Source organism: Pseudomonas sp. P5_A12 (assembly GCF_056400685.1).
Genome location: NZ_JBFUKU010000004.1, coordinates 1 through 56552 on the forward strand (window position 1 = coordinate 1; position 56552 = coordinate 56552).

The 56552-nt window shown below is 59.5% G+C and carries 53 protein-coding genes and 3 pseudogenes (1 of these 56 running past the window's edge); 19 read left to right on the forward strand and 37 right to left on the reverse strand.

The genetic code is table 11. The features are described from left to right. The 3 genes from AC1DSG_RS01165 to AC1DSG_RS01175 form a co-directional block, all read left to right on the forward strand. A partial coding sequence (locus AC1DSG_RS01165; protein ID WP_477789206.1) for a LysR substrate-binding domain-containing protein occupies positions 1-310 on the forward strand: 310 nt, incomplete at its 5' end. A 197-nt stretch (positions 311-507) separates the two neighbouring features. Further along, on the forward strand, positions 508-1053 hold the full coding sequence (locus tag AC1DSG_RS01170; protein ID WP_477789207.1) for a hypothetical protein: 546 nt from the start codon (positions 508-510) through the stop codon (positions 1051-1053). Between the two features lie 35 nt (positions 1054-1088). Then, positions 1089-1250 (forward strand): hypothetical protein, encoded by a 162-nt coding sequence (locus AC1DSG_RS01175; RefSeq protein ID WP_477789208.1) that lies wholly within the window; start codon positions 1089-1091, stop codon positions 1248-1250. Between the two features lie 52 nt (positions 1251-1302). Here the strand turns inward: AC1DSG_RS01175 and AC1DSG_RS01180 are convergent, their stop codons facing one another. Together AC1DSG_RS01180 and cysK are read right to left on the reverse strand one after the other, a co-directional pair. Then, entirely contained in the window at positions 1303-2241 is a 939-nt protein-coding gene (locus tag AC1DSG_RS01180; protein ID WP_477789209.1) for an aspartyl/asparaginyl beta-hydroxylase domain-containing protein, read from the reverse strand. A gap of 215 nt (positions 2242-2456) precedes the next feature. Beyond that, positions 2457-3431 carry a cysteine synthase A gene (cysK, locus tag AC1DSG_RS01185; protein ID WP_477789210.1) on the reverse strand — a complete coding sequence of 325 codons (975 nt, stop codon included), beginning with the start codon at positions 3429-3431 and terminating at the stop codon, positions 2457-2459. Between the two features lie 129 nt (positions 3432-3560). Between cysK and AC1DSG_RS01190 the strand changes: the two genes are divergently transcribed. Then, on the forward strand, positions 3561-4637 hold the full coding sequence (locus tag AC1DSG_RS01190; protein ID WP_477789211.1) for a DUF748 domain-containing protein: 1077 nt from the start codon (positions 3561-3563) through the stop codon (positions 4635-4637). Here AC1DSG_RS01190 and AC1DSG_RS01195 read toward each other — a convergent pair. Next, entirely contained in the window at positions 4634-5137 is a 504-nt protein-coding gene (locus AC1DSG_RS01195; protein ID WP_477789212.1) for a DUF2442 domain-containing protein, read from the reverse strand. The genes AC1DSG_RS01190 and AC1DSG_RS01195 overlap by 4 nt on opposite strands. A 221-nt stretch (positions 5138-5358) precedes the next feature. On the opposite strand from AC1DSG_RS01195, the gene AC1DSG_RS01200 reads away from it, so the two are divergent. Together AC1DSG_RS01200 and AC1DSG_RS01205 are read left to right on the forward strand one after the other, a co-directional pair. Beyond that, a complete protein-coding gene (locus AC1DSG_RS01200) occupies positions 5359-6204 on the forward strand; it encodes an AAA family ATPase (RefSeq protein WP_008153159.1) in 846 nt (281 codons plus the stop codon). An 11-nt stretch (positions 6205-6215) separates the two neighbouring features. Then, a complete protein-coding gene (locus AC1DSG_RS01205) occupies positions 6216-7394 on the forward strand; it encodes a vWA domain-containing protein (RefSeq protein ID WP_007946791.1) in 1179 nt (392 codons plus the stop codon). A 92-nt stretch (positions 7395-7486) separates the two neighbouring features. Here AC1DSG_RS01205 and AC1DSG_RS01210 read toward each other — a convergent pair whose 3' ends face one another. From AC1DSG_RS01210 to AC1DSG_RS01225, 4 genes are read right to left on the reverse strand one after another with little or no spacing between them, the layout of a single operon-like run. Continuing rightward, the gene (locus AC1DSG_RS01210) at positions 7487-8413 is read right to left on the reverse strand and encodes a 5-oxoprolinase subunit C family protein (RefSeq protein WP_477789213.1); all 927 of its coding nucleotides are present in this window, start codon (positions 8411-8413) and stop codon (positions 7487-7489) included. Further along, entirely contained in the window at positions 8410-9114 is a 705-nt protein-coding gene (locus AC1DSG_RS01215; RefSeq protein ID WP_477789214.1) for a 5-oxoprolinase subunit B family protein, read from the reverse strand. Before AC1DSG_RS01215 ends, AC1DSG_RS01210 begins: the two co-directional genes overlap by 4 nt. After that, a complete protein-coding gene (locus tag AC1DSG_RS01220; RefSeq protein WP_477789215.1) occupies positions 9111-9863 on the reverse strand; it encodes a 5-oxoprolinase subunit PxpA in 753 nt (250 codons plus the stop codon). The genes AC1DSG_RS01215 and AC1DSG_RS01220 overlap by 4 nt, the downstream gene beginning before the upstream one ends. A gap of 44 nt (positions 9864-9907) precedes the next feature. Beyond that, entirely contained in the window at positions 9908-11194 is a 1287-nt protein-coding gene (locus tag AC1DSG_RS01225) for an MFS transporter (RefSeq protein ID WP_477789216.1), read from the reverse strand. Between the two features lie 148 nt (positions 11195-11342). Between AC1DSG_RS01225 and AC1DSG_RS01230 the strand changes: the two genes are divergently transcribed. From AC1DSG_RS01230 to AC1DSG_RS01245, 4 genes and pseudogenes are all read left to right on the forward strand, one after another. Then, on the forward strand, positions 11343-12272 hold the full coding sequence (locus AC1DSG_RS01230) for a LysR family transcriptional regulator (RefSeq protein WP_477789217.1): 930 nt from the start codon (positions 11343-11345) through the stop codon (positions 12270-12272). 111 nt (positions 12273-12383) lie between these two features. Then, positions 12384-12572 (forward strand): annotated as a pseudogene (locus AC1DSG_RS01235) (hypothetical protein); the annotation flags it as partial. A 35-nt stretch (positions 12573-12607) separates the two neighbouring features. Continuing rightward, positions 12608-12812 (forward strand): annotated as a pseudogene (locus AC1DSG_RS01240) (MFS transporter); the annotation flags it as partial. Positions 12813-12825: 13 nt separating this feature from the next. Continuing rightward, complete coding sequence (locus AC1DSG_RS01245) at positions 12826-14937, forward strand: TonB-dependent receptor (RefSeq protein WP_477789218.1); 2112 nt, start codon at positions 12826-12828, stop codon at positions 14935-14937. Between the two features lie 78 nt (positions 14938-15015). Here AC1DSG_RS01245 and AC1DSG_RS01250 read toward each other — a convergent pair whose 3' ends face one another. Genes AC1DSG_RS01250 through AC1DSG_RS01260 form a run of 3 tightly spaced genes read right to left on the reverse strand, consistent with a single transcriptional unit; the run spans position 15016 to position 16880 of the window. After that, positions 15016-15558: a DUF2937 family protein gene (locus tag AC1DSG_RS01250; protein WP_477789219.1), complete on the reverse strand. Its 543-nt coding sequence runs from the start codon at positions 15556-15558 to the stop codon at positions 15016-15018. 14 nt (positions 15559-15572) lie between these two features. Next, positions 15573-16349 carry a class II glutamine amidotransferase gene (locus AC1DSG_RS01255; RefSeq protein WP_477789220.1) on the reverse strand — a complete coding sequence of 259 codons (777 nt, stop codon included), beginning with the start codon at positions 16347-16349 and terminating at the stop codon, positions 15573-15575. 33 nt (positions 16350-16382) lie between these two features. Continuing rightward, on the reverse strand, positions 16383-16880 hold the full coding sequence (locus tag AC1DSG_RS01260) for an MFS transporter (RefSeq protein WP_477789221.1): 498 nt from the start codon (positions 16878-16880) through the stop codon (positions 16383-16385). A 246-nt stretch (positions 16881-17126) separates the two neighbouring features. Here AC1DSG_RS01260 and AC1DSG_RS01265 point away from each other — a divergent pair, with 246 nt between their 5' ends. Next, positions 17127-19181, forward strand: a complete 2055-nt coding sequence (locus AC1DSG_RS01265; RefSeq protein ID WP_477789222.1) for a S9 family peptidase — start codon at positions 17127-17129, stop codon at positions 19179-19181. Between the two features lie 85 nt (positions 19182-19266). After that, a pseudogene (locus AC1DSG_RS01270) lies at positions 19267-19458 on the forward strand (cyclic nucleotide-binding domain-containing protein); the annotation flags it as partial. Here the strand turns inward: AC1DSG_RS01270 and AC1DSG_RS01275 are convergent. Beyond that, entirely contained in the window at positions 19455-19745 is a 291-nt protein-coding gene (locus AC1DSG_RS01275; RefSeq protein ID WP_007944005.1) for a hypothetical protein, read from the reverse strand. The pseudogene AC1DSG_RS01270 and the gene AC1DSG_RS01275 overlap by 4 nt on opposite strands. 95 nt (positions 19746-19840) lie before the next feature. Between AC1DSG_RS01275 and AC1DSG_RS01280 the strand changes: the two genes are divergently transcribed. From AC1DSG_RS01280 to AC1DSG_RS01295, 4 genes are all read left to right on the forward strand, one after another. Beyond that, positions 19841-20527, forward strand: a complete 687-nt coding sequence (locus AC1DSG_RS01280; protein WP_477789223.1) for a spermidine synthase — start codon at positions 19841-19843, stop codon at positions 20525-20527. Positions 20528-20576: 49 nt separating this feature from the next. Next, positions 20577-20948: a YajD family HNH nuclease gene (locus AC1DSG_RS01285; RefSeq protein ID WP_218501711.1), complete on the forward strand. Its 372-nt coding sequence runs from the start codon at positions 20577-20579 to the stop codon at positions 20946-20948. Between the two features lie 193 nt (positions 20949-21141). Further along, positions 21142-21612 carry an RNA methyltransferase gene (locus tag AC1DSG_RS01290; RefSeq protein ID WP_008153126.1) on the forward strand — a complete coding sequence of 157 codons (471 nt, stop codon included), beginning with the start codon at positions 21142-21144 and terminating at the stop codon, positions 21610-21612. Positions 21613-21703: 91 nt separating this feature from the next. Continuing rightward, positions 21704-22081 carry a YgaP family membrane protein gene (locus AC1DSG_RS01295; RefSeq protein WP_477789224.1) on the forward strand — a complete coding sequence of 126 codons (378 nt, stop codon included), beginning with the start codon at positions 21704-21706 and terminating at the stop codon, positions 22079-22081. Positions 22082-22182: 101 nt separating this feature from the next. On the opposite strand, the gene AC1DSG_RS01300 is transcribed toward AC1DSG_RS01295, so the two are convergent. Continuing rightward, complete coding sequence (locus tag AC1DSG_RS01300; RefSeq protein WP_477789225.1) at positions 22183-23412, reverse strand: hypothetical protein; 1230 nt, start codon at positions 23410-23412, stop codon at positions 22183-22185. A gap of 37 nt (positions 23413-23449) precedes the next feature. Beyond that, positions 23450-23899 (reverse strand): YcgN family cysteine cluster protein, encoded by a 450-nt coding sequence (locus AC1DSG_RS01305; protein ID WP_007944020.1) that lies wholly within the window; start codon positions 23897-23899, stop codon positions 23450-23452. Positions 23900-24067: 168 nt separating this feature from the next. Here AC1DSG_RS01305 and AC1DSG_RS01310 point away from each other — a divergent pair, with 168 nt between their 5' ends. Further along, a complete protein-coding gene (locus tag AC1DSG_RS01310) occupies positions 24068-24661 on the forward strand; it encodes a nitroreductase family protein (RefSeq protein WP_477789226.1) in 594 nt (197 codons plus the stop codon). Positions 24662-24802: 141 nt separating this feature from the next. Here AC1DSG_RS01310 and AC1DSG_RS01315 read toward each other — a convergent pair whose 3' ends face one another. From AC1DSG_RS01315 to AC1DSG_RS01340, 6 genes are all read right to left on the reverse strand, one after another. Next, positions 24803-25735 (reverse strand): D-2-hydroxyacid dehydrogenase, encoded by a 933-nt coding sequence (locus tag AC1DSG_RS01315; RefSeq protein WP_477789227.1) that lies wholly within the window; start codon positions 25733-25735, stop codon positions 24803-24805. Positions 25736-25856: 121 nt separating this feature from the next. Then, the gene (locus AC1DSG_RS01320) at positions 25857-26150 is read right to left on the reverse strand and encodes a YcgL domain-containing protein (protein WP_007898694.1); all 294 of its coding nucleotides are present in this window, start codon (positions 26148-26150) and stop codon (positions 25857-25859) included. After that, the gene (gene rnd, locus AC1DSG_RS01325; RefSeq protein ID WP_477789228.1) at positions 26147-27280 is read right to left on the reverse strand and encodes a ribonuclease D; all 1134 of its coding nucleotides are present in this window, start codon (positions 27278-27280) and stop codon (positions 26147-26149) included. The genes AC1DSG_RS01320 and rnd overlap by 4 nt, the downstream gene beginning before the upstream one ends. A gap of 123 nt (positions 27281-27403) precedes the next feature. Next, a complete protein-coding gene (locus AC1DSG_RS01330; protein ID WP_477789229.1) occupies positions 27404-28066 on the reverse strand; it encodes a class I SAM-dependent methyltransferase in 663 nt (220 codons plus the stop codon). A 70-nt stretch (positions 28067-28136) separates the two neighbouring features. Beyond that, positions 28137-29786 (reverse strand): phosphoethanolamine transferase, encoded by a 1650-nt coding sequence (locus tag AC1DSG_RS01335; protein WP_477789230.1) that lies wholly within the window; start codon positions 29784-29786, stop codon positions 28137-28139. A 167-nt stretch (positions 29787-29953) separates the two neighbouring features. Further along, a complete protein-coding gene (locus AC1DSG_RS01340; protein ID WP_477789231.1) occupies positions 29954-31336 on the reverse strand; it encodes a glutamine synthetase family protein in 1383 nt (460 codons plus the stop codon). A gap of 329 nt (positions 31337-31665) precedes the next feature. On the opposite strand from AC1DSG_RS01340, the gene AC1DSG_RS01345 reads away from it, so the two are divergent. Continuing rightward, positions 31666-31791: a hypothetical protein gene (locus tag AC1DSG_RS01345; RefSeq protein ID WP_477789232.1), complete on the forward strand. Its 126-nt coding sequence runs from the start codon at positions 31666-31668 to the stop codon at positions 31789-31791. Between the two features lie 3 nt (positions 31792-31794). Here AC1DSG_RS01345 and AC1DSG_RS01350 read toward each other — a convergent pair whose 3' ends face one another. Then, positions 31795-32160 carry a 5-carboxymethyl-2-hydroxymuconate Delta-isomerase gene (locus AC1DSG_RS01350; RefSeq protein WP_477789233.1) on the reverse strand — a complete coding sequence of 122 codons (366 nt, stop codon included), beginning with the start codon at positions 32158-32160 and terminating at the stop codon, positions 31795-31797. Positions 32161-32217: 57 nt separating this feature from the next. Continuing rightward, complete coding sequence (locus AC1DSG_RS01355) at positions 32218-33144, reverse strand: LysR substrate-binding domain-containing protein (protein WP_477789234.1); 927 nt, start codon at positions 33142-33144, stop codon at positions 32218-32220. 225 nt (positions 33145-33369) lie between these two features. Between AC1DSG_RS01355 and AC1DSG_RS01360 the strand changes: the two genes are divergently transcribed. Further along, positions 33370-33561, forward strand: coding sequence for a YegP family protein (locus AC1DSG_RS01360; RefSeq protein ID WP_477789235.1), 192 nt, complete (start codon positions 33370-33372; stop codon positions 33559-33561). A 56-nt stretch (positions 33562-33617) separates the two neighbouring features. On the opposite strand, the gene AC1DSG_RS01365 is transcribed toward AC1DSG_RS01360, so the two are convergent. The 16 genes from AC1DSG_RS01365 to bcsB all read right to left on the reverse strand — a co-directional run. After that, on the reverse strand, positions 33618-34322 hold the full coding sequence (locus tag AC1DSG_RS01365; RefSeq protein WP_477789236.1) for an NAD(P)H-dependent oxidoreductase: 705 nt from the start codon (positions 34320-34322) through the stop codon (positions 33618-33620). A 67-nt stretch (positions 34323-34389) separates the two neighbouring features. Next, a complete protein-coding gene (locus AC1DSG_RS01370) occupies positions 34390-35805 on the reverse strand; it encodes an aldehyde dehydrogenase family protein (RefSeq protein ID WP_477789237.1) in 1416 nt (471 codons plus the stop codon). Continuing rightward, positions 35798-36988, reverse strand: a complete 1191-nt coding sequence (locus AC1DSG_RS01375) for a pyridoxal phosphate-dependent aminotransferase (protein ID WP_477789238.1) — start codon at positions 36986-36988, stop codon at positions 35798-35800. Before AC1DSG_RS01375 ends, AC1DSG_RS01370 begins: the two co-directional genes overlap by 8 nt. A 27-nt stretch (positions 36989-37015) precedes the next feature. Next, entirely contained in the window at positions 37016-38623 is a 1608-nt protein-coding gene (locus AC1DSG_RS01380) for a 5-guanidino-2-oxopentanoate decarboxylase (protein WP_477789239.1), read from the reverse strand. A gap of 10 nt (positions 38624-38633) precedes the next feature. Next, entirely contained in the window at positions 38634-40733 is a 2100-nt protein-coding gene (locus AC1DSG_RS01385; protein ID WP_477789240.1) for an acetate--CoA ligase family protein, read from the reverse strand. A gap of 18 nt (positions 40734-40751) precedes the next feature. Continuing rightward, positions 40752-41912: an acyl-CoA dehydrogenase family protein gene (locus AC1DSG_RS01390; protein WP_452625307.1), complete on the reverse strand. Its 1161-nt coding sequence runs from the start codon at positions 41910-41912 to the stop codon at positions 40752-40754. Between the two features lie 41 nt (positions 41913-41953). Next, the gene (locus AC1DSG_RS01395; protein ID WP_477789241.1) at positions 41954-42745 is read right to left on the reverse strand and encodes an enoyl-CoA hydratase/isomerase family protein; all 792 of its coding nucleotides are present in this window, start codon (positions 42743-42745) and stop codon (positions 41954-41956) included. Between the two features lie 333 nt (positions 42746-43078). Continuing rightward, the gene (locus tag AC1DSG_RS01400) at positions 43079-44491 is read right to left on the reverse strand and encodes an amino acid permease (protein WP_477789242.1); all 1413 of its coding nucleotides are present in this window, start codon (positions 44489-44491) and stop codon (positions 43079-43081) included. Between the two features lie 193 nt (positions 44492-44684). Further along, on the reverse strand, positions 44685-46946 hold the full coding sequence (locus AC1DSG_RS01405) for an ATP-binding protein (RefSeq protein WP_477789243.1): 2262 nt from the start codon (positions 46944-46946) through the stop codon (positions 44685-44687). Continuing rightward, on the reverse strand, positions 46943-47716 hold the full coding sequence (locus tag AC1DSG_RS01410) for a substrate-binding periplasmic protein (protein WP_477789244.1): 774 nt from the start codon (positions 47714-47716) through the stop codon (positions 46943-46945). The genes AC1DSG_RS01405 and AC1DSG_RS01410 overlap by 4 nt, the downstream gene beginning before the upstream one ends. A gap of 5 nt (positions 47717-47721) precedes the next feature. Next, positions 47722-48438: a response regulator gene (locus AC1DSG_RS01415; RefSeq protein ID WP_477789245.1), complete on the reverse strand. Its 717-nt coding sequence runs from the start codon at positions 48436-48438 to the stop codon at positions 47722-47724. Positions 48439-48530: 92 nt separating this feature from the next. Next, positions 48531-49178 carry a TetR family transcriptional regulator C-terminal domain-containing protein gene (locus tag AC1DSG_RS01420; RefSeq protein ID WP_477789246.1) on the reverse strand — a complete coding sequence of 216 codons (648 nt, stop codon included), beginning with the start codon at positions 49176-49178 and terminating at the stop codon, positions 48531-48533. Between the two features lie 172 nt (positions 49179-49350). Continuing rightward, complete coding sequence (locus AC1DSG_RS01425) at positions 49351-49683, reverse strand: hypothetical protein (protein WP_477789247.1); 333 nt, start codon at positions 49681-49683, stop codon at positions 49351-49353. Positions 49684-49970: 287 nt separating this feature from the next. Then, entirely contained in the window at positions 49971-53447 is a 3477-nt protein-coding gene (bcsC, locus tag AC1DSG_RS01430; protein WP_477789248.1) for a cellulose synthase complex outer membrane protein BcsC, read from the reverse strand. Further along, a complete protein-coding gene (gene bcsZ / locus AC1DSG_RS01435) occupies positions 53435-54550 on the reverse strand; it encodes a cellulose synthase complex periplasmic endoglucanase BcsZ (RefSeq protein ID WP_477789249.1) in 1116 nt (371 codons plus the stop codon). The genes bcsC and bcsZ overlap by 13 nt, the downstream gene beginning before the upstream one ends. A gap of 4 nt (positions 54551-54554) precedes the next feature. Next, positions 54555-56552, reverse strand: the 3' portion of a protein-coding gene (gene bcsB, locus AC1DSG_RS01440) for a cellulose biosynthesis cyclic di-GMP-binding regulatory protein BcsB (protein WP_477789250.1). Its footprint extends 303 nt past the window's final position; only the last 1998 of its 2301 coding nucleotides appear in the window; its start codon lies off the right edge, out of view — the gene reads right to left on this strand; the stop codon is at positions 54555-54557.

The following is a 56552-nucleotide window of genomic DNA, read 5'->3' on the forward strand; positions in this document are numbered from 1 at the left end:
TCCAAGCCCGATGCGCGCCATCATCAATCAAGTGTTTCACAACGCCCGGGTCGACATCCCCAACAGCATCGTCGAAACCACCTCGATCATGACCTTGCTCTCCCTGGTGCAGCAGACTGACATGCTCGGCGTCACGCCCATGTCGGTGGTGGAAGACTATGCCGGTCGTGATTTGCTGGCCATCTTGCCGATCAAGTTCGAAGCACGGTTACCGCCCTATGGGCTGATCACCCGGCGTCATCGCATTCAATCGTCGGCGATGCAGGCGTTTATGAATTCGGTGCGGGCCGAGCATGCGCTGGCCAAATGAACAGGCCCGGAGCGCTGATTCCCGCGCACGATGGGGTAGACGGTGGGTTGGAAATCACCAGCGCCGACTACATCCAGCGGGTGACATGGATTGCAATGACTTGGACAAAGGGCCAGTAACGACAGTCAGAGAAATGCTGCTTACTCTGAGTGAAAGGGAATCGCCCGCGTTGGGGGACATGGAATGCAAGAGATCACATGCCAAGGGAACGGACGTGTCTGCGGTATCAGTTGTATCGATCAAGGGCTAGAACACTCGCAGGCCTCAAGATTGCCCAACTGCAACACGAGCTTGAGCTGGTTGGGCCAACAGATCTCGATTTGTCGAAAGTGCGCTTTGAAGCGATCAACGCCCAGGCACTGAAAGCCTGGGAACTTTGGCAAGATCCACACTTTGCATGGAATGAAGTGGTTGGATGGAAAGCGAGTGAGCCTTTGGCTCTGGATCTGGCCATCTGGTTTGATGAACGACTGTGCGGACTGTGTTTCGCAAATCCCAACAACAGTCGGCAAAAAATCCGCATCGTGCGATTGGAGGGATTGCCCGGAGAGGCTCATCCTCTGAAAAAACGTATTGCACCGTTGGCCATATTGGTCGTTGAACAGTACGCCAAAATTATTGGCAGCAAGTTCATCGAAGTACAGGAGCCGTTGAAAGGTGCAATTTCTATCTACCAACAATTCGGATTTTACTTCGATGCAGAGCGTCGACTTGTCAAAGCCGTAGAGAGCCTAGTATCTTGAAATCTGTTCAATATGTAACCAATGACGGAGGGAAGATGGGTAAAGTCATTAAGAAATCTCCCACAAGAAAACGCTCATCCACACCCGAAAGAAAACAGGTTGCTGTAGAGCTGACAGCCAGTGAGCGGCGCATTCTGCAACTAATTGCGACGGGCATCGAAGGCGAAGAACCCAGCCTGCTCGCCGGGCGCCCTTGAAGCAGGCGAAAAATACCGCTCCAAGGAGCGGTTTTTCATTTCTCGACGTGTCTTACCCAAACAACCAACTCCCTAGCAACGCCAGCACCACCACCGCCAAAACCGGCCGCATCACGCGGTACACCTTGGGGTGACGACGCTTCCACCGTTTAACCACCCCGCTGACCTTATCGCTGGAGTTCTTACTCCATGCGTACGCCCGATTAATCCCGCCGACTCGCTCATCATCAAGGTTTTGAGGTGCAGTGGCGCGTCCAAGAAAACCGCTGATCCCGCGGTTGATACAGGTCATGACGCGGCTGTTCAATGGGCGTTCGATGTCACAGAACAGAATCACCCGGGTCATCTCGGTTTCGTTCTTGACCCAATGCACATAGGTTTCATCGAACATCACGTCTTCGCCATCGCGCCAGGCGTATACCTGACCGTCGACAAAGATGCGGCAATCATCGGAGTTGGGCGTCGACAACCCCAGGTGATAACGCAAGGAACCGGCAAACGGATCACGATGCGGATTGAGGTGGCTGCCACCTGGGAGCAACGCGAACATCGCCCCTTTGATGTTGGGAATGCTGCTCACCAGCGCCACGGTCTTCGGGCACAAGGCTTCTGCCGAGGGCAGCGGCTTGTCGTACCACTTGAGGTAAAAGCGCTTCCAGCCCTTTTTGAAAAACGAACCGAAACCGGCGTCGTTGTTCCTCTCGGCAGCGCGAATATATCCCTCGTCGAACAAGTGCATGGCTTCGTCGCGGATCATTTCCCAGTTGTCCCGGAGCACGTCCAGTTCCGGAAACTTGCTGCGGTCCAGATAGGGTTTGGACGGCACGCCGGAGAACAGGTACATCAAGGCGTTGTAGGGTGCGAACAACGCCGAGTGATTGACGAATTGCCGCAAAACCGGCAATCGCGCCTTTCCACGCAAATGGACATAGAGCGTGCTGCCAAAAAACAGCAGCAACACCGACGCTTTCGCGGCAATGGAAAAGCTCATCTACGACTCCTTGAGAATAGACTTATCGCTCAACGCCCTTCACCCGGCGTGGCGCCCGGCCATCTTAATCATTCCCTCTTCCCGGGAAAAACCGCCTGAAGCAGCATTCAGTAAAAATTGCGCAACAAGCAATTTTTAGCATTCGGAATCTGAACGAGGACTGACCGTAGTCAATCCCGCCAACTCATCTATAGACGCTTAGCTTCCAGCCGCGCTTATTGCTGATTCTCCTGTTCGGTAAACAGATCGCTGAACAACATACTCGACAGGTAGCGCTCGCCAGAGTCCGGCAGGATCACAACGATGGTCTTGCCTTGCATTTCCGGGGTTTCCGCCAAGCGAACAGCAACCGCCATGGCCGCGCCACACGAAATACCACACAAAATCCCTTCTTCCTGCATCAAGCGCAAGGCCATGGCCTTGGACTCGTCGTCGGTGACCAACTCAACGCGATCCACCATTGACAGGTCCAGATTCTTAGGCACAAAACCGGCACCGATGCCCTGAATCTTGTGCGGACTCGGCTTGATCTCTTCGCCGGCGATGGCCTGGGTAATCACCGGCGAAACCGCAGGCTCAACGGCCACCGAGATAATCGGTTTGCCCTGGGTATTCTTGATATACCGCGAAACACCGGTAATGGTTCCACCTGTGCCGACGCCTGCCACCAACACATCGACCGCGCCGTCGGTATCGTTCCAGATTTCCGGACCGGTGGTTTTTTCGTGGATGGCCGGGTTGGCCGGGTTGTCGAACTGCGCCGGCATGAAGTACTTGGCCGGATCGCTGGCGACGATGTCGCCGGCTTTCTCAATCGCACCCTTCATGCCCTTGGCCGGCTCAGTCAGCACCAGTTGGGCGCCGAGTGCCTTGAGCACTTTGCGTCGTTCGATACTCATGGACGCCGGCATGGTCAGCATCAACTTGTAGCCACGGGCAGCGGCGACAAATGCCAGGCCGATGCCGGTATTGCCCGAGGTCGGTTCGACGATGGTCATGCCAGGCTTGAGTTTACCGCTGCTTTCGGCATCCCAGATCATGTTTGCGCCGATCCGGCACTTGACTGAATAACCGGGGTTGCGCCCTTCGATCTTGGCCAGGATGGTTACGCCGCGCGGAGCGATGCGATTGATCTGCACCAAGGGCGTATTGCCGATGGAGTGGGCGTTGTCAGCGAAGATACGGCTCATGTCTGGGTCCTTAACTGCAGCATGGAAATAGCGCATCAAGGTAAGCCTCTTGCCCTTGGGCGTCCAGTCAGGTCGAACGTCCGGTGGTCAGCGTAGTCAATCGCTTTACATCGCCAGAGATTTACCACCATGAAACGTCGATACAGTTGGCCCCTGTGGACGCTCGCCGGCCTCGTTGTGCTGCTGATTACCCTGCACATCGCCCTGCCCTATATGGTGCGCGACTACCTGAACGACAAACTGGCAGACATGGGTGACTACCGTGGCCAGATCACCGACGTAGACCTGGCCCTGTGGCGCGGCGCTTACAAAATTAATGGATTGAAAATCGTCAAGGTCGACGGCAAGGTCCCGGTACCCTTCGTCGATGCACCGCTCATCGACCTTTCCGTCAGTTGGCATTCACTCTGGTATGACCATGCAGTGGTCGCCCAGGTGCAGTTCTTCAATCCCGAGGTGAACTTCGTCGACGGCGGCGCCAATAAGCAAAACTCGCAAACAGGCCAGGGCACCGACTGGCGCGCGCAACTGGGCAAATTGTTACCCGTCACCCTGGACGAAGTGCAGATCCACGACGGCAAAATCAGTTTTCGCAACTTCAATTCCAAGCCTCCCGTGAATATGAATGCCACTCAGGTCAATGCCAGCATTTACAACCTGACCAACGTGGTCGACAAACAAGGCAAGCGTGATGCTCGCTTCGAAGGCAAGGCCCTGCTGCTCGGGCACGCACCTTTGGAAACCACCGCAACGTTTGATCCACTGAGTAATTTCGAAGACTTCGAATTTCGGATGCGCGCCAAAGGCATCGAACTCAAACGCATGAACGACTTCGCCTCGGCCTATGGCAAGTTCGACTTCAACGCAGGTCATGGCGATGTGGTCATTGAAGCGCAAGCCAAAAAAGCCCGATTGACCGGTTACATCAAACCGCTGCTCATAGACGTCGACGTGTTCAACTGGCAGCAAGACGTGCAAAACAAGGACAAAGGGATTTTCCGATCGATCTGGGAGGCCATCGTCGGAGGCTCTGAAACCGTCCTGAAAAACCAGGGCAAAAACCAGTTCGCGACCCGAGTGGAGCTCAAAGGAAACGTGCATCGCCAGGATATCAGCGCGTTCCAGGCGTTTTTGCAGATTTTGCGCAATGGTTTCATCCAGGCGTTCAACGCGCAGTATGAGCGGCCGAAGCCGGAGGCTGGTTAGGGTTTGCGTGTGACGGTATAGCGACCGGTTTCTTCAGCTGCGCGTGTAGACTTCGATTGCTGTTGCAGGAAATCCCAGCCCAAGCAGGCTAATGCCAAGGAACGTGGCACCACTTCACGACCACTGCTGTAGCGGGTGATACTGCGGGTGCTGACCCCAAGCGCCTCTGCCGCCTGATTGAGTGACAATCCGGTGCGTGCGCGCCACTCAATGAACGTACGAGTGTTTTCGTCGGATGCGTTTTGTGCGAGTGCATCCAGATACAGGCTATCTGCCCCGATTTGAATGTCCAGCTCAGGCCATTCGACGCTCCAGCCATCGTCGCCTAGAGACGCACCGTCGAACGCGCCCAGCGCCAGCAATGGCTGCAATCCTGGATAAGCGTGCAGGTCGCGGCTCAAATCGAGTGTTAACTGCTGACCATCGATAAACGTCAGCGCCAGACGGTTATCTGGCAACGCCTGAACGGCCGACAGCCGTGGTCGTTTCATGGGTAACATCGCTCCAATTCACTAAGAATTGCAGCAAGATATCGCCAATATGGCGATATCCCAATACTGGCCAGCAGCCAAGACTGAGTCAAGATGTGACGCTCCATTCAGAGACTGAATAAGCCGTCTGCGTTCACAGTCGACCGGGCAGCGCGGTATAGTCGGGCATCAATATTATTGCGTCCCGCCCTGCCTCATTCAGGTCGGCGTCACCGTTCGAGGATTAGCAGATGAAGTTCGAAGGCACCCAGGCCTACGTCGCCACCGATGACCTGAAGCTGGCGGTCAACGCCGCCATTACCCTGGAGCGTCCACTGCTGGTCAAGGGCGAGCCGGGCACGGGCAAAACCATGCTGGCCGAGCAACTGGCCGAGTCCTTCGGCGCCAAGTTGATCACCTGGCACATCAAGTCCACCACCAAGGCGCATCAGGGCCTGTACGAGTACGACGCGGTCAGCCGCCTGCGCGACTCGCAACTGGGCACGGAAAAGGTTCACGACGTTCGCAACTACCTGAAAAAGGGCAAGCTCTGGGAAGCCTTCGAATCCGAAGAGCGGGTGATTCTGCTGATCGACGAGATCGACAAGGCGGACATCGAGTTCCCGAACGACTTGTTGCAAGAACTCGACAAGATGGAGTTCTACGTTTACGAGATCGACGAGACCATCAAGGCCAAGAAACGCCCGATCATCATCATTACCTCCAACAACGAGAAAGAGCTGCCGGACGCGTTCCTGCGCCGCTGCTTTTTCCATTACATCGCCTTCCCGGATCGCACCACGATGCAGAGGATCGTCGATGTGCACTACCCAAACATTAAGAAGGATCTGGTCAGCGAAGCGCTGGATGTGTTCTTCGACGTGCGCAAAGTGCCGGGCCTGAAGAAAAAGCCATCGACCTCCGAGCTGGTGGACTGGCTGAAACTGCTGATGGCGGACAACATTGGCGAAGCGGTACTGCGTGAACGCGATCCGACCAAGGCCATTCCGCCGCTGGCCGGTGCGCTGGTGAAGAACGAACAGGACGTGCAGTTGCTTGAGCGCCTGGCGTTCATGAGCCGTCGCGGCACTCGATAAGGGTTAACGCCATGCTGCTCAACCTGTTCAATGAAATGCGCGCCGCCAAGGTGCCGGTCTCGGTGCGGGAGCTGCTGGACTTGATCAACGCGCTGAAACAGCGTGTGACCTTCGCCGACATGGACGAGTTCTATTACTTGTCCCGAGCGATTCTGGTGAAGGACGAAAAGCATTTCGACAAGTTTGACCGGGCGTTCGGGGCTTACTTCAACGGCCTGGAAAAACTCGACGATCACCTTCAGGCCCTGATTCCCGAAGACTGGCTGCGCAAGGAATTCGAACGCTCCCTGACTGATGAAGAACGGGCGGCGATCCAGTCCCTTGGCGGCCTGGACAAACTGATCGAAGAGTTCAAGAAACGCCTCGAAGAACAGAAAGAACGCCATGCCGGTGGCAACAAGTGGATCGGCACCGGTGGCACCAGTCCGTTCGGCTCCGGCGGCTTCAACCCGGAAGGCATCAGGGTCGGCGATGCCGGAAAACGTCAGGGTAAAGCGGTCAAGGTCTGGGATCAGCGCGAGTACAAGAACCTCGACGACTCCGTGGAACTGGGCACGCGCAACATCAAGGTGGCCCTGCGTCGCCTGCGCAAATTTGCCCGTCAGGGTGCCGCGGAAGAGCTGGACATCGATGGCACTATCGATCACACCGCCAAAGATGCCGGGCTGCTGAATATCCAGATGCGGCCGGAGCGGCGCAACACCGTCAAGTTGTTGCTGCTGTTCGACATCGGCGGCTCGATGGACGCGCACGTGAAAATTTGCGAGGAACTGTTTTCGGCCTGCAAGACCGAGTTCAAGCACCTGGAGTACTTCTACTTCCACAACTTCATCTATGAATCGGTGTGGAAGAACAACATGCGTCGCACCTCCGAACGCACATCAACCCAGGACCTGCTGCACAAGTACGGCGCCGACTACAAAGTGATCTTCATCGGTGACGCCGCCATGGCGCCTTATGAAATCACCCAGGCGGGCGGCAGCGTCGAGCACTGGAACGAAGAAGCCGGTTATGTGTGGATGCAACGGTTCAGGGAGAAGTACAAGAAGCTCATCTGGATCAACCCGTATCCGAAAGATACGTGGGGCTATACATCGTCGACCAATATTGTGCGGGACTTGATTGATGACCAGATGTATCCGCTGACCCTGCGGGGGTTGGAGGAAGGGATGCGGTTTTTGTCCAAGTAATCTTTGTTGTCCGTTAGTGCCCCATCGCTGGCAAGCCAGGCTCCTACAAACGACCTCAATCCCTGTAGGAGCCTGGCTTGCCAGCGATGCTTTTAGCGATTTGAAAAACGGCGCAAATACTCGACATGCTCGCGATGCGCCACATCCTGCACCACCGGCCGCAACCGCACCGTCGCCCCCGGCAGGCACTGCGCCAGCCGCGCCAGCGCCAACGGCGTCAAGGCTCCCAGTCGCGGATAACCGCCAATGGTCTGCCGATCATTGAGCAACACGATCGGCTGCCCGTCCGGCGGCACCTGCACCGCGCCGAGCGGGATGCCTTCGGATATCAACGGTTTTCCCTGGTACTGCAACGCCGTGCCCAACAGGCGAATGCCCATCCGGTCGGCGCGGCTGTCGAGTGTCCACACACGGTTGAACGCGTCGAACAGACTCTGCCCGCTGAACTCACCGATCTGTGCGCCCAGTACCAGATCCAGCGGCGAATCGTCGGTAAAATCCGGTCGATGCTCCGTCGGCAACTCCCGCAGCAAGAGCAACGCATTCCCTGCATAACTCAGCTGCGTACCTTTGGTCAACGCCCGGCCCCGGCCATCCACGCCGCCCAGTTCCTCACGGACCACGGTCGAACGGCTGCCCAGGACGCTTGGCGCCTCAAATCCGCCCGGCGCAGCGAGATAAGCCCGAGCCCCGAGCTTTGGCTGTGTGAGCTGCAATCGCTGACCTTTATGCAGCCTGAAACTGCGCCATGGCGCCAGCGCCTCGCCGTCGACTTGAGCCCCCAGATCCGCACCGGCCAGCGCCAGTACGCAATCCTCTTCGGCCACCACCGTGAACCCGCCGAGGGTGATTTCGATCACCGGCGCATTCAGGTCATTACCCAGCAGCCAGTTGGCCCAGGACATTGAACGCCAATCCAGCCCGCCTCCCTGCGTCACGCCCAAATGCCGCACGCCAAAGCGGCCGGCGTCCTGTAACAGGCACAGCGGCGTACTCGTTTCTATTGATAAGCGGCTCATGCCTGCGCCTCCAATGGCGTGTCGTCACCGCCCAGATGGATGAATTCGGCGTGGCTGACCGCTTCAAAGCGCACCGTGTCGCCCGGTTGCATGAGGCTGTAGCCGTCACGTTCGCGGTCGAACAGTTTGGCCGGGGTGCGGCCGATCAGGTTCCAGCCGCCGGGGGACACCACCGGATAGGCGGCGGTTTGACGCTCAGCGATGCCGACACTGCCGGCTGCGACTTTTTTGCGCGGGGTGTTCAGGCGTGGCGCGGCGAGCACTTCTTCCACCAACCCCATGAAAGCGAAACCCGGCGCGAAACCCAAGGCGAACACCTGATACTCGCGCCCGCTGTGACGGCGGATCACCTCCTCCACCGCCAGCCCGCTGCGCTGCGACAACAGGCTCAGCTCCGGGCCGACGCTCAAGTCATACCAGACCGGCAGCACATGACATTGACCGCCGGTGCGTGTGTTGGGTGACAGGTCGATCAGCGCTTCAGCAATCAATTCCCGAGCCTGAGCAGGGCTTAGCGCGGTCAAATCGTAATGCACCATCAACGTCGTATAGGACGGCACCAGATCGATCAGATGACCACCGAACGCAGCACGCAAATTGTCGCTGGCCGCCAGCATCCACGGCATGTTGGCTTCGGCAATCTCATCAAAGAGACGCACCATCAGGCAATCCAGCGCAACCACCTCTACGCGCAGCTTCATGATGCGCTCTGCTGATCAAGGGCTTCGCGGATCCGTTGTACAGCGGCAACCGAACTGACGTTGTCGCCGTGTACGCACAAGGTGTTGGCCTGCAAGTGCAATGCGCTGCCGTCGCTGGCAGTGAGGGGGTCACCACGGGCGATGGTCAGCGCCTGTTCAATGACTTTCTCGGGATCATGATGCACCGCGCCCGGCAGTTGTCGCGAAACCAGCATGCCCGCGCTGTCGTAGGCGCGGTCGGCAAAGGCTTCGAACCACAAGGTCACGCCATATTCATCGCCCATTTGCTGCGCGGCGCTGTTGTCGCGGGTCGCCATCAACATCAACGGCAAGCTCCGGTCGTACGCCGCCACGGCCTGAAGCACCGCACGCAACTGTGCCGGGTTGGCCATCATGTCGTTGTACATCGCGCCGTGGGGTTTGACGTAGCTGACGCGCCCGCCCTGAGCGCGGCAAATGCCGTCGAGGGCGCCGATCTGGTAATGCAGGATGTCCTGGAGTTCCTGGGTGCTATACACCATCGAGCGCCGGCCGAACCCGACCAGATCCTGATAGGCCGGGTGCGCGCCGATCTGCACGCCGTTGCTCAGCGCCAGGCTGACGGTCTTGCGCATGATGCTCGGGTCGCCGGCATGGAAACCACAGGCGATGTTGGCGCAATCAATGAAGGGCATGACTTCGGCATCCAGACCCATGGTCCAGCTGCCGAAACTCTCGCCGATGTCGCAGTTCAATAGCAGGCGGCTCACGGAGAACACTCCTGTAGGTTCTATTCTTTTCAGAGGCAGGCAGATTACTGTGCATCCAGTTGTTTGCCACGGGTTTCCGGCAGGCTCAGCGCCGCGAGGATCACCACCCCGTAGGACACTGCCGCAAACGCCCCGATGCCTACACTCAATGGCACCTTCTGGCTAAGCAAACCGATCAACAGCGGAAACAATGCCGCCAGCGCCCGACCGATGTTGTAGCAAAACCCCTGGCCCGAACCGCGAATCCGTGTCGGAAACAACTCAGTCAAAAACGCGCCCATACCACTGAAAATACCCGAAGCGAAGAAGCCCAGCGGGAAACCCAGCCACAGCATTACGCCATTGCTGACCGGCAATTGCGTGTAGAGCAACACGATGGTGAACGAGCCGACCGCGAACAGGATGAAGTTCTTCTTGCGCCCGAGGATGTCAGTCAAATAGGCGCTGATGACATAGCCGACGTAGGAACCGACGATCACCATCGCCAGATAACCGCCCGTGCCGAGTACGCTCAAACCCCGCTCGTTCTTCAGAAACGTCGGCAACCATGAGGTGATCGCGTAGTAACCGCCCAGTGCGCCAGTGGTCAGCACCGAAGCGCGAATCGTGGTGAAGAGGATGCCGGGGGCAAAAATCTCGTAGAACTTCGCAGGGTTGCTCGGTTCCTGTTTGGCCTTGGCTTCGCGGTAGATTTCCGGATCCTTGACCAGACGACGAACGAAAATCACAAAAATTGCCGGCACGATGCCGAGAATGAACAGCGCACGCCAGGCATCTTCCGGCGGCAACAACGAAAACAGCAGCGCATACAGAATCGCCGTCAGCCCCCACCCCAGCGCCCAGCCCGATTGCACCATGCCCACCGCTTTGCCACGATCCTTGGCGCGAATCACTTCGCCCATCAGCACCGCGCCGGCGGTCCATTCACCGCCAAAACCGAAGCCCATCAGGGTGCGGCTGATCAACAATTGCTCGTAGTTTTGCGCGAAGCCGCAGAGGAAGGTGAAGAAGGCGAACCACAGCACCGTCAGTTGCAGGGTGCGCACGCGACCGATGCGGTCGGAGAGAATCCCCGCCACCCAACCACCGATGGCCGAGGCAATCAGGGTGCTGGTGTGAATCAGTCCGGCTTCGCCGGTGGTAATGCCCCACATCGCAATCAGGGTCGGCACCACGAAGCTGAGCATCTGGGTGTCCATGCCGTCCAGGCCATAGCCGATCTTGCAGCTCCAGAAAGTGCGGCGTTCCTGCTGATTGATGTTGCGGTACCAGTCGAAAGGTCCCGGGCGAGCCGTGGTTTTGGGGATGTCGAGCGTGTCGGGCGCACTCATGGCAAATCTCCGCGCTAGTTTTTATTGGTATTGTTCTGAGCCCCGACGACGCCTATCGTGGGAACCGGATGTGCCGATTTTTGGGCGCCCGGCCCTGCTGCGTCCAACTAATAAAAACCGGGCTTAGGCATAAGAAAAAGTTGATCCCATGAATTTGAAGTTTCTAGAAACCTTTGTCTGGGTCGCTCGACTCAAGAGTTTTCGCCTGACCGCCGACAAGCTCTTCACCACCCAGGCCTCGATTTCCAGCCGCATCGCCGTGCTCGAAAGTGAGCTGGGGGTGAAGCTGTTTCTGCGCGATTCACGCGGCGTCAGCCTGACGCCCGAAGGCCTGAAAGTGCTCGACTATGCCGAGCAGATGATGGACACCATGCAAGCACTCAAACAGTCGATCGAGACCCGTTCGAGCAAAATCGGGCGGGTGCGGATCGGCGTCATGGACACAGTGATCCACACATGGTTGAGCCCGCTGGTGGCGCAGATGACGGATCTCTATCCGTTGGTGGAAATCGAACTGGTGGCCGATACTTCGCTCAACCTCTGCGATCAACTGCAAAAAGGCTTTCTCGATCTGATCCTGCAAACCGACCTGATGCGTCAGGAAAGCGTGCGCAGCCTGGAGCTGGCCAGTCATCCCATGGGCTGGATCGCGGCGAGCAACTCCCTCTTCAACCGTGAGTATTCGGGCATCGCCGATCTGGCCCGCGAGAGGATCATTACCTACTCGAAAAACTCACATCCGCATCAGGAGGTGCTCGCCCTGATGCAGGCCAATGGTGTGATGACGCCACGCCTGAACTGCGTGAATTCGGTGTCGGCGATTACCCGGTTGCTACGGGACGGCTTTGGTATTGGAGCCCTGCCACCGGTGCTGGTGGCCGAAGAACTGGCGCGAGGGGAATTAACCCTGCTGGCCATCGATCAACGGCCGCCGGACTTGCAGGTGGTGGTGTCATGGCGCACGGGGGTTGAGTGGGTCGAGGAGATTGTGGCGTTGTGTCAGCACGTCTTGGAGCGCTATGCGCAGAAAGTGGGCGAGCACTACATCGTCTTGAGCAAATCCCCGGTCAGAATCTGAAGGACACTTTCTGCAATTTAAATATTAATTACTATCATTTGCATAATATTTCCCAAAAGGTATTCTCTGCGCGCTTTCAGCTAACCAACTGTCCACAAGGAATCGGACTTGATGCGCGCCTACACGGAAAAACAGCAGCAATTGCTCGCTCACTGGAGCGAAGCCCTTGGCACTCAGGCTTTCCAGTCCCACCGCATCACCCTCGATCATTTGAGCAATGCGCTGGAGCCCGCCGCCCAGCGCTGCTTCCAACGCCTGATCCAGGCGCTGTTTCGTGAAGGCCTGATCAACCCCGACACACTCCCCCACAAAATCCTGCTGCCCAGCGAATTGCTCTCGCCAGTCGATTCGTCTGGGGCATCTGGCAACGCGCCCTGCTGCCGCTGGCTTATGCCCTGATCGCCAACACCTTATCCACCTACACGTTTCTGGCTGGTGGCGCTGACCTACGCCGTAACTGCCATCGGGATCCGTTGGGTGCGGTCATTCAACGCCTCACCTGACCGCTCGAACGTATCTACCCACACCTATCACAACTAAAAAAGTCCTTATCATGACCCGACTCAAACTCCCCCTACTGATCCCGCTGCTTGGGACCTTCAGCGCTCAGTCCTGGGCCGAAGATACCGAGCAGCAGCCCGGCACTTTGAACATGCAGGCCACCGTCGTCTCCGCTACTCGCAGCGAAGCGACCATCGCTTCGATTCCAGGTTCGGTCCTGGTGATCGACGAACAGCAGATCCGTGAGCAGAGCGGCGCAGGTCGCCGGATCTCCGACATCCTCGGGCAACTGGTCCCCGGTCTTGCACCGTCCAGCGGCGGGATGAGCAACTTCGGCCAGACCCTGCGCGGGCGCAACATGTTGGTATTGATCGACGGCGTATCGCAGAACGCCACACGCGACAACTTCCGCCAGCTCAACAGCGTCACCCCGGCCAGCGTCGAACGCATCGAAGTGGTCTCCGGCGCCAGCAGCCTCTATGGTGCCGGCGCTTCAGGCGGCATCATCAATATCATCACCAAGCGCAATCAGGGTCAGGACAATGCCTACAGCAGCAAACTGGGCCTGACCACCGGCAACAACCTCAATAGCAAAGGCTTCGCCTACGAAGCCTTTCAGAGCGCGACCGGGCGCAAGGATGCCCTGGACTGGTACGTCTCCGCCGACCTGATCCAGCGTAACGATATGTACGACGGTAACGGCAACCGTATCCCTCAGGACACCTCTCAGGGAAGCAGCATGGACACCGAAACCTATGACTTGCAAGGTCGTTTCGGTTACGAACTGGATGCCGACAAAAAAATCAGCCTGGCGCTGCAGGACTACAAGGATCAGCAGGACACGGGTTACACCAAAGACCCGAAAAACCTGCAGCAAGCCGTGGCGGTCAAGGGATTGAAACTGGATGAGCAACCCTACACCCATAACCAGGCGGTCAACCTCAACTACACCGACGCGGACTTCTACGGTCAAGGCCTGCAATTGGAAAGTTACTGGCGACGCGCCGATGCACTGTTCTTCCCGGACCTGTCGCGGGGCAAAGCCGGGATCTCCGACAACAATAGCGTGCAGGATGTCTACGGCCTGCGCGCGGCCATCGATACGCCGCTGCCCGCCATCGGGAGTGCCACGGGCAACCTGGTCTGGGGCGCCGACTTTGATAATGAGCGCTCCCGCCAACGAGGTGATCAATACACGCTCAATGGTCTGACCTACACCAAGACCGGCACTACTTACGAGCTGGGCCCGGACATCGAAACCACCACCAAATCGCTGTTCGGGCAAATGTCCTGGGACATCGGTGACTGGACCTTGCGTGGCGGTGTGCGCCGTGAATGGATCGAAAGCGACGTCTCCGACAGCATTGCTTATGGTGAGATCGTGCAGACCGGCGTACGCGCCACACTGCCCGGCGACACCCTCAAATACGATGACACGCTGTACAACCTGGGGGCGGTCTACCACCTGAGTGAAAACCAGAACGTATTCGCCAATTTCAGCCAGGGGTTCTCGCTGCCGGATATCCAGCGCTTCATGCGTGACGTCAGCAGCACCTTCGACATCCAGAGCCTCAACGCCCAGGCCATCAAGGTCAACAGTTATGAGCTGGGCTGGCGTGGTGACTGGGACCGGTGGCAGGCCGACGTTACCGTGTATGAAAACACCTCGGACGTGACCCAGTTCTACGATGCCAATGATCGCGTATTACGCCTGATCAACCAGAAAGAGCGCGTTCGCGGCATTGAAAACAACCTGAACTACCGCGTGACCGATCAATGGTCGGTGGGTGGCACTTACGCCTGGGCCAAAGGCGAGACCGAGCAGAACGGCAAGTGGATCGATCTGCCGGCGACGCGTATCTCACCGGCCAAGACCACGCTGTTCGTCAGCTATATCGAAGAGGATTACAACCTGCGCCTGCAAGGCATGCATTTGTCCAGTTATGACGCCGCCTCCAAGGACAACAACGGACGCGACATCGACGGTTATACGCTGGTGGACCTGCTCGGCTCCGTGCAACTGCCGGTCGGTCGTCTTGAAGGCGGGGTGTTTAATCTGACGGATCGCACGTACGTAAACCTGTTCACCCAGGCCAACGCCAGAGCGCCCTACGCCAACGCCGAAGGCCGCACGCTGAGCATGAGCTACTCGGTCGACTGGTAAAAGCAGGAGCCAGCTTGCCAGCGATACGACCTGCCAGACATATGTGTCGCGGCAATCGCCGGCAAACCGGCTACAGGATTACAGGCCGCGCACATCCCGGTCTTCAATCGGCCGGCTCTGGCGCAGGCGTTTGCCGCCCAGCACTACCCAGTCGATCAAGCGGAACAGGCATTCGATGCCGAACGACAGCAACAACGCACCGCTCATGCCCCAGATCATCGCTTCCGGCGTCAGCAGGATCTGGTAGCTGTAGCCATTCCAGGTTTCCTTGCGGATGTCCGGGTCGGCGGCCAGCACCACTTGCAGGAAGCGGATGTACCACGGACCTTGCATGGCCTGGAATTGCTTGTCCAACGCCAGTTGACGGGTCAGCAAGTTACTCAGGCTGTCAGCATCGCTGCGAAAGATCGGGTCTTCGCTGGCGCGGTAATGGGCGACCAGCGCCTGCATGTCGCCTTTGAAAAACTGATTGGCGGTGCCCTGGAAACCGCTCAAACCGGTTTGCGCCTCGATCAGGTGGGCCTCGACCCGCTTCGCGTAATCATTGATAAACCCCGGCACCTGGACCCCGATCAACAGGCCCGCCGCAAATAACACCAGCCGTAGATAACTGAGCAACATCGGGGGAGATATCCTTATTCGGTCTTGCCTTGACTGACGCATTCGCCGCGTCGCCAGAGGCTCCATTGGCCCGGCTCGTAGCGGGTCCAGGTTTCGTTTTCGGTCAGGGGTTCGGTGGCAATCACCGTCACCACGTCGTTGGGCGTGGTTTCGGCCTGGAAGTCGACGATCACATCGACATCCTTCAAGCGCGCAGGGCCGAAAGGCGCCCGACGGGTGATCTGGGCCAATTTGGTCGAGCAATAGCAGAACAGCCAGTCGCCGTCGCTGAGCAGGCAATTGAATACGCCTTTGCTACGGTATTCGGCGCAGGCCGCTACCAGGTCGGGCAGCAACTCTTCAACCTCGACCGGTTCCGGGAACGCCGCGCGCACGCGGTTGAGCAAATCGCAGAACGCCGCCTCGCTGTCGGTGTCACCAACGGGGCGATAGAAACTGGCGGTCGGTTGAAAGTCAGCGAGTTGGCCATTGTGGGCGAAACACCAGTTACGCCCCCACAGCTCGCGCACGAACGGATGCGTATTGGACAGGCAGACCTTGCCGACATTGGCCTGGCGGATGTGCCCGATCACCACTTCGCTTTTGATCGGATAGCGCTGCACCAGGTTCGCGACTTCCGACTCGCTGCTGGCGGCAGGGTCCTGAAACAGGCGCAGGCCACGGCCCTCATAGAACGCGATCCCCCAGCCATCACGGTGCGGACCGGTACGACCGCCGCGCTGCATCAGCCCGGTGAAGCTGAACACGATGTCGGTCGGCACATTGGCGCTCATGCCCAATAACTCACACATGTTCGGACTCTCGATGAAAAGGTAGGGGCAAGGTTACAAACGCGGCTCGACTCGCAATCGCTGAGGATTGCTCGGAACCGGCGGGCGGCCGTAACGATCATCGCCGGCACCGCCGAAGGGATGATCGTCTTCAGGGTCTTCGGCTTTGACCGCAGCCTTGGCGGCGGCCGCTTGTTCCTTGCGAGCATTGGAAGCGCGCTCGATGGGGATGCGGATCGCCACCATGACCAGATAAAGACCAAAGGCGATCATGCCGTACATGAGCAGATCGGAAATTGCCCGCCACGCGTTGTTGCCGACCTTGAACAACAGGTCGAGCGCCGTAATGGCGATGGCCGGCGCGACTTTATCCTTCACCGGATCGATGATCGTCGGGCTGAATAGCAACACGGCCACAAGCAGCCGCAGCGGTTCGCGCAGCCAGCGCCACATCCAGTGGGTCAAGCGCATCCACACCAACAGGCAGCCCAAAGCGGCAAAGGCGTAGAGGCCCCAAGCGATCAGATAGTCGTTCTCGGTCATGGTGTCCATGGCAAGGCAGGCAAAGAGGCGCTTATAGTAACGACTTTTCGTGCATCAGGCTTGTCCCAATACCTGCCGGTCAAGACACATAACCTGTGGGAGCGAGCCTGCTCGCGATGAGGTCAGTACATTCAACATAATTGTTGTCTGGCAGTCCGCCATCGCGAGCAGGCTCACTCCCACAGGTTCTGCTGAGGACTTCAGAATTGCATGACGCCTGCAAAGCCCAATTTCGAACACTGTCGAGAGCCATCCATGCCCTTATCCGCCAACGCTTCCACCGCCCCGATTGCCCACAAGGCCAAAGGCGATGACCCGTATGCCTGGCTGCAGGAGCGCGACACCGACGCGGTGCTCGACTACCTCAAGGCTGAAAACAGCTATCAAGAGGCGCAAACCGCCGATCAGGCAGGCCTGCGCGAGACCCTGTACGAAGAGATCAAGGGCCGGATTCTCGAAACCGACTTGTCGCTGCCCTCCCCTTGGGGTCCGTACCTGTATTACACGCGGACCACCGCCGGTGATGAATATGCCCGTCACTACCGTTGCCCGCGTCCGGCCGATGACAGCCTGCAACTCGACGAAAGCCAGGAACAGTTGCTGCTGGACCCGAACGAACTGGCCAACGGTGGCTTTTTTTCCCTGGGTGCATTCAGCATCAGCCCCGACCACCAACGCCTGGCCTACAGCATCGACGCCAGCGGCGACGAGATCTACACGCTGTTCGTGAAGGAATTGTCCGATGGTCGCGTCAGCGAACTGGAGTTTCAGGACTGTGACGGCAGCATGACCTGGGCAAATGACAGCCTGACGCTGTTTTTCGGCGAACTGGACGACACCCATCGCCCGCACAAACTGTTCCGTTACCGGCTGGACGGCACGGCCGCCGAAGAAGTGTTCCATGAGCCGGACGGACGTTTCTTCCTGCATTGCTACCGCTCAAGCTCGGAACTGCAACTGCTGATGTCCCTTGGCAGCAAGACCACCAGTGAAGTCTGGGTGCTTGACGCCTGCGAACCACATCAGGCCTTCACTTGCCTGGCACCACGGGTTGAGAACCATGAGTACGACGTCGACCACGGCGCCCTCGACGGCCAATGGACCTGGTTCATCCGCACCAACCGCGACGGCATTAACTTTGCCCTGTACAGCGCCGTCGACACCGGTGTGGCGCCCACCGAAGCCGACTGGCAAAACCTGATCCCCCACAGTGACACCGTGATGATCGAGGGCATGAGCCTGAACACCGGCGCCATGACCCTGAGCCTGCGTGAAGGTGGATTGCCAATCATCGAAGTCCACCCACAAGGCCTGACGCCTTATCGGGTGCAATTGCCGGATGCGGCGTACAGCCTGCACGTCCAGAACAGTCTGGAGTTCGTCAGCGATAAGATTCGCCTGCGCTACGAGGCGTTGAACCGACCGGCGCAAATCCGCCAGCTTGAGCTGGACAGCGGTGAGCAGAAAGTCCTGAAAGAAACCCCGGTGCTCGGCCCGTTTGACGCCGATGCCTACGTCAGCCAGCGCCTGTGGGCAACCGCACCAGACGGTACGCAAGTGCCGATCAGCCTGGTGGTCAAACGCGAACATGTGGGCCAACCCGTGCCCCTGTACCTTTACGGTTATGGCGCTTATGGCGAAAGCCTCGACCCATGGTTCTCCCACGCCCGCCTGAGTCTGCTGAATCGCGGCGTGGCCTTCGCCATCGCACACGTGCGTGGCGGCGGTGAGTTGGGCGAGGCCTGGTATCGGGCCGGCAAGCAGGAGCACAAGCACAACACGTTCAGCGACTTCATTGCCTGTGCTGAACATTTGATTGCCAATGGCTTCACCGCCGCGCCACAGCTGGCGATCAGCGGCGGCAGTGCCGGTGGTTTGCTGATTGGCGCCGTGCTCAATCAACGGCCGGAATTGTTCGGCGCGGCGATTGCCGAAGTGCCATTCGTTGACGTGCTCAACACCATGCTCGACCCCGATCTGCCGCTGACCGTCACGGAATACGACGAATGGGGCAATCCTGAAGAGCCTGATGTCTATGATCGGATCAAGGCCTACGCACCCTACGAAAACATCACCGCGCAAGCCTACCCGGCGACCTTGGTGATTGCCGGCTACAACGACAGCCGTGTGCAGTACTGGGAAGCGGCGAAGTGGGTGGCGAAATTGCGCGCGACCAAAACCGACAGTCACACCCTTTTGCTCAAGACCGAACTGGGCGCCGGGCATGGCGGAATGAGCGGTCGTTATCAGGGATTACGTGACGTAGCGCTCGAATACGCATTTTTGTTCAAGGTTTTGGGCATTGCCTGAGGAACGTGGTGCGGGGTGCCGGTCTCAAGACCCGCCCCCGGCCCCGAGGCAACACCAATCCCCTGTGGGAGCCGGGCTTTGTGGTGACTTTGAACGGCGTTCGGCCAGTTGCGTGGCTGCAAGCAACTGCCAGTTGCTGAACCTGGGCAAGGACTCGCTGAAAAAGATGATCTATGACGCGCCGAAAATCGCCGCCAAGATCATCCGCGCCCTCGCTGTATCTCTCTCCAAACGCTTGCGCATGGCTGACGGACAACTGCTTTCGCAGCAGGTTTAACCGCCCGGCGATTTTACTTTCGTCGGGTTTTGCTCGATCCCCGGCACTGGCTGGTCCTTGGTCGGCGGGCTCGGCATTTCAATGGGTACCAACGGCGGACCGCTACTGCCAGGGCCGGTTTTTGGCAAGGAGGGCGCGGTGATTTGCGGGTATGGCGTCGGCGTCGCGGTGCCTGGCGAACCGGGCATGGGGGCGGGGCTGACGGGGATCGTTTGCAGCGTTTGCGCCTGCACTGCAGTAATCGAGAGCGCGGCCAGAGCAATGGCCGTTAGAATAGTGCGCTTCATCAATGGCTCCGTTGGCCTTGTTGTCCCTTTCAGGCTACTCCCAACTGCGTCCGTTTGCCCTCCCCGTTTATGCAAATCTGCCTCAAGAGAGCCCCATGAAACGTTTCGTTCTGCTCGACACCACGCCCATTCCTGAAAACGGCGGTGCCCTGTGCCTGTTCGAATACGGTGAGGATTTCGTCATCAAGATCCAGGGTGGCGACGGCGGACAACTGATGAACACCCGCATGCACGGCTCCGAAGACGCACTGGCCGAGATCCCGTGCCGCAAAGTGGCCGGCCGCCCGAATTCGCGCGTGCTGATCGGTGGCCTGGGCATGGGCTTCACCCTCGCCTCGGCGCTCAAGCATTTGGGCAAGAGCGCTGAAGTGGTAGTCGCCGAGTTGGTGCCGGGCGTTGTGGAATGGAACCGTGGGCCGCTGGGCGAGAAAGCCGGCAACCCGCTGCTCGACCCGCGCACCGTGATTCGCATGGAAGACGTGGCCAAAGTGTTGCAGGCCGAGCCGCAAGGGTTCGACGCGATTATGCTCGACGTCGACAACGGCCCCGAAGGCCTGACTCAGAAAGCCAACAGCTGGCTCTACTCCGCCGGGGGCCTGAGCGCCTGCGCCAAGGCCCTGCGCCCCAAAGGCGTGCTGGCGGTGTGGTCCGCCAGCGCCGACAAGCAGTTTTCCGACAAACTGAAAAAGGCCGGCTTCAAGGCCGAGGAAGTGCAAGTCTTCGCCCATGGCAACAAGGGCACACGCCACACCATCTGGATTGCCGAGAAGCTCAAGGGCTGAGCTAAACTTCGCTTAATACCGTCATTAGTCTTTTTACAAAGGTGAACCCATGAGTTCGTCCACCCCGACCAATACTTCGAAGCTGGACCGCATCCTCGCCGACAACCAGCGCGACAAGGAAATGGGCTACCGCGACAAGGCCCTGAAGATGTACCCGCACGTGTGCGGCCGCTGCGCCCGTGAGTTTTCCGGCAAGCGCCTGAGCGAACTGACCGTGCACCACCGCGACCACAACCACGACAACAACCCGCAGGATGGCTCCAACTGGGAACTGTTGTGCCTGTACTGCCACGATAATGAACACTCGCGCTATACCGATCAGCAGTATTTCGGCGAAGGTTCGCTGAGCACGCCGAAAATCGCCAAGGCGACGCATAACCCGTTTGCGGCATTGGGTGGGCTGATGAAGAAAGAAGACTGAAGATCTTCAGTGCTTGCACCGGCCTCATCGCGAGCAGGCTCACTCCCACATTAATCTTGTGAACGACACAGATCCAATGTGGGAGCGAGCCTGCTCGCGATAGCTATTGCCCAGACACCACCAATCTCCAAACCGAACACCCCTCCCCCAATCCCCGTATAATCGCGCTTTTTTCCCCGAAGGCACCCCGCTCGTGGCAGACAAACGGTACAGCTGCATTGGTTTGTATAACCCCAAATCACCGGAAAACGTCGGTTCGGTCATGCGCGCCGCCGGCTGCTATGGCGTGGCGTCCGTGTTTTATACCGGCAAGCGTTATGAACGCGCCGCCGATTTCGTCACCGACACCAAGCGCGTCCACTACGACATCCCGCTGATCGGTATCGACGACCTGAAAAAAATCCTGCCGCTGGGCTGCGTGCCGGTTGCCGTGGAACTGGTCGAAGGCGCCCGCTCCCTACCCGAATACACTCACCCGGACCGTGCCCTCTACATCTTCGGCCCGGAAGACGGCTCGCTGGATAAAGAGATTCGCGACTGGTGCGAAGACGTGGTCTACATCCCGACCACCGGTTGCATGAACCTGGCGGCCACCGTCAACGTCGTGCTCTACGACCGCATGTCCAAAGGGCTCAACACCCGTTCCGGGGCGAAATTTCGCTGATCAACGTACATCCGATGGAACAAGCCGCCGGCCTCGGCAGTCAGCTTTACTATCCACTACTGAAGCAGCCATTCGTGCCAGGAGATAGATCATGAGCGAACTCAAACGCGTAGAGCGCATCGAATCCACCCCGTTCCAGTCCCCTTCGGAACAGAACGTTCACGGCTGGGAACGCGCCGGTTCCGTGGCCGGTGGCATCGTGATGATGGGCAAGGGCCTGCGTCGCGGCGGTATTTTCGGCCTGATTCAAGTGGCGATCGGCGGCGTGGCACTGGCTCGCGGGATCACCGGGCACAGTTCGGTCAAGAGCATGATCGAGAAAAGCCGCCAGGACATGGACAATGTTCGGGCGAAGATTGAACGGGCCGGGGAAGAGTTGAGCAAGTTGAAGGCGAATGCCGAGGCGGCGACAAAGACGGCTACAGTGACGGGGAATGATTCGTTGAATTCGCCTAAAACCGGGGTTTGATCCGGAAGATGTATTGGGGCTAAGTGCCCCTTCGCGAGCAGGCTCGCTCCCACAGTAGATCTACGTCGTACACAAGACCGAGCTTGCCCGCGATGGCTGTGTTACTGAAGCAACTCGGTATCAAGGACTTTGGAAGGCTCGCCGATGACGCTCTCGGCCAGTTGAACAAACTCCTTGGTATCCACACTTCCTAGATGCATCGCCCCGCGCAACACATCATCCAGCGATCGTTTGTTACGTGTTTTCAAGCGAATCTCGCGGTCCAGTTCCTGTAACAACACCACCGCTTTCGACACCTGCGCCGGGTCGATCTGTTCGCCACGCAGGGTCGTGACCTTCTGGCTGGCCTCGACCAGTTTGCGGTGCAAACTTTCATACCGCTCATCGCTCATGCCACCGGCGCGGCGCACCAGTTCGATGGCGTAATACTCGGTAAAACCTTCAGTGATCCAGTCGCTACGCTGTTTATCGTTGATCCGCCCGAACACCTGCACCAACTCACGCACCAGCGCACTGCTGCCGCTTTCGCTGACCAGCGGCAGACGCGTGTTGAGGTAGATCGATTCATGCGCGGCCAGGCTACCGCGCGACATCGGATCGTTAGCGCCGACAATCAGCAATTTGACTGGATGACGCGGGAACACGGCCTGGACTTGCGGCCACACAAAGGTCAACAGGGTCAGCACGTCCATGCGGCGCATGCCCTGCCCCTGCGGCGAAGCGACGGTGACTTCGGTTTCCCCCAGCCGCGTGCGGCGACTGCCGAGGTTGCCCGCGAGCATCCAGCCAGTGGGCCGGTCGAACAGTCGGGACACATTGTCGATGCGGAATTTGTTCTTGCCGATCCGTGGCCAGGCGGTTTCGACGCTTTTCCAACCGGTGGGCAACTCGAATTCAAGGCGTGAAACCAGCTCGATACCATCCTGTTGATCCAGTTTGGCGGGCGGCACCAGATCATCACCGCGCATCAGCGCCCAACGGGGTGTCATGCGCGAGTCGAAGCTGCCGTTCTTGCGCCCGTGACTGATGTGCACGCGGTAGGTCAGGCTGGCCTTGTCGGCAGCGGGATGCCAGAGCCCACGCGCCACTTTGCCCGGTGTGAGTTGCCATTGGCCGTCGGCCTTGAAGTCGCTGTAGCGGCTGCCGTCACCCAGGTCAAAATCCAGGCTGCGCACCGCCGAGCCCTGCGCCAGGGTCAGGCGCACCTCAGCCTGATCGCTTTGTGGCAACAGGCGCACGTGGTAATCCAGATCGACCTTCTTCACCGCCCACGCGGACGAACTCAGGGCCAGCAGCCCAACGACCAACGCCAGCCGCCATCCCACAGCCATACACACTCCTTCGTGAAAAGCTCAACCCCGTCAGCGATTAACCCGCGCGGAATATCAGGTGATCTTCCCAATCATCTTCAGGCACGCTGCCTTCGGCGAGCATGCGCCCGGATTGCGAAATACGCTCATGGTGCACCGCGTCGCGATCACCGCACACCAGATGGTGCCAGAGTGGCAGGTCCTTGCCTTCACTGACCAGGCGATAGCCGCAGGTCGGTGGCAACCATTTGAACTCGTCGGCCTTGCCCGGCGTGAGCTGGATGCAGTCCGGGACGAAGTCACGCCGGTTGGGGTAATCGGTGCACTGGCAGGTTTTCAGATCGAGCAGTTTGCAGGCGATTCGCGTGTAATAGACGCTGTTGTCGTCTTCATCTTCGAGCTTTTGCAGGCAGCACAGGCCACAGCCGTCGCACAGCGACTCCCATTCCTCTTGATCCAGTTGATCGAGGGTTTTGCGTATCCAGAACGGTTCGACTTTGGCGGCCATGGCTCAAGCATCAACATCAGGTGGTGAAAAGGCCGCCAGTCTAGTGCCAAGGCCCTTGTGGGCCAAGCATTGGCGACTGCCGGTATAAACAGGCTTGTCAGTTTTTGCGCCGCCCAGTAGGGTTTCGCGTCACTCCCCTCACTTTCAAACGTAGCAAGGAATCTCTTGATGAGTGCTAATCCACGCGTTGCCGACTACGCCATCCATCCTCAGTTCACCGATCGCTGGTCGCCCCGCGCGTTCACCGGCGAAACCATCACGGAAGAAACGCTGCTGAGCTTCTTCGAAGCCGCCCGCTGGGCACCGTCGGCCTACAACTCGCAGCCTTGGCGGTTTCTGTATGCGCGTCGCGATACGCCAAACTGGGAGCGTTACCTGGGCCTGCTGAACGAATTCAACCGCGGCTGGGCGCAACACGCCTCGGCGCTGGTGATCGTGATCTCGAAAACCACCTTCGCCGTGCCGGGTGCGACCGAAGAAACCCCGGCCCTGTGGCACACCTTTGACACCGGTTCGGCGTGGGGTCACCTGGCGTTGCAAGCGAGCATCAGCGGCTGGCACACCCATGGCATGGCCGGTTTCGATCAGGAACTGACCCGCAAGGAGCTGAACATTCCTGAGGGGTATGCGCTGCACGCGGCCATTGCGGTGGGCAAGCTGGGCGACAAGGCATCGCTGGCGGATTACCTGCAAGCGCGTGAAGAACCAAGCCCGCGTCGTCCGTTGAGCGAGTTGGCCGCCGAGGGCGACTTCACCCTCTAATCAACACCGCAAAACCAATGTAGGAGTGAGCCTGTTCGCGATGGCGGTGTCACAGTCAACATTGATGTTGAATGTGCCGGCCTCATCGCGAGCAGGCTCGCTCCTACAGGTTTTTGCATGATGTTCGAGCGAGCGGCGGGTTTAATACCCCCGTTCGAAATCCACTTCCCCGCGCAAAGCCTCACCGGCCTGATACGCCCGCAAATTTTCGACAAACAGGCTCACCATCATCGTTGGTGACGTCGGCGCCGAGCTGTGGCCGGTCAGCAGCAAGCCCCAGGCGGTCCAGAACGGGTGACGTTGCGGCAGTGGTTCCTGACGGCAGACATCAATCACCGCGCCCGCCAAGTGCCCTTCCTTCAAGGCTTCCACCAGATCCGCATCGACCACCGCGACACCGCGACCGACGTTGATGAACAACCCGGTCGGCTTGAACTGCTTGAACAGCGCCGCGTCGTACAAGTCGTGGGTATAGGGGGTGTTAGGCAGCAGATTGACCACGTAATCGACTTCCCCGACCAAACGCGGCAAATCAGCCAGCGAACCCACTTCAACAAACGGTGCCTGCTCGCGGGCTTCGCTGGCGATACCGTACAACTCGACGCCAAACGGCACCAGGAACTGCGCCACCGTCCGCCCGATGTCACCGGTGCCGACGACCAACACCTTGCGCCCCGCCAGGCTCTGGCCGTGGCGGCTGTCCCATTTGCGTTCGACTTGGCTGACCAGCCGCGCCAATACTTCGCGCTCGTGGCCGAGCATATAAGTCAGCACGTATTCGGCCATGACCTGACCGAAAATACCGACCGCGCGGGTCAAGCGATAGTGACGTGGCAAACCGTCGGCCAGCAGTGGCGTGATGCCCGCCCAGGTCGATTGCAACCATTGAGGCTCGTGGCCCTGACGCAACAGGGTGGCCAGCAGATCCGGTTGACCCAGCCACACCGGGCAATCAGCCGCCAGATGGGCCAGTTCAGCGGAGTCGCCACTGGTGAGCACTTCCAGCTCAGGCGCCGCCTGACGCAGCAAATGTGCATACACCGGGTGGTCGTGTTCGGCAATCAGAACGCGCATGTTTCAAACCTTTCAAAAACCGTGCAGACGACCGCGCACGGAGCATCGCTCTCTCGTCACGGCCATCGCCAAAAATCATTCCAGTGTTTCACACAGGCTCTGAACAGAGCCTGTCTGGGGGTCACATCGGATCGTTGCGGCGCAGCAATTCTTCCGGCAAGTGCTCGATGTATTCGTCTTCGGCCGGCGGCATTTGCAGGTGATAGCCCTGCTTTTCAAGGTTTTCCAGGACCACGGTGATGTCCTCGCGCGACAGCTTGCGCTCGGGGGTCAACACTAGATCGAACGCATGGTGCGGTTTGCCGAAGGCTGCCATCAATGATTCCGGGACACGCTCCAGTGCATCGCTTTTGAGCACATAGAGGTACATCTCGTTTTTCTTCAGGCTTCGGTAGATCGAGCAAATACGTTTCAAGGCTGTTCTCCGGCGGTGGCCAGGCTGTCGAGCAGCGCCTGGCCCATCAATTCGCGGCGCCAGCCACGCAACGAATCAGGCAATTGGTAAGGACCATTGGGGAAGCCGCTCTTGAGCAGCGCTTCCAGGGTTTTCTTGCGCAGCATCAGTTCCGGCGCGATGTTCAAGCGCTCGGCTTCGGCTTGGCCGATGGCGCGCAACTGTTTGACCAACACAGCGGCATCCACCGGCAATGGCTCCGGTACAGCGGGCGGCCATTGATCGGGCGACACACTGCCAGAGCGTTTGATCAGATCAAGCAGAAACTCACCATCCTGACGCACGGTACGCGGGTGCATGTCTTCGATTTTCGCCAGCGCGCCGAGGTTGTCCGGCTGAGTCCGCGCCAGCGGCCACAGGGAGTGCTCACGGACGATGCGGTTGCGCGGCAGATCACGGGCACGGGCTTCACGTTCACGCCAGGCGCACAGCTCGCGCAACACGGCGAGTTGAGCGCGGGACAGCTTCCAGGCCAGTTTGGCTTCGCGGTAGACCTCGTACGGGTCGACCTCGCGGCGCAGGTTGGCCACCAGCTCGGCACCGTCGTCCAGGACCCAGGCGTACTTGTCGTCAGAAAGCTTCGGGCGAAGCTGTACGAAAACTTCCGCCAGATGCAAAGCATCTTCAGCGGCGTAGCTGATTTGCGTGTCGGAAAGCGGACGTTGCAGCCAGTCGGAACGGGTTTCACCTTTGGGCAAGTCGATGCCGAGCACCTCTTGCACCAATCGCGAGTAGCCCATGGAGAAACCCAGGTTCAGGTAAGCCGCCGCCAGTTGCGTGTCGAACAGCGGCGCAGGCAGGCTGCCGGTCAGGCGCAACAGGACCTCAAGGTCTTCGCTGCACGCATGCACAACTTTGACCACAGCCGGGTTTTCCAGCAACGCGGCCAGGGGTTGCCAGTTGTCGATGGTCAGCGGGTCTATCAGGTAAGCGCGTACGCCATCACCGATCTGCAGCAGGCCGGCGATCGGGTAAAAGGTGTCGACCCGCATGAATTCGGTGTCGAGGGCAACGAATGGCAGCTGCTGCCACTCGGCGCAAAACTGACCGAGGCTATCGTTGTCGCGAATCCAGTGAATATCGATGGCCACACGGCTCTCCCTTGAAGAATGGCGCGCAGTATATATCGCCGCTGGCGATTTCCGCGCATCCACTGAACAAGAGCTTTAGCGAAAAGACCTACCCGACAGCAAGAAATGTCTGACAAGCGGAGACTAACTGGTCTTACTCAGCACATAGACACGCATCCACGAGCAGCCCGGCAGGAAATCCTGATGGCTCAGCACGCTGAACCCGGCTTGCCTGAACTCAGCTTCAACCTCGGCCTTGCTGACCGGCGGCGGTGCGTGAGTGTCCTCCGTCTCTGCTTGGCGCAGCTTGAAAAACCCGTCGACCCGTACTGCCACAATCACGGTATCGCGACTGACCCGGTGGAACTCCTGAAGCATGGCCAATCGATGTTCGGAGCAGGTGATGTGCTGAAACAGTTGCATGCAAAAGATGCAATCCACGGCATTGGCAGACAAGCCAAGAGTAAAGGCTGAGCTCTGGAAGGTCTTGATCCGCTTGAGCAGGCTCTGCGAATGGTGAGTCAGCGCATGGTTGAGCATGTCCTGGGACGGGTCCGACGCGAGGATCACGCGGTTGGCGTGCTCGGCCAGCACCGGCCAGAAGCGCCCGGCCCCGCACGCCACGTCAAGGATCAACCCCGGTTCACCGGCAACCTGGAGAGCATTGCGCACCAGGTTTTCCTTGCGCCAGAACGTTAGACGCCCCGTCAGGCTGCGCGGTTGCGGCTGACGACAGACGCGGGCGTGTTCCTGATCGTAGCGCCGGGCGAACTCAAGCTCGATGGCGGATGTGGGCTGCGCAGACATGTGCATTGACTCTCGGTGGTGACTCTACCGGCCGCTGGCTAGCGGCCTTCGCGCAAAAGGGTTGAAGCCTTCAATCTTTGGCCAACACGCCGTCGATAACCGCACCGCGACAACCGGCGAACATGTCCAGGTCCTGGTTGTAGACCTTGCTGCTGACTTCCAGCAGCCCCAGCATCGAATGAAACAGATTGTCCTGGCTCAACGGCTTGTCGCGAGTCAGTTGCAAACAGTGGGTGTCGACCGAGAACGACTTCTGATAGCTGTCGGAGAACCACGCCAGCATCGCCACGTGCTTCTGTTGTTCTGGCGCCAGCATGTAAGGCGTGCCATGCAGGAACAGGTTGTACTCACCCAGCGACTCGCCGTGGTCGGACAGATACAGCATCGCGGTGTCCACTTTTTCCTGGTTCTTGCGTAACAGATCGATCAGGGTCGACAGCACATGGTCGGTATACACCAGCGTATTGTCGTAACCATTAACGATACTTTCGCGACTGCAGTTGTTCAGCGCGTTACTTTCACAAACCGGCGTGAACCGTTCGAATTCTTTCGGGTAGCGCTTGAAGTATTCAGGGCCATGGCTACCCATTTGATGCAAGACCAGCACAGTGTCTTTATCGAGCGTGTCGATAAAGTGTTGCAAGCCTTGCAGCAGTATTTCATCGCGGCATTCGCTGTTGGCGCACAGTATCGGGTCCTTCAAGTTGCTCACGTCGTCAAGGGTGACGCGGTCGCACGTGCCTTTGCAGCCCGACTGGTTGTCACGCCAGATCACGTCCAGACCGGCACGTTTAAGCACGTCCAGCAGGCCTTCTTCATTCTTTGCCTTGCTGGCGCTGTAGTCCTTGCGGCCCATGTTAGAGAACATGCAGGGCACGGATACGGCGGTTTCCGTGCCGCATGAATGCACATCGGTGAACGCGATCAGGCCGGCTTCTTTACTCAGCTTCGGGGTAGTGTCACGGTCGTACCCGAGGATTCCGAAGTTCTCGGCCCGGGCGCTCTCGCCCACCACCAATACCGTCAGGGATTTACGTCCATGAGCCTGCCAGACCGGATTCTTCTGCGCATCTTCGCCTATTTTGACAAAGGGCTGACGGGCGGAAACCACTTGTTCACGCAAAAAGCCGAACGAGGCGCCGATGTAGTTGCTCGGCACGACCATCATGCGCAACTCGTGATGATTACGAAACAAGGAGGACAAGCCCTGATAGTTAATCAGTGCAACACCACCAATGACAGCGACCGAGGCAACACTCACCAACACCTTGCTTAATAACTCTCGATGCCACCGACGATAACTGATTGGTGTTTTCCACAATAACCACGACGGTAAAACACCCAAAAACAGAATATAGGCCAACAACTTTATCGACAGTAAGTCCCGAACTTCCGTCGCATTGGTTTGCGCAAAGTTACGTAACATGCCGGTGTCAATCAGCGCACCGTATTGACTCATGAAGTAGGCCACACTGGCGCTGATCATGAAAATCAGTATCAGGACCGGCTTCAACACACGTTTGAAGGCCACAAAGGTCAGAAAAATGTTGAATGCCGCCAGAATCATCGCCCCGAATGCCACGCGCATGACGACGCCTTGACCGTCGGACGCGGTGATTTCAAACAGGTGCTGCCACAGCACAAAATTGAAGGCTGTTAACAAAAAGGCACTGGCACTCAGTGTCACCCATTCCGGGCGCACGGCTTTAATCTTCAACATGGTGATCGGTTGTTCCTGAAAAGAAGTGCCTACGGCAAATGTGAAAATTTCATTGACCGAGACAACACTAATGTTAGGCACCCAACCATCAATTTTTTGTGAAAAAGAAGCCAACGATTAGTTGGCTAATTGAATCATCGACAACATCCAGAATGATTGAGAATGATTCAGGCCTGATTCAGGTACCAGCGCCAATCCTGTTCACCCACCTCACCCATGAACTGTCGGTATTCGGCGCGTTTCACCGCCAGGTAAACGCCAAGGAAAGGTCGCCCGAAGGCTTCACGCGCCCAAGTCGAACCTTCGAGCGCGCGCAACGTGGTCAGCCAATCGGTCGGGAGCAACTCCGTGGCTTGGGCGTACCCATTGCCTTCCACCGGCGCACCCGGGTCGAGTTGTTCGCGGATTCCGCGATGGACACCGGCCAGGATTGCCGCGGCGGCCAGGTACGGGTTGGCGTCGGCACCGCAAATACGGTGTTCGATGTGGCGGGAGAACGCCGGCCCGCCTGGCACGCGCAAACTCACCGTACGGTTGTCCACGCCCCAGGTCGCTGCCAGGGGCGCATAGCTGTTGGTCTGGAATCGACGGTAGGAGTTGGCATTCGGGCAGAACAACAGCAACGAATCGAGCAAGGTGCTGAGCATCCCGCCGACGGCTTGTCTGAGCAGCGGCGTACCGTCCGGCGCTTCGCTGGCGAACAGGTTGTTGCCCTCTTTGTCCGCCAGGCTGACGTGCATGTGCATCCCGGTGCCCGCCAGGTCGTCGAAGGGTTTGGCCATGAAACAGGCCGTCATCCCGTGCTTGTGGGCCACGCCCTTGACCAGCCGTTTGTAGCGCACCGCTTCGTCCATCGCCTGTAAGGCATCGGTGCGGTGTTCGAGGGTGATTTCCACCTGCCCCGGCGCATATTCGGAAATCGCCGTGCGCGCCGGAATCCCCTGCAACTTGCAGGCGCTGTAGAGATCCGCCAGAAACGGTTCGATTTGCTCCAGCTCACGCAAGCCATAGACTTGCGTCGTGCGCGGCCGCCCGCCATCGACATCTCGCGCCGGTTGCGGCCGCCCGTTGCTGTCGCGCTGCTGATCCAGCAGGTAAAACTCCAGCTCCGCCGCCATCACCGGGTAATAACCGTCCGCCTGCAAGCCTTCGATCACTTTCGCCAACAAGTGCCGGGGATCGGCGATCGTCGCCGGCATGCCTTCTTTGGGATGCATGCTGACTTGCACCGCCGCCGTCGGAATCAACCGCCACGGCATGCGCGTCAGACTGCCGCTGACCGGATAGGCGCGGCAGTCAATATCGCCAACGTCCCAGACCAGTCCGGAGTTTTCCACATCATCGCCATTAATGGTCAGGCCAAGAATGGTGCTCGGCAACGGCCGGCCACTGTCGTACACCGCCAGCAGTTCATCGCGATGCAATAACTTGCCCCGGGGCACACCGTTGTTGTCGAGGATGAACAGCTCGAACATTTCAATGTCCGGGTTCTGTTCGAGAAAGGTCAGGGCTTCTTGCGGGGAGGCGAACGATGTCGTGGCACAACTCATGGGAATTCTCTTTTTTCCGCGTCAGGCAAACGCGCAGGCGTCGCCGATGTGATCCAGCGCATGGCGCCGGACCTGTCAGAACAATCAACGGGAAATACAGAAATCCGGTGGGCGTGCGTGACGGCAATGCCACAGCGCCCAGAAGGCCAATTCGGAGGGAAGTGCAGCGGGACAATCGCCCATAGATAAAACCGCAGAGAACGGATGCGCAGCAGCGTCACACGGGCGATCAAGTCTTTAAATCAGGATTTGAAGAACTTTGGTTGCGGATGGACTAAACAATCGTTCATCCTTCCCCCCTGTAGTACCCGAGTTGCTCGCGATGGCGGTTGCATGCCGCGTTTTTCACCTTGGTCATGCAGTGGAGTCAAAGCGCCGATCCGGTCAGCGCCAACACTAACGCCAGGCTGCATGAGCAGGTGCTCGACGTTTGCGCCGAACAGGCAATGACCTGAGATTCAGGCGCTGATGGCGGCCTTGGCGTAGGACTCGCGATCGATATCGAGGATTTCCACGCACAGCTGCACTTCGACGCCGGTTGGCCATTCACACAGGTCCCGGACCACCGCCAGCAGGCTCTCCGACAGCTGCTGTTTAATTTGCGGTGAGCGACCGCTCAACACTGCCAGCTTTACATGCACAAACGCCCGTTCACTCAACGCGGTACCGACCTTGAAGGTCTCGACCTTCAGTGCTCGAGCCTTGATGTCGGACTCAGCAGCAAACTGACCGGAAGCCACCAAGGCATTATTGAGTCGGATCAATGCTACGTCGGCGTTCAGCTCCGACAGATTGGCGGTGTATTCCATGTGCAGGTGTGGCATGTGGCGGCTCCAGATAGAGGGCAGAAAGATCCTACGTATAACACAGCACCGTCTGACTCATTGGGGCTGCGGCAATGGCGAGCGCTCACTCATGAACACTTCCAGACGCGAACGCAACCAGCGTTCGGCGGGGTCGGTGTCGACATGGCTGAGCCAGACCATCGACAGGTCGAGGGTCGGGGTCTTGAACGGGAACGGTTCCTTGAACAGCAAACCGGATGCCGCCATGGCTTCGGCCGCGTAATCGGGCAGACTGGCGATCAAATCGGTGCCGGCGAGCAAGGCCGGCAACGAGCTGTATTGCGGCACGGAAAGGACAACCTGGCGCGTACGCCCTATCTCCGCCAGCCAATCATCGGCGTAACCACTGACGTTCGCGGTGTGGGAAACCAACACATGAGGGCGTGAGCAATATTCATCGAGCGTCAGCGGTGTGTCGGACGCATCGGCGCGCAGGATGCTCGGCATGATGTGCCGCAACAACTTGCGCTTGGCGTTGGCCGGAAGGCCACGGGTCTGGCTGATGCCCACGGTGATGTCGCCGGCCGCCAGCAAATCGGGAATGCGCCAGTAATCGACATGCTGAACCACAAACACCACCTTCGGTGCTTCCTCGCGCAAGGCGCGCAGGAGCGGCGGAAGCAGGCCGAACTCGACGTCATCCGACAACCCGATACGAAAGGTCATGGTGCTGCTGGCCGGGTCGAAATCGTGGGTCAGGCTTAATGCCACCGACAACGAATCCAGCGCCGGCGACAGGTATTGAATCAACTCCTCCGCACGGGCTGTCGGCTCCATGCGGTGGCCGACGCGGATGAACAGCGGATCGTTGAACATCGTCCGCAGGCGGTTGAGCGCGGAGCTGATAGTCGGTTGACCGAGAAACAACTTCTCCGCCACCCGCGTCACGTTGCGCTCAAGCATCAACGTTTCGAACACCACCATCAGGTTGATGTCCGCCTTGCGCAGTTCATTACGATTCATTCCTTGCCCCCGGTCCCCGACACTTGGGGCAGTGTAGAAAGGCCGGAGTGAGGCGTCTATGTCCAGCGGATATCAAGTGGCGATCCATCGTCCTGCAGGCGTCGGCAGAAATATTTTCAAATGCCTGGAAACAAATGCCTGATAGCCAAAAAACCCAGCTCCGCTAGGCTTGCCCCGGTGCGTCACACAGGTTGTCGCAATTACCCATCGCATGGAGCGAGCAGTATGTATTTCGAGATTTACAGGCAATCCAAAGGCACCCCGAGCACCGGCAAAGGACAATGGCGCTGGCGCCTGAGGGCGGGGAATCACGAGACCATCGCCAGCGGCGAGTCGTATGTGAACAAGGCCGATTGCCTGCACGCCATCGGGTTGATCAAAGGTGTTGAAAGTGAAACGCCGGTGAAGGAAATCTAAGGCTGATAGCCGTGATTGTTCCCACGCTCCGCGTGGGAACAAACTGTCAAAACGCTTCAGACCGGCAACGGATACAACGCCTCATCAAACTGCGCCAAACGCGGAAACTGCATCGGCAGGTCATCACTGATGTGTTCCAGCCGTTGCTGATAGCTCTTCAGAAATTCCTGGCGCGCCTCGTCGCTGATATACGGCACGTGCCAGGCCACGAATGGTTGCAGCACGTCGAAGCCGACATACGCCAGCGTGCCACGCAGGATCGGCCGTAGCATGTCTTCCAGAGGACCGTGAATCGCGCCATCACCGAACATGTGCTCGCGCCCGCCCAGGGTGACGGTCACCAGCGCCTTCTTGCCACTCAATCCGCCCTGGTCGTAAAAGCGTTTGCCGCCGTAGCAGATCCCGGACACCAGCACCCGATCAATCCAGCCCTTGAGCATGGCCGGGGACGAGAACCAGAAAATCGGGAAATTGAGGATCAGCAGGTCAGCCCACAGCAATTTGTCGAGTTCCTGCTGGATGTCCGGCGCCAATGATTGGCTCTTTACCCCAAGACGTTGCTCCAGTGCATACACCAGATACTCCGGGTTCTCCCTCGAAGAAAAATCATCGGCGCTGGCCACCGGGTTCCAGTTCATCGCGTACAAGTCACTGACCTGAACCTCATGCCCTTGGGCTTCAAAGGTGGCGACAGCTTGATCCCGCAGGGCCGCGGTAAAGGATTTTGGCTCCGGGTGAGCGTGGACGATCAGTACTTTCATGACAATTCCTTAGACGTTGACCAGCGTTGAATTTGAAGACGGTAACGCACGCGTGTTAATTGAGCGATCACACCTGAATCGCCTTCACTTCAACGAACTCGTTGAGCCCTTCCTCGCCCCACTCCCGGCCATTGCCCGATTGTTTGTAGCCACCGAACGGCGCCTGATAATTGAACGCCGCGCCATTGAGAAAACACTGCCCGGCACGCAACTGCCGTCCCAGATGCAAAGCGCGCTCGGGGCTGCCGGCCCAGACACCGCTGGACAAGCCGAACGGAGAATCGTTGGCGATCTGAATCGCCTGCGCTTCATCGGTGTAGGGAATCAGGCACAGCACCGGGCCGAAGATTTCTTCCTGGGCGATGCGCATACGATTGTCGACGTCGGCGAACAGCGTCGGGCTGACGTAGAAACCACGCTCGAATTCACCAGCCGTATCGCCGCCGCAAACCAGTCGTGCGCCTTCCTGCTGGCCGACCTGGATGTAATCACGCACGGTGCGCCGTTGCGCCGCCGAACACATCGGCCCGAGAAAGCTCTGCGGATCCTGCGGATCGCCCATGCGCAGGTTTCGGGTTTCGGCGATGGCCAATTCCACCGCTTCAGCGTAACGACTGGCCGGCAGCAGCATGCGGGTCAACGCAGTGCAGGTCTGCCCGGAGTTGATCATCACGTCCTGCACGCCGTAACGCACCGCGGCGGCGAGATCTGCGTCTTCGGCAATCAGCAGCGGCGACTTGCCACCCAGTTCCAGGCACACACGCTTAACCGAAGGCGCGGCAGCTTGTGCCACGCGAACGCCTGCACCGGTAGAACCGGTGAACGACACCATATCCACGTCCGGATGTTTGGCCAGCGCTTCACCCACCTTCGAACCCGGCCCGCTGACCAGGTTGAACACCCCGGCCGGCAAGCCGATGGCGTCGATCATCTGCGCCAGCAAAAAGGCGTGCAGCGGGGTTTCCTGGCTCGGCTTGACCACTACCGTGCAACCGGCGGCCAGCGCAGGTGCGAGCTTGCCGATCAGTTGATGCAACGGGTAGTTCCACGGATTGATGAAGGCGCACACGCCCACCGCTTCACGAATCACCAGCGAGTTGCCGACCTCGCGCACCTCGTCCATCAGACCGGCGAGTTCGACGTACTGCTCCAGTCCGATGATCGGGCCGTCGACCTGCACCGAGCGGCACCATTGCACCGGCATGCCCAACTCAGCGGTGATGACGGAGGCCATCTCGTCAGCCCGCGCGCGCAATTGCTCGGCGAGGGCACGGATGTAGCTGGAACGCACACTAGAGGGCGTGCGCGACCATGCACTGAACGCCTTGCGTGCGGCGGCCACCGCGTTGTCGACATCGCGCTCATCACCCAGCGGCACCGAGCCTGCGATTTCTTCAGTGGCGGGGTTGATCACCTCGGCGATCCCCTGCCCCGACGGGGTTTGCCAGCGGCCATCGATATACAGCGTTGCGTGGTTATGCATAGACGTGAGCTTCCATCAGTTCAGTGGCGCAACGGGTGATGCGCTGGCAAGCGTCACGCAACGGTTCCGTGTCCAACACCAGCCCCAGGCGAATGTGCCCGGCGGCGCTCGGGCCGAAGGCTTCACCCGCCAGCACCGACACACCATGGCGGTCGAGCAACCGGTCGGCGAACGCCTGGGCGCTGAGCCCGGTGTCGCGGATATCGACCATCACGAACATGCCGCCATCGGGTTTCAAGACACGCACGCCAGGGCAATCGGCCAGGCATTCGCAGACCAGATCGCGGCGCAGGCGGTAGGCTTCGCGCATGGCCTCCAGCTCTGGCAAATGGCTTTCGAGGGCGACGACTGCGGCGTCCTGCACGAAATCCGGCAAGCCGTAGAGCATGCACAGCGCGAGGTTTTCCAGGTGCGCCGCGAGGGCTGGTGGTGCTATCGCCCAGCCGATTCGCCAGCCGGTCATGGCGTGGGATTTCGACAGGCTGTTGAGTGTCGCGGTGCGCTCGGCCATGCCCGGCAAACTGGCCGGACTGACGTGCTCACCTTCGAACAGCAACTCGCTGTAGACCTCATCGGAAATCAGCCACAGGTCGTGGCTGATGCACAGGTCGGCCAATGCTTGCCAGGTGGCGCGGGACAGACTCGCGCCCGACGGGTTGTGCGGGCTGTTCAGCGCCAATGCGCGGGTGCGCGGGGTGATGCGGGCTGCGACGTCTTCAGGCAGCACGCGGAAACCGTTTTCCGGGCGCACCGGCACCGGAATCACCACCGCGCCACAGGCACCAAACACCGCTTCATAGGTCACGTACATTGGTTCGGCGACGATCACTTCATCGCCAGGATTGAGCACGCATTGGGCGACGCTGAACAACGCGCATTGCGCGCCGGCCAGCACAATGACCTGATCCGCCGAGACCTGCTGGCCGCTGCGGCGTCCGTAGTGTTTGGCGATGCTTTCACGCAGGGCGCGTTTGCCACGCACGTCGGCGTAGTGGGTGTTGCCGGACAACAGGCTGTCGATGGCCGCCTGCACGATCGGCATCGGGGTGTCGAAATCCGGGTCGCCGACCGACAGCAGCAGAATATCTTCACCCTGCTCTTGCAGCGCGAGTGCGCGGTAATGAATGTCCCACGCGGCAGCCCCGTCACCGGCGATACGTTGAGTCAGATCGGAAAAGCGCATGGCGATACCTCTGCCAGAAAATGAAAATCAGTGCGCGCACGCGTGCTTGAGTTCGATCAGGGTCACGCCGTTACGCTTGAAGCCGTGACGCAAATCGGTTTGCAGCTCGGCCAGACTTTGCGGCTGGGTCACGGTACAACCGAATGCGCGGCCAAGGGCGGCGAAGTCCGGGTTGCGTGGCAGTACGCCAATCGGTTCGATGTCGAGCCCGAGCATGTCGTCGCGGATCTGCCCCAGCGCGTCGTTGTTCCACAGCAACACCACCAGCGGGCTGTCGAGTTCTTCGACGGCAGTCGCAAGCTCTTGCGCGGTGTAGAGGAAACCGCCGTCGCCAACCAACACCAGACCTGGCCGCTGCGGCGCTCCGAACTTGGCGCCGATGCCCGCCGGCAAGCCGTAGCCCAAGGTGCCGTAGCCGGTCGGGTGCAACCAGCTGCGCGGTGCCAGGCTATTGAAGGCGTAGTTGCCGGTGTACGCCAGTTGGGTCATGTCGGTGCTGATGAACGCATCGTCCGGTAATTCGGCGGCGATACGGTCGAGAATGGCTTGGTGGATCGACTGCAACGGGCCATGGCTGGCCTTCACAGTTTCACGCAAGGCCGCGACGGCAGCCATCGCCGCGCTGGCATCGCGCGCGGTGGACGGCAGACGCTCCAACAACGCGGCGAGGGTTTGCTGCGCATCGCCGTGCAACGCCACCGCGCACGGGTAGAAGTCATTGAACTTGCGTGGGTCAATGTCCACCCGCAGCAGTTCGGCATTCAGCGGCAAGCGTTCGCGCCAGAAATCGGTGTCGGCCATTTCGGTGCCGACCACCAGCACCACATCGGCCTCGGCAATCAGGTTCCAGCCGGGTTCGACGCACAGGGTCGAGCCAGCGTTCAGTGGTGCATCCGGCGGCAACAAACCTTTGCCGGCGACGCTGGTGAACAGTGGCGCAGCCAATCGGGTGCTGATGTCTTGCAGTGCTTGCTGCGCATTCAACGCACCGCCACCGGCAATGATCATCGGCCGCTTGGCGTTTTGCAGTTTGGCCACGGCCTCCTCCAGTGCCGTGGTTGACGCGGCGCCGCGACCGGGACGACGCACGACATCGTTGCTCCAGTCACGGGTGATTTTTGCGGACAGCACGTCCAGCGGCACAGAGATGTGTACCGGGCGCGGGCGCTCGCTGTCGAACACCGCATAGGCGCGGGCGATCAACTCGGGCAGGTCCTCGGCGCTTAATGCGACCGCCGAGAACGCGGTGATCGGCGCGGTGATCGCGCGTTGGTCCTGGGTTTCGTGCAGGCAGCCCCAGCCCTTGCCGAGGCTGGCGGTGTGGTTGACGCTGGAAATCACCAGCATCGGAATCGAGTCGGCATACGCCTGGCCGATACCGGTCGCGGCATTGGTCACACCGGGGCCGGTGATGATGAAGCACACGCCCGGTTTACCACTGACCCGCGCATAGCCGTCGGCCATGAAACTGGCGCCTTGCTCATGACGGGTCAGCACATGGCGAATGCCACTGCCGGGCAGACCGCGATACAACTCCAGCGTGTGCACGCCGGGAATGCCGAACACGGTGTCGACGCCGTAGTTGGCCAGCAGACGCACCAGGGCCTGGCCGCCGGTCAATGTTGTGGTTTGCATATTCAATTCCTCATTCGTGGCCGAGGCGAATCAACGCGTCGACCGCAGTCGTGCCGGCGGCACCGACCAACAATGGGTTCACATCGAGTTCCAGCAACTGCCCGGCGTTCTCGCAGGCGTAGTCGGCCACTGCACGGATCGCCGCAACCAGCGAATCCAGATCCGCCGCTTCACGGCCGCGAAACCCTTGCAGCAACGCGGCACTGCGCAGGCTCAATACGGCCTTGCGGATGGCGCCGTCGGTGGTCGGCAGCAGCAGGCTGCGACTGTCCTTGAGCAACTCCACCAGAATCCCGCCAGCACCGATAACCAGGGCCAGGCCGAAGTCATTTTCGCGTTTGATGCCGACGATCAATTCAGCCAGCGGCGGTTTAGCCATCGGCTCCAGCAGCACTTGATCGAACGGCACTTGCGGCGCGTACTCGGCAATACTTGCGCGCATTTTTTCCAGCGCAGTGCTCAGGGCCGTGGCGTCCTTGAGATTCAGCGCCACGGCACCGGCTTCGGTTTTGTGTGGCAGTTGCGCGCTGACTGCTTTCAGAACCAGCGGATAGCCCAGCGTATTCGCGTCACTCAGCGCTTTATCCGGCGTACTCAAAACGCCGTTGGGCGTTGGCAGGCCAAAGGCACGCAATGCAGTTTTGGAATCCCACTCGTTGAGCAAGTGACCATCGCCTTCTAGCGCCTGCGGACACAGCGGCACCAGCGCCGATTCACCGAGCGCCAGCAGCGCCTGACGATTGCGCTGATAACCGGCGATCCGGCCCCACGCCGCCAAGCCATCCTCCACCCCTTGCAACGCCGCCACGCCTTGCGCATGCAGACGTTCACGAGCATGGGCCGGCAGCAATTCCGGAAACGCCGAAGTGACGAAACCGGTCTTGCCGTGGCGGACCAATGCGGCGCAAAACAGCTCCAGCAGCAGGTCGCATTCCTTGCGTTCGCCGGTGGATTCCGACGGGTAATCGAGCACCAGCATCGCCGCATCGGCTTGTGTGCGCAGGGCACTGTCGAGCATACGGTTCAAGGCTTCGCCATCGCCCCAGATCGCCGTGGTGAAGTCCAGCGGATTGACCAGATTGGCGTAGGTGGGCAGCACCTGTGCCAGTTCTGCGACTTGGCCTTCATCGAGCTTGGGTAGCATCAAGTCGTTGCGCTCGGCGTAGTCGGCAATCAACCCGGCGTCACCGCCCGAACAAGCGAGCGCGATCAAGTTTTTGCCCGCCGGCAACTGCCCGCACGCCGCCGCTTTCAGGGTTTCGACAAAACTCACCGGACCACTGACGCGGATCACACCGAGGCGCGCAAATAAACTGTCGTACAGGGCATCGGAACCGGACAGCGAACTGGTGTGACTGAGCGCCAGTTCGGCACCGATCTGCGACACGCCGGTTTTCAGGGCGATGATCGGGATGCCCTTCTCCAGCGCCTTGTGTGCGGCGCGGGCGAAACCCGGTACGTTTTTCAGGCCTTCGAGATGCAAGCCGATGGCGGTGACGCGCGGCTCATCGAGCAACACGTCCATCAATTCGGCGATGCCCAATTGCGCCTGATTGCCGACCGACGCCATGTAGGTCACCGGCAGCGAGCGGTCGCTCATCGACAGGTTGTAAGCGAAGTTGCCGCTCTGGGTCAGCACGGCGACACCCTTCTCCACCGGTTTGCCGCCATGGGCCACCGGCCACAGTGCGGAGCTGTGCAGGTAGTCGAGCAAGCCGTAGCAGTTGGGGCCAAGCAAAGCCATGTTGCCGGCTGCTTTGAGTAATTGTTGCTGCAAGGCGAGGCCTTCTGCGCCTGTTTCGGCAAACCCGGAGGCGTAGCAGATTGCTCCGCCCGCACCCTTCGCTGCGAGTTCGGCGACGCAGGTCAGGGTTAGTTCGCGGTTGGTCGCGATGAACACCGCGTCCGGGCCGCACGGTAGCTCGGCGATGCTGCGCACACACGGCACACCTTCAAGCGTGTCGTGCTGCGGGTTGACCAGCCACATCTCGCCCAGGTAGCCACCTTCGGCGCAGCGCTTGAGAGCGCGAGCCATGCTGCGGCCTCCGACAAACGCCAGATGGCGCGGCGCGAGCAGGCGTTTGAGGTTGTCACGAATCGTCTGCGACATAGAAATTCTCCGGGCCAATCAGCGCAACAACGGCCGCAGCAATTCGCGGGAAATGATGTGACGCTGGATCTCCGAGGTGCCTTCCCAGACACGTTCGATCCGCGCGTTACGCCAGATGCGCTCCACCGGGCATTCATCCATCAGGCCCATGCCGCCAAAGATTTGCACCGCTTCATCGGCCACTTTGCCGAGCACTTCACTGGCGAACAGTTTGGCCATGCCGGCCTCGCCATCGGTCATGGTGCCCTGGTCCATTTTCCAGGCGGTGTGCAGGGTCAGCAATTCAGCGGCGCGGATCTGCGTGACCATGTCGGCGAGCTTGAACGAGATGCCTTGATAGGTGCCGATCGGCTGACCGAACTGCTTGCGATCCGCCGCCCATTGCAGCGACACATCCAGCGCGCGTTGCGCCTGGCCAACGCAGTTGGCGGCGACCATGACGCGCCCGGCGGTCAGCCAGGCGTTGGCCACGTCCCAACCCTTGCCGACTTCGCCCAGCACTTTGGAGGCCGGTACGCGGCAATCGTCGAAGAACATTTCGTAGGTGTGGTAACCGCGATTGCTCACGCACTTCGGACCACGGCGGATGGTCATGCCCGGCGTGTTGCGGTCGACCAAGAACGAGGTCACGGCGTTGCGCTTGCGGCCATTGTGTTCGTAGGTGTCGGTGACTGCGAAGACGATGGCGAAATCGGCGTGACCGGCATGGCTGATGAAGTGTTTGCTGCCATTCAGAATGAAGTCATCGCCCTCGCGTACGGCGCGGGTCTTGATCGCGTTGGCGTCGGACCCTGCGCCCGGTTCGGTCAGCGCGAAGCAGTCGATTTTCTCGCCCTGGATGCACGGCAACAGGTAGTCGTTGATCTGATCTCCAGTGCAAGCCATGAGGATTTTCGACGGCCGTGCGACGAACACATGCAGCGCCCATGAGACCTTGGACAGCTCACGCTCGATCAGCGCCTGCGACAGGTAGTCGAGACCGCCACCGCCGACTTCTTCCGGCATGTTGAAGGCATAGAAACCGGCGGCGATGGCCTTGCCGCGAATCTGTGCCGCCAGCTCCGGGGAGACTTCGTCGGCACGGTCGACCGCTTCCTCATGGGGCAGCAGCTCCTTGGCGACAAAACTGCGTACCGCGTCCACCAACATTTCTTGTTCTTGGGTCAGTTGGAAATTCATGGGGCTACCTGTTGTTCGTGTTCTGAATGTGGTGTCGGGGCTTATCGACCGATAAAACTGGCCGGGCGTTTTTCGATGGAGGCGCGCAGGGCTTCGTTGCCGTCTTCGCTGCGACCGCACAACAGGCCGGCGGCCAGCTCGGCTTGCAGTTGCTCCGGCAAGCTGCGCTGGGCGCCTTCGCGCATGAGTTTTTTGGTCTGGGCAAACGCGAACGTCGGGCCGTTGGCCAAGCGTGTGGCCAGTTCAGCGGTGACGTCGAGCAGTTGCTCATCGGCGCAGACTTCGCCGACCAGGCCGGCGGCCAGGGCACGATCGGCGCTCCACAATTCGTCGAGGAACAGCAGACGCTTGGCTTGCTCGGTGCCGATCAGCCGTGGCAGATGCCAACTGGCACCGGCGTCTGGCGAGTAGGCCATGCTGGTGTAGCCGGCCTTGAAGCGCGCCGATTGCGCAGCGATGCGCAGGTCGCAACACAGCGTCAGGTCCATCCCGGCGCCGACGGCGGTGCCGTTGATCGCGGCGACGGTGGGCTTGTCCAGGCTGTACAAACGGCTCATCAAGGCGTGAGCGGTTTCGGTCCAGCCGTAGGTTTCGAGGGCGCCACGGGCTTCGGCTTCGGCCCACTCGGCGAGGTCGGCACCGGCGCAGAAGCTGCGACCGCTGCCGGTCAGCACAACAACTCGCACGGCCGGGTCGGCGTTGAATTCATCGAGCATGGCGTGGAGGTTTTTCAGGGTCGGGATGTCCAGCGCATTACGCTGGGCGGTGCGATTGAGGGTGATCCAGGCAACGCCGGCTTCGACCTGGCTGAGCAGAGAAGATTGAGTAGTCATGCGAATCCTCGAATTATTTTGATTGGTATGAGGTGATGCGACTTGAGGCCATACTAAACGAGTGTTCAGCAAGGCGGCAATTGGCGATGGAGTGAGCTGTAACAGCTTTATAAATAATCTATGTATTTGTATTTAAAGGATTTATTAAGAAAGTCAGGGCTAGCAAGGATCGCGCTGTTACAACTTCGAACAACTGCCTACAGCCCACCGCAAAACAACTGTGGGAGCGAGCCTGCTCGCGATAGCGGTGGATCAGTCAACAGTGATGTTGAATATGATGCCGTCATCGCGAGCAGGCTCGCTCCCACAGGAAATACGCTTTGAATCAAAGACTTAAACGGTCGGCAAACTCGGCGCCAGCACCGCTTCACGCTTGCGATGAATCAGGAAGTACGCGCCATAGCACAGCGCAATAAATCCAAAGCCCCAGTACAGCGAAGGCCGTTGCGTTTCATCCAGTGCGAGGAACACAAACAGCGAGCAGCACAACGCGATGCACGTCAGCGGCAGTAGCGGGAACCACGGCGCGCGGTATTTCAGATCACTGAGTTTTCCGCCATCACGCAGATAGGCCCTGCGGAATTTGTACTGCGCCAGCGCAATCACAATCCAGGTCACGGTGCCGGACATGCCGCTCACCGCCATCAGCACCATGAACAGCGTGTCTGCCGCGACAAAACTGGTCATCAGCGACACCAGCGCAAAGCACAAGGTGATGCTCAGTGCCCGCAACGGCACGCCGCGTTTGCTCAATGGAGAGAGGCTTTTTGGCGCCATGCCGGTTTTCGACATTGCCCACAGAATGCGCGTCGAGGCGTAAAGGCCGGAGTTACCCACCGACAGAATCGCCGTGAGGATCACGAAGTTCATCAGGTCAGCGGCGTACGGAATGCCGACCATGTCGAACACCTGCACGAACGGACTTTCCATCAACCCGGCTTGCTGCCACGGCACGATTGCCGACAGCACCACAATCGCCAGCACATAGAAAATCAAGACGCGAAACACCACGTTGCGCACAGCACGCGGGATGCTTTTTTCCGGCTGATCGGTTTCGCCGGCGGCCACGCCCATGATCTCGCAGCCCTGGAAGGCGTAGACCACGGTCATCATCACCGCGAACACCGCCGACAGGCCGTTGGGGAACAGTGAGTCACCGATCAGGTTGCTCATCATCGGTGCTGGTGCTCCGCTGGTCAGCGGGATGGCGCCGAAGATCACCAGCACGCCGACGACGATGAAGCCAAGAATCGCCGCGACCTTGATCCCGGAGAACCAGTATTCCGCTTCACCGAAGGCGCGGGTCGCCAGCGCGTTCAAACCGAACAGCACAACCACGAACAACGCCGACCAGTACCAGATCGGCACCGCCGGGAACCAGCGCGTCATCAACATGCCCGCCGCCGTGAACTCCAGGCCCACGGTGGTCGCCCAGCTCATCCAGTACACCCAGCCAATCATGAAGCCGGTGGCCGGCCCGATGAACTGGGTGGCGTGGGTTTGAAACGAGCCGGACACCGGCATCTGCACGGACAGTTCGCCCAGACAGACCATCACCAGGTACATCAGGAAGCCGGCAACCAGATACGCCAGAATCGCCCCCACCGGACCGCCCTGATTGATCGTCACGCCGGAGCCCATGAACAGCCCGGTGCCGATCACGCCGCCTAGGGACAACATGAAAATGTGCCGGCTTTTCAGGGCGCGGGTCAGTTGGATGCCTTTGGTTTTGGTAGATTCGCTCATGTCCGCACCTCAATAGTCAGCAAGGTATGCGGCATGGCGCGGGGAAGGATCAGCTTTACGGCAGTTCATTATTATTATCTCCAATAAGCTTCGAAGACCGCGCTGTGGCGGTTGCGTCGATTATTGGAAGACCATGTAAGGTCCCGTTGACCGTAAAGATCGAAGTTGTAAAAAGTCGTAACAAACTTGTACGTCAGCGGTGCAGCAACTCAGCCAATGTCTGTTGCGAACGCAATAATTGCGCATGAAGCTGAGGTGCCAATGCCCGCATGGCCTGCTCATCATTGGCCATCGCGGCCTCCTCCAAGGTTCGCAGTACATTGGCCAACGCGCGAAAGCCCAATGAGTCGCTGCTGCCGGCCAGTCGATGCGCGAGGTGGGCGACTTCGGTGCAGTCATCGGCCTCGATGGCTTCGATGAGTGCTTCGCGATGCTGGCTGATCGAGTCGCGCAACACCGCGAGCAATCCCTGAAGTTTCTGCTCACCGAGCAAGGTGCGATGGGTGTCCAGCAGCGGCCAATCCATCGCCTCGTCATCAGGTTGTGCCGCGGATACCGGAAAACGCCCAGCCAGCGCTTGTCGCAGGTTTTCGAGCTTCAGAGGCTTGGCAAGAATGCCATCCATCCCGGCCTCCAGATAACCGCGCATCAAGGCCGGCTGCACGCTGGCGGTCAGGGCAAAAATGCGGGTGTGACGGTTCGGACCTTCGTTGTGGCGAATCAGTTTGCACAGATCGACGCCGCTGATGCCCGGCAGGTGCACATCGAGCAGGATCAAATCGAAGGTCTGTCCGGCACATTGCACCAGTGCCTGCTCGCCTTCTTCGGCGAGCCAAACCTGATGCCCGTCGCGCTGCAACAACCCGCTGACCACTTCACGGTTCAGCGCCACATCCTCGACCACCAGCACTTTCAGCGCCTGCACGGATCCGCTGCTCAGCGCCGAAACTGGAATGCCGCTAGACGCCTGCAACGTCAGCTCGAACCAGAAACAACTGCCCATCCCGACTGCGCTTTCGACACCGATCCGCCCGCCCAATTGCTCGACCAGATGTTTACTGATCGCCAGCCCGAGCCCGGTTCCGCCAAAGCGTTGCGCCACCTCTTCGCTGGCCTGGGTGAAACGCTCGAAAATCTTTTCCTGCATGGCCGGGGCGATGCCGATGCCGTTGTCCGTGACGCTTATGCGCAAGCGTTGCCCGGTCTGTTCCGGGACTTGAGCCAGCAGCGCAACCTCGACCTCAACCTTGCCGCCTTCGGTGAACTTGATCGCGTTGGCCAGCAAGTTGCTCAGCACCTGACGCAGGAACTGCTCGGCACCGTGATGGTGCTCGGCGACCTGCGGATCGATTCGGCAGAGCAGCGTCGTGTCGTTGCTGAGCGCCCGCGGTTCCAGCAGGGTCAGCACCTCATCGAGCAGTTGCCGGATCGAAAAATCGACCGGTTCCGGATGGCTGACACCCTCCTCCAATCTCGCGAAATACAGCACTTCGTTGAGAATCGACAGCAACCCTTCCCCAGCCTTGTACAGCGCATCCAGACGTTTGCTGTCGAGCTCATCCAGTCGTGCGCCGCGCAGCAATTCGGCCATGCCTAGAATGCCGTTGAGCGGGGTACGCAACTCGTGGCTCATGGTCGCCAGAAAACGCGACTTGGCGAGGTTGGCAGCCTCGGCTTCGTCCTTGGCGCGCATCAGGCTGGCAGTGCGACGTTCGACCAGCCTGAGCAGTTCATCGCGATTGTCTTGCAGGGCCAGCCGGTCGGATTCGCGGCGGTCAATGTCACTGAGAATCGCCCGGCGCATATCGTCCAGTGCATGGGCCACGGTGTCGATTTCGTCTTCGTGAGCGTGTCGGCGCTTGTCCAGGAGCAAGGGCTCGTGCCACTCACCGGCGGCGATGCGCCGGGCAAACTCGGCCATGACTTGCAGATGTCGGGTGACCAAGCGGTAGAACAACCCTGACAACGCCACCGCAAGACCGCACAGAAACACGCTCATCCACAACAGGCTGGTCAAACCAGTGGCGTACAGGCGTTGATGCACCGCACCCAGATCGGTGCTGACTTCCAACTGGCCCAAGTGCCGTGAAGGCCCGGTCGGCGGTTGATAATCCAGTTCAAAACGCTCGATGCGCAAAGGCCCGACCGGCTCGGGATTGCCTTGCAGCAGATCGAAATCAGGGCTGGTCAGGTGCACCCGCGCCACATCGGAAAAGTCCACCAGCCCCCGCAGTTGCACGTTCAGTTGTTCCTGGTTCAGATCCCAGAGGCTGCGCTCCAGACTGGCCAGGTAACCGCCACGAATCAGTTCCATGCGCGAGTCGATGTCACGCATCTCGCGGCGGTATTCGAAGTACAGCTGCACGGTACTCGCCAGCACGGTGAAACACAGGCTGAACAACAGAATGAACAACAGCAGACGCCGTAACAGCCCACCCGGACGCGCGCGGATCATTTGGAATTCGCCGGCAGGTTGATCATGTCGCGGTAGGTGACTTCGCTTTCATTCAACAACCGCTCGACCTCCCCGGTATCGATCATGCGTTTCAATTGCGCATCGATGTCCGGCATGCGCTTGGCCAAAGGCGATTTGCGCGACACGGCCACCCGCAAATAGTCGACGCTCAAGGCATTGGGCAGCGCGACGATGTCTTGTGCGCCCGGAAGGTTCTCGACGTAAAGCTCCCCGGTGCGCCGTTCCGAGGTGATGAAATCGATGCGCCCGCGAATCAGTTTGCCGAAGTTCTGCCGACTGTCAGACACCCATTCGATGTTCTGGTGTTGGGCAACCAAGCGGTCGAAATCGACGCCATAACTTTCACCGAACAACAACCCGCCACGGTAATGGGCCAGGTCCTCCAGACGCTCGAACTTCACTGGGCGCTGACGATTGATGAACAACGCAACCTCCTCACGCAACACCGGCACCGTTGAAAAAACCATGCTCTGCTCGCGTTGCGCGGTGCTGTAGGCCAACACCACATCGACCCGACCTTCGGCGGCGTCGAGCAGGCAGCGTTTCCAGTTGCCCAGCACGACGATCTCGACCTCGTAGCCCAAACGACCAAAGAGGTTTTTCACCACACTCGGAGCCAGGCCGCGCACGTGTTTGCCGTCACTCCAGGAGATCGGCGGGTATACCGGATAATCGCAGTAGCGAACGGTTTGCACCGCCATCGCGCTATTCGCGGCCAGCGACAGCAGCAGACCAAGCACTCGCAACATCGGGCTCAGGCCGCCACGCTGGCGGTAAACAGGTAACCGGCACCGTGAATGGTAATAATCAATTGCGGCTCGGCCGGGTCGTCGTGCAACTTGCGGCGCAAGCGCCCGACCAGAACGTCAATGGAGCGATCGTTGGGCACCCATTCGCGGTTGCGGATCTGGTCCATCAGTTGATCGCGGCTCAAAGTGTGGCCGCTGTTGCGCAGGAACACGCTGAGCAACTGGTATTCGCCGTGGGTCAGCAGGGTTTCGCCGCCGGCCGGGTCGATCAGCCTTCGGCGATCAGTGTCCAGCGCCCAGTCGGCGAACTGTTTGACCGGTTTGGCGATGGCCGCCACCGGTTGCGGGATTTGCGCGTGACGAACCCGGCGTATCAGGTTTTTCGCCCGTGACACCAGTTCGCGCGGGTTGAGCGGTTTGATCACATAGTCGTCGGCGCCGCACTCAAGTCCGACGATACGGTCGATTTCGTCGTTGCGCCCGGTGATCAGAATAATCCCGACTTCCGAACGCACCCGCAGCTCACGGGTCAGGGTCAGGCCGTCCTTGCCCGGCAGGCGGATATCGAGCATCACCAGATCGACCGTCTGGCTCGCCAGGAAGGTTTCGGCCAGCTCCGCGGTGGCGGCGCAATTGACCTCATAACCTTCCTGGGACAGGTAGGCGTGCAGCAGTTCGCGTATCAGCGGATCGTCGTCGACGATCAATACCCGAGGAGTCATCGCATGGTGTCCCGCGTATGCCCGAAGGCGTATTTCTTATTAGAGTGTTTTGTTGCTTTGGCGCCAGAGAGTATCGACAGCTGAACGACCGATCAACAACCCGTCGTCTGGACGCAAAACCGTTGACGGCCACCAGCCTGCAATCCGTCGACCCAGGCTTCACAAATCTGAATGCCCTGCTCCGGGGTGAAGGTGCCGGGGTTGAGACCCGACTCCAGCCACAAACCGTCAAGCAATGCACTGAGGCTGATGGCGGCCAGATCGGCGTCGAAATTTTCCCAAAGTTCTTCCTGCGCCAGTTCGGTCAGCACCTTGCGCAAGATGCCGCGGTACTCGCCGTAGGAATGTTCGTGCGCGAGATTGATCGACTCGGCCGTGCGCACCGCCCCCCAGAATGCCAACCAGGCATCGATCAATTGCGGATCGAGCAATTCGGCGGAAAACGATCCGCGGAAGAACGCCGACAAGCGCTCGCGGGCGTTGGGCGCCGCCTGCGCCATGGCCTCGCGCAGCAAGCTCATGACCCGGCCGGTAATCGCCCTGTAGGCCTCGGCCACCAGTTCATCCTTGCCGGAATAGTGATGGCTGATCAGCCCGACCGAGACGCCGGCCTCGGCGGAAATCTTGCGGATCGAAGCACCCTGGAAACCGTGGCGCTTGAGGCACACCAGCGTCGCCTCGATCAGATTGGCCTTGCGCAACTCCGGCTCCATGCGGGAAAAACGGGCTTCCTGACTCATGCGCGACACTCTCCGTGGATCAATCGTTAGGGACGCGGTGGGTTAATCCGCGCGCTGAACGACTGTACAGCAAGAGAGTGGGAAGTCTCTAGTCGGTTGCATGGCTCAGGGACCGAGTTGCCGCCATCGCGAGCAGTCTCGCTCCCACACTTGATCTTGGTCGCCCGTCGTCTTACAGCTGTTTCTGTTGAGCAGAATCGTCAGCAGACAGGATGAGCGGCTGCTCCGCTACTAACCCCGTATCGGCCTCAGTCTCCGTTTGAGGCTGGGATCTGGCGGTCACAAAAGGGGCTGCTAATTGCCGCACACCTCTTTCAATCAATGTGAGGAGTCCAAAGGTGATGAAGCCGAAGAACAGCCCGGCAACCAGAATACTCAACGGATGTATTCGCTCTGCGTCAGTGCTGTCCATCATGTAGAAGAAAGCCTGTACACCAGCGGCCACACAGGCCGCTACGGCTGCTATCAGCTTCACAGACAACCAAATCCGTTGCCATTTGTTCATGCATCCTCCGTCATCCGGTCATTCGCTGTGTATTGCATGATAGCTAATGACGTCGAGATGCCTTGTTTCCTCTGATCCGGATGGTGCTTCAGTTTTCGCTCAGATGCAGCGATACAGGATTGGGGGGCAGGTCAGTCGCGTAACCGGGAGCCGATCGGCACCGTGCTGTTGAACCCGGATCGAGAGCAACAGGTAGAGAAAAGAGCGGCATAGTCAGACGGTTAACGCGACAACCGCCTTGAAAAACGCCGCCCCCGAGCAGCCGTTCCGTGTTTGAGGTTCAGGCTCTAGCGCATATCCGCATAAGGTGAGATCGGCTCCACCGGTAGCGGCAGGTTGCCTTGCCATGGATCAAACGTGTAGCGCAAGTAAAGTAAGGCACGGCTCGGGGCGTAGTCTTCGCTGTGTTGCCAAGTGATACCTGTACCAAGCACCAGGTTATCGGAAAGGCGACGCTCCGCGAAACCTTGGACGCGGAAGTTGATGCCGTTGCTACTACTGCCACTTTGGGTAAGGGACGGGTCATTCACCAGGGTTTTATTCGATTGCACCAGCAGGTTTTGCAGTTGGGCTTCACTGTTGTCTTTGGGGTAGAGGTCAGAGTCGTCGATTTTCGAGAACGACCAACCCACCGAGCTTTCGAGCAAGGCCGACCAGTCAGCGTTGCGCCAGGCATAGCTCACTGGCACGCTGATCGAGTAGTACTGTTGTGGGCTGTAGTAGCCACCTTCGCCGAGGGTGAGTTCGCTTAAGTCCTTGTCGTATCCCATGTACATCAGGGTCAGACCCGTGCGCATACGTTCGTCGGCGCGTTCCACCAAGCGATAGTAATAGCCGCCCATGGCTGTGCGTCGCTGGTTGTTCTCAACGTTCTTGCCCGTCAACCAATGACTGCTCAGGCTTGCCCACATGCCATCATCACCGCCTTCGTCATGACTCAGGCCCAGGGTGAAGCCGTTGGCCGTTACACCGCCCCACTTGGTTCCGGTGACTGGATCCACCGCCCCCGCATATGACACCAGTGAGTTGGTCAGGGGCCGTCGCGATGCCGTGAGGCGATAACCCAGACTGCTCCAGTCACCGCTGTAGGTGGCGCCCCCCACCCAGTTGGACACCGTGAACTCTTGTGGAGTATGACCAAGGTCGAAGGCCCAGCGATCATCGTGCCAGCCCATGCCCAGCATAGTGCCACGCACGCTCTGCGAAGCGGTGTTACAGCCACCTTGTACCACCGCGCACAAGCCGAATTCGTCGTCGCTGGAAAAATTGCTGACATCCAGATTGATGTCTTCGGCCTGAACGAAACCCTGTCCTTGCGCCACCGGCGCGTCGATGCGCAGGATGGTGGTCTCGGTGGTCAGGTCGGAGACTCCCGATGAGCTGTTGTCGGTGCGCCAGGCTAAGTCATGGTACAGATTCACCGTCGGATTTTGCTTTTGGTACAGCTCGTCGACGTCGCTGCGCAGACTGCGCTGTAACCAGTCATCGTTGTCCTTGGCACGGCTGGCCAACGTCATGGCCCGGTTGTCGCGCGGTTCGGCCTGTTGCGGTTCGATCATCTTTGCCGCGCCCATGCTGCGCGCATAATCATCCAGAGCCCGCTGCGGTTCTTCTTCGGATAGCAGCCGCGCTGCATCCCGATAGACCAGCGGGTCAGTTTGTGGAGTCTTGAGCAACTGCGCGAACATCTCGTTCGCCCGCGCCTTGTCGCCCAGCGCCGCCCAGGCATTGGCGAGGCGGCGCTGGAACGACGCATCGGTCGGCACTGGCGCAGTCACTGCCATAAGGCTGGCCCTGGCGGCCTTCGGCTGACCGCTAGCGATCAGCACTTCGCTCAGGCCCAGTTGGGCCTCGCTATTTTTCGGTGCGCTTTCCAGCACCTTGCGGTAGCGGCTTTCGGCCTGCACCAGGTCGCCACGCTGCTGGGCCCAGTCGGCCAGCGTCAGGTAGTCGTCAGTGGTCGGCGCGCGCAGCAGCAGCGCTTCGGCCTCGGCCTCATGGCCGCTGTCGCGCAGTGTCCGGGCCTTCGCGAGCAACTGGCGACGCTGCAGACGTGTCCACAGCTCGTTCATGTTATCGCTCCAGGCGGCGCGGGGGATCTGTTGCAGACTGCTCATCGCATCGTCGTCACGTTCACCCTGGGCCAGAAACAAGCCGTGGGCATAGCGCGCTTCGGTGTTCTGGCCCTGTCGTTGTAACAGCACGCGGAAGCTGTTATCGGCCTCGGCGTTGAGGCCCAGTTCGCGCTGGGCATTGGCCAAGCGGTACACCCGCCATGGACTGTCCGGGTCCAATACTAGCGACTTGCTCAAGGCTGCCGTCACCTGCACCCAATCGCTGCGCCGGGTAGCGTCATCGGCCTGCGCGTCGAGGCGATTCAGCTCCAGCCCGCGACGCACATCCTGAAACTCTTGCTGCGCCTTGGGCGTCAAGCTGTCGAGGTAGTGCTCGGCCTTTTCCGGTGATTGTGACTGGTACAGGCGGACCATGGCACGCACCACGCTTGGGTTGTTCGGATCTAACTTGCGCGCTTGCACCAACAGGGCTTCTGCGCTGGCGTCATCAAGTTCGCCCCGGGCAACGTAGGACAAGCCAATCAGCGGCGCTGGGTCGTTCGGCTTGGCTTTGTTCGCCTGCCGGTACCATTTTTTCGCAACGGGATAATCCTTTCGCGCGAGGGCTTCATCACCCTTTTGCAGCAGCATCCACTGGAAGGTCACCGCCTTGAGGTCCTGCCACTTGGAGATCAGGGACGTGTCCTGTTCGATGGCTGAGGCTCGGACGAACATGTTGTATGCCGCTTCATACTTGCCTTGGCGCATCAGCGATACACCCAGTGATCCGATCAGGTTGGAGTCTTGCGGATAACGCTTGATCGCCCGAAGTAAACTGGCCTCAGCGCCGACGTTGTCGCCGGAATCGAGCAATGCCCTGCCTTTGGCTCCGGCCTGCCAAGCCGGGTCAGTCAAGTATTGCTCCTGTACTTGCAACTGTTTGGTCGCATCAGCGCGCAAGCTGGTGTAGGGGAAAACACTCAGAAAATCTCGCCAGCCTTGCGCGGTATGGGGCCCTACCGGTTGTTTGAGCCAATAGTTGTATTCGCGTTGGGCAGCGCCGTTGCTGGCATTCGGATCTGCAGCCAACTGGTGCAGGACCGCCAATGCCTCGGCATCACGATTTTCGGCAAACAACAGGTCGACCAAGGCCTGGCGCAGCGAGGCATTACCGGGATACTGCCGGTCCAACTCGCGCAACTGCTCTATCACAGAAGGACGCTGGGCCTTGATGTCGCCACGCACCTTCAGGTATTCCAGGGAAGTGGCAAAGTCCGGCATGTCATCGCCGAACAATTGTTGATAGGCCTTGGCCGCCTCTTCGGAACGGCCGGCGACGGCCAGCAGGCGCGCCTCCTGCAGGGCCTTCTGACCATCGGTGCTGTGCATTTTCAGCAAGCTCTCGGCCTGACGCAGGGCCGCAGTTCCTGGCGCCTGCTGGCGCAGTTGGGCGATCAGGCGTTCGGCTTCAGGCTGATTCTTTTGCAGTAGTGCCTGGCGGACTTCAATGACTTTCACCGCCGGACTGTCCGGGGCGATCAGCTCCAGGCGAGCCAGCGAGTCACGCACCAAGTCTTCGCGGTACATTGCCTCACCAATGCGGATCTGCCCCATTAGCCATTGTTGTTGGTCGGGCGGACTGAGAGGCTGCCCCAGGGCGATCCCATAGACGCCACTCAACAGCAGCCCAAAACCAGTCAATTTGTGCATGCGGCATTCCATTTTGGCACGAGGCGTCCGTTTTTATCGAAACGGTAACGTTGTTGGTCCCAGCCCTGCCCGAACAGCATCAGCGACTGGTTGTAATAGGCATCCGCCAAGGGCGGTTGCTGCTGCAGGCGTTGGCGCTGGGACTTGAGGGCAACCGCATTGTCCGGGCTTGCAGCCAGCAAGGGCAGCAATGCGGCACTGAAGCCGACCGGGCCGGTGCCATTGTCGATGCCGGTAATGGTGTCGACTTTTTCTGGCACATGGCCCAACCGCACAGTCAGGTCCAGCATCGGCTTGAAGTGTTCAAGCAACCTGGCGCGCCCCGGCGCACCCTTGTCCAGCATGCCCAGCCAGAGGTAGACGCGGATGGCGTCATAGCTACCGACACTGCCCTTCTGACTGTCCACGGCCCAACCCTGTCCGGTGCTCCACTGTTGCCAGTCGGATGCCAGGCCCTTGGGCGAACCTTCGATCAGCAGACGCTCAGTGTTGCTGGCAAGCTCCGCCCAAATCGGTGCTTCCAGGGCGAAGCGTGCCAGCAATTGCGGTGGCAGATAACTGGCATTCAGGCGCCACCCTTCGGCATTGTCGAACCCGACGTCACCGGGTAACAGCATCAGGCCCAGGCCCGGAAGCTTGCGCAGGCTTTGTGCAGCACTGCGCCAGAGCAGGTTTCGGCCCAATGTCAGGTAAGTCGGTTGATGCCACAGACGCCCGGCTTCCAGCAAGCTATAGGCGATCCATAGATCGGCGTCGGTGGCGTTGTTGCTATCAAGTACCTGCCAGCGACCTGCTTTGTCTCGGCCCCACTGCCACGCCGGAAGCTGCCGGTTAAGGTCTCCGTCGGCCAAGTTGTCCTGGGTCCAGCGCAGCACCTTCGCGAAGCTTTCGCGATCATTGCCCAGCAGGGCAAAAAACAGCCCGTAGCTTTGTCCTTCAGACGTAGTGATCAACTGCTCCGAGGAGTGGTCAATTACCCGTCCGTCCGAACTGAGCATGGCCTGACGATAATTCTGCCAGGCCGGCCAAGCGCATTCAGCCGCACCGGCAAAGCCTGGCGCTACGGTGATCGCGGTCAACGCCAGCGCGAAGAAAACCTTCACCCGATTACTCCTGACCAGCCAGGCGACGACGGGCAGCCCAACGCAGTGCGCGCCACAGCAGGAAAGCCGTCAGCAACACGCTGATGGTGGTCATGGCCGCCAGCAGGATCGGGTGCTCGGACAATTGGTACCAAAGCAGCAGCCACCACGGCAGGTAGCCGACGAAGTACTGCTGCCCCACCCAACTGCTGCCTACGCCACTACTGCGGATCAGTGCCACAGAACCGGTAACGGCGTCTATTTTCGAGGTGTCGCCCAAGGTGTCACGCAGCAGTTGGAAATCGGCGTCATCGCTGGCCAGCAAGGCCACAATGCTGCGCTGCTGGTGATACGGCGACTGCAAACCGACGATGGCGGCTATGGGGGCATGGGCGCTGACGTCGACGCGGTTGGCACCCAGGTCGCGTTCATCGCTGAGCTGGCCGGCGCGGGCCGATTTACCGCTGTGCTCATTGGACGGTTTGAGCAGCCAGGCACGCGTTTTGTCCAGCACCAGATTGGCATCGTCGCCATCGCCCACGCCCGGCGCCATGGCGCCGAATACCAGTAAATCGACATCCGCCTTAGCGTCGTCCCAGTTATCCGACAGCCGCAGACCATACGCTGGCAGGCCTGAGCGCGCAGAGATTCCAGCAATGGTCTCGAACACAGTGCTCAGTTGTACAGGACGGCTGTGGGCCGGGACCATCACCAGGGTTTCCGACAGGTCAGCCATGCGGCTGAATGGGAAGCCACCTCGGGCAAAAGCACGCAGGTCGGGCATGGCGATGTAGTGATAGTAACCAGACAGGTCAATGGTCGACTCTTCATCGATCACGGCCTGGTTGTTGACCGGCAGCGAAGTCTGACAACGGTCGCGCTGAGCGCTGCTCAAGACGGTGGCGAAGTTGAAGTCAAAACGCAGGGTATTCCGGTCGCCAATCTTTAGCGCTGGCACCAGCAGGTTGTCGTTGAGGTTAGCCGACTCGTTGGACAACACCACCAGGCGCAGCTCCTCCAGACTGCTGTCAGTCTTGCTTTTCAGTGGCAGGCTGGTGATGAACTGGTTGTTCAGGCTGATGGTCAAGCTCGAATTGTCATTGACCGATGGTGGCGTATAACGAAACTTGGTATGCAGCGGAATCCCTTGGTTACGCCAGACAAACAGGTCAGGCGGCAGATTCACGTCCACCGTGAGAGACCGTGGCTGCAAACCCGCGGCCTGAAGCTGCTCTGGGTACTTGATCAACTCGGCGAAACGTACCGAGCGGTCTGTGCGCATCCAGTTCGGCGCGTCATAAGGCACCCGGGGTTTGAGCTGCTCAACCTTGTTGACGGTCACGAGCGAGCCACGGAACGCACTCGCGCCCAAGGCCAGTGCGCGGGCTGCCACAGCCAGATCTTCGTCGTTGCGACCCAACACCAACAACACCTTGCTGTAGGGATCCTCAGGGTTGTCGATCATCTGTACGACGGGTGCATCCACGGCTGGGAACTTGTCGGTATCAGCCAGGAAGGACGGGCGATGATCATTGGTGGCGAAAACAATGGCCGACTTGGCGTGATGGTGTTCATCGAGGGCCGGCAACTGATCGAACAGAACCGGGAACTGCGCGCCACGCCAAGCGGCCTGGCTGCCGAAATAGGATGCCAGGATACCGGCTGCTCGCTGCTCGCCCAGGGTCGGCGCATCAGGGAAGACCAAATTGATGACCGGCTTGTCCTGGCCTCGAGGGTCGAAGAAAGGCATCGGGAAATAGGCCAGGTCGTTCTTGAGCGACAGTGCCTGCTCCTGCAATTGGATCTGGCTGCTGCGCCCCACGTTCAACCATAGCGTGCTGTTGGCCGGATCTTCACAGATATCGGTGTAGTGACCGACGAACTCCAGGCGTACACGGTTGAAATCCGAAATCAGACGCGGGTCCAGCGCTACCGATTGGTTGACCTTCTTACCCAACTGGTCCTTCTCGATCGGCACAACGCTCATCAGCACGTCGTTGAGGTACACACGTAAATGCGAGAT

Excerpts from the sequence above, each read along its gene's own strand:
- AC1DSG_RS01400 (WP_477789242.1), bottom strand. The coding sequence starts at position 44,491 with ATGAGCGAATCTACCAAAACCAAAGGCATCCAACTGACCCGCGCCCTG.
- AC1DSG_RS01215 (WP_477789214.1), bottom strand. The coding sequence starts at position 9,114 with ATGAAGCTGCGCGTAGAGGTGGTTGCGCTGGATTGCCTGATGGTGCGT.
- AC1DSG_RS01285 (WP_218501711.1), top strand. The coding sequence starts at position 20,577 with ATGAGTTCGTCCACCCCGACCAATACTTCGAAGCTGGACCGCATCCTC.
- AC1DSG_RS01355 (WP_477789234.1), bottom strand. The coding sequence starts at position 33,144 with ATGAATCGTAATGAACTGCGCAAGGCGGACATCAACCTGATGGTGGTG.
- AC1DSG_RS01255 (WP_477789220.1), bottom strand. The coding sequence starts at position 16,349 with ATGTGTGAGTTATTGGGCATGAGCGCCAATGTGCCGACCGACATCGTG.
- AC1DSG_RS01420 (WP_477789246.1), bottom strand. The coding sequence starts at position 49,178 with ATGAGTCAGGAAGCCCGTTTTTCCCGCATGGAGCCGGAGTTGCGCAAG.
- AC1DSG_RS01260 (WP_477789221.1), bottom strand. The coding sequence starts at position 16,880 with ATGGACACCATGACCGAGAACGACTATCTGATCGCTTGGGGCCTCTAC.
- cysK (WP_477789210.1), bottom strand. The coding sequence starts at position 3,431 with ATGAGCCGTATCTTCGCTGACAACGCCCACTCCATCGGCAATACGCCC.
- AC1DSG_RS01390 (WP_452625307.1), bottom strand. The coding sequence starts at position 41,912 with ATGAATTTCCAACTGACCCAAGAACAAGAAATGTTGGTGGACGCGGTA.
- AC1DSG_RS01250 (WP_477789219.1), bottom strand. The coding sequence starts at position 15,558 with ATGTTGCTCAGTTATCTACGGCTGGTGTTATTTGCGGCGGGCCTGTTG.
- AC1DSG_RS01380 (WP_477789239.1), bottom strand. The coding sequence starts at position 38,623 with ATGCAAACCACAACATTGACCGGCGGCCAGGCCCTGGTGCGTCTGCTG.
- AC1DSG_RS01300 (WP_477789225.1), bottom strand. The coding sequence starts at position 23,412 with ATGGCTGTGGGATGGCGGCTGGCGTTGGTCGTTGGGCTGCTGGCCCTG.
- AC1DSG_RS01385 (WP_477789240.1), bottom strand. The coding sequence starts at position 40,733 with ATGTCGCAGACGATTCGTGACAACCTCAAACGCCTGCTCGCGCCGCGC.
- AC1DSG_RS01410 (WP_477789244.1), bottom strand. The coding sequence starts at position 47,716 with ATGTTGCGAGTGCTTGGTCTGCTGCTGTCGCTGGCCGCGAATAGCGCG.
- AC1DSG_RS01310 (WP_477789226.1), top strand. The coding sequence starts at position 24,068 with ATGAGTGCTAATCCACGCGTTGCCGACTACGCCATCCATCCTCAGTTC.
- AC1DSG_RS01170 (WP_477789207.1), top strand. The coding sequence starts at position 508 with ATGCCAAGGGAACGGACGTGTCTGCGGTATCAGTTGTATCGATCAAGG.
- AC1DSG_RS01360 (WP_477789235.1), top strand. The coding sequence starts at position 33,370 with ATGTATTTCGAGATTTACAGGCAATCCAAAGGCACCCCGAGCACCGGC.
- AC1DSG_RS01315 (WP_477789227.1), bottom strand. The coding sequence starts at position 25,735 with ATGCGCGTTCTGATTGCCGAACACGACCACCCGGTGTATGCACATTTG.
- AC1DSG_RS01350 (WP_477789233.1), bottom strand. The coding sequence starts at position 32,160 with ATGCCACACCTGCACATGGAATACACCGCCAATCTGTCGGAGCTGAAC.
- AC1DSG_RS01335 (WP_477789230.1), bottom strand. The coding sequence starts at position 29,786 with ATGTTGAAGATTAAAGCCGTGCGCCCGGAATGGGTGACACTGAGTGCC.
- bcsC (WP_477789248.1), bottom strand. The coding sequence starts at position 53,447 with ATGCACAAATTGACTGGTTTTGGGCTGCTGTTGAGTGGCGTCTATGGG.
- AC1DSG_RS01305 (WP_007944020.1), bottom strand. The coding sequence starts at position 23,899 with ATGGCCGCCAAAGTCGAACCGTTCTGGATACGCAAAACCCTCGATCAA.
- AC1DSG_RS01280 (WP_477789223.1), top strand. The coding sequence starts at position 19,841 with ATGAAACGTTTCGTTCTGCTCGACACCACGCCCATTCCTGAAAACGGC.
- AC1DSG_RS01370 (WP_477789237.1), bottom strand. The coding sequence starts at position 35,805 with ATGCATAACCACGCAACGCTGTATATCGATGGCCGCTGGCAAACCCCG.
- AC1DSG_RS01210 (WP_477789213.1), bottom strand. The coding sequence starts at position 8,413 with ATGAGCCGCTTATCAATAGAAACGAGTACGCCGCTGTGCCTGTTACAG.
- AC1DSG_RS01200 (WP_008153159.1), top strand. The coding sequence starts at position 5,359 with ATGAAGTTCGAAGGCACCCAGGCCTACGTCGCCACCGATGACCTGAAG.
- AC1DSG_RS01205 (WP_007946791.1), top strand. The coding sequence starts at position 6,216 with ATGCTGCTCAACCTGTTCAATGAAATGCGCGCCGCCAAGGTGCCGGTC.
- AC1DSG_RS01190 (WP_477789211.1), top strand. The coding sequence starts at position 3,561 with ATGAAACGTCGATACAGTTGGCCCCTGTGGACGCTCGCCGGCCTCGTT.
- AC1DSG_RS01415 (WP_477789245.1), bottom strand. The coding sequence starts at position 48,438 with ATGACTCCTCGGGTATTGATCGTCGACGACGATCCGCTGATACGCGAA.
- AC1DSG_RS01275 (WP_007944005.1), bottom strand. The coding sequence starts at position 19,745 with ATGAAGCGCACTATTCTAACGGCCATTGCTCTGGCCGCGCTCTCGATT.
- AC1DSG_RS01180 (WP_477789209.1), bottom strand. The coding sequence starts at position 2,241 with ATGAGCTTTTCCATTGCCGCGAAAGCGTCGGTGTTGCTGCTGTTTTTT.
- AC1DSG_RS01375 (WP_477789238.1), bottom strand. The coding sequence starts at position 36,988 with ATGCGCTTTTCCGATCTGACTCAACGTATCGCCGGTGACGGGGCTGCC.
- AC1DSG_RS01395 (WP_477789241.1), bottom strand. The coding sequence starts at position 42,745 with ATGACTACTCAATCTTCTCTGCTCAGCCAGGTCGAAGCCGGCGTTGCC.
- AC1DSG_RS01230 (WP_477789217.1), top strand. The coding sequence starts at position 11,343 with ATGAATTTGAAGTTTCTAGAAACCTTTGTCTGGGTCGCTCGACTCAAG.
- AC1DSG_RS01330 (WP_477789229.1), bottom strand. The coding sequence starts at position 28,066 with ATGTCTGCGCAGCCCACATCCGCCATCGAGCTTGAGTTCGCCCGGCGC.
- AC1DSG_RS01340 (WP_477789231.1), bottom strand. The coding sequence starts at position 31,336 with ATGAGTTGTGCCACGACATCGTTCGCCTCCCCGCAAGAAGCCCTGACC.
- AC1DSG_RS01195 (WP_477789212.1), bottom strand. The coding sequence starts at position 5,137 with ATGTTACCCATGAAACGACCACGGCTGTCGGCCGTTCAGGCGTTGCCA.
- AC1DSG_RS01295 (WP_477789224.1), top strand. The coding sequence starts at position 21,704 with ATGAGCGAACTCAAACGCGTAGAGCGCATCGAATCCACCCCGTTCCAG.
- AC1DSG_RS01365 (WP_477789236.1), bottom strand. The coding sequence starts at position 34,322 with ATGAAAGTACTGATCGTCCACGCTCACCCGGAGCCAAAATCCTTTACC.
- AC1DSG_RS01175 (WP_477789208.1), top strand. The coding sequence starts at position 1,089 with ATGGGTAAAGTCATTAAGAAATCTCCCACAAGAAAACGCTCATCCACA.
- AC1DSG_RS01225 (WP_477789216.1), bottom strand. The coding sequence starts at position 11,194 with ATGAGTGCGCCCGACACGCTCGACATCCCCAAAACCACGGCTCGCCCG.
- AC1DSG_RS01265 (WP_477789222.1), top strand. The coding sequence starts at position 17,127 with ATGCCCTTATCCGCCAACGCTTCCACCGCCCCGATTGCCCACAAGGCC.
- AC1DSG_RS01245 (WP_477789218.1), top strand. The coding sequence starts at position 12,826 with ATGACCCGACTCAAACTCCCCCTACTGATCCCGCTGCTTGGGACCTTC.
- AC1DSG_RS01425 (WP_477789247.1), bottom strand. The coding sequence starts at position 49,683 with ATGAACAAATGGCAACGGATTTGGTTGTCTGTGAAGCTGATAGCAGCC.
- AC1DSG_RS01405 (WP_477789243.1), bottom strand. The coding sequence starts at position 46,946 with ATGATCCGCGCGCGTCCGGGTGGGCTGTTACGGCGTCTGCTGTTGTTC.